51 protein-coding genes and 1 riboswitch (1 of these 52 cut by a window edge) are annotated in these 57,289 nt (G+C 57.1%); of the genes, 26 read left to right on the top strand and 25 right to left on the bottom strand.

What is annotated here, in order from left to right; genetic code table 11:
- From rhaS (ACWKX3_RS19700) to rhaB, 4 genes are all read right to left on the bottom strand, one after another.
- A protein-coding gene (gene rhaS / locus ACWKX3_RS19700; RefSeq protein ID WP_006179148.1) for a rhamnose ABC transporter substrate-binding protein crosses the window boundary here: on the bottom strand, window positions 1-753 show its 5' portion. 234 nt of this gene lie to the left of the window's left edge; the window shows 753 of its 987 coding nt (coding positions 1-753); the start codon lies at window positions 751-753; its stop codon lies off the left edge, out of view.
- A 78-nt stretch (window positions 754-831) separates the two neighbouring features.
- Window positions 832-1,662, bottom strand: a complete 831-nt coding sequence (gene rhaD, locus ACWKX3_RS19695) for a rhamnulose-1-phosphate aldolase (protein ID WP_006179149.1) — start codon at window positions 1,660-1,662, stop codon at window positions 832-834.
- Window positions 1,663-1,781: 119 nt separating this feature from the next.
- Entirely contained in the window at window positions 1,782-3,041 is a 1,260-nt protein-coding gene (rhaA, locus tag ACWKX3_RS19690) for an L-rhamnose isomerase (RefSeq protein WP_058610687.1), read from the bottom strand.
- Window positions 3,038-4,507, bottom strand: coding sequence for a rhamnulokinase (gene rhaB / locus ACWKX3_RS19685; protein ID WP_454542257.1), 1,470 nt, complete (start codon window positions 4,505-4,507; stop codon window positions 3,038-3,040). Before rhaB ends, rhaA begins: the two co-directional genes overlap by 4 nt.
- 301 nt (window positions 4,508-4,808) lie before the next feature.
- On the opposite strand from rhaB, the gene rhaS (ACWKX3_RS19680) reads away from it, so the two are divergent.
- The gene (gene rhaS / locus ACWKX3_RS19680) at window positions 4,809-5,645 is read left to right on the top strand and encodes an HTH-type transcriptional activator RhaS (RefSeq protein ID WP_088209376.1); all 837 of its coding nucleotides are present in this window, start codon (window positions 4,809-4,811) and stop codon (window positions 5,643-5,645) included.
- A gap of 73 nt (window positions 5,646-5,718) precedes the next feature.
- Complete coding sequence (gene rhaR / locus ACWKX3_RS19675) at window positions 5,719-6,567, top strand: HTH-type transcriptional activator RhaR (RefSeq protein WP_006179153.1); 849 nt, start codon at window positions 5,719-5,721, stop codon at window positions 6,565-6,567.
- Here rhaR and rhaT read toward each other — a convergent pair whose 3' ends face one another.
- The gene (gene rhaT, locus ACWKX3_RS19670) at window positions 6,568-7,602 is read right to left on the bottom strand and encodes an L-rhamnose/proton symporter RhaT (RefSeq protein ID WP_058610685.1); all 1,035 of its coding nucleotides are present in this window, start codon (window positions 7,600-7,602) and stop codon (window positions 6,568-6,570) included.
- Window positions 7,603-7,890: 288 nt separating this feature from the next.
- Between rhaT and sodA the strand changes: the two genes are divergently transcribed.
- Together sodA and yiiM are read left to right on the top strand one after the other, a co-directional pair.
- Window positions 7,891-8,511, top strand: a complete 621-nt coding sequence (gene sodA / locus ACWKX3_RS19665) for a superoxide dismutase [Mn] (protein ID WP_014833772.1) — start codon at window positions 7,891-7,893, stop codon at window positions 8,509-8,511.
- 66 nt (window positions 8,512-8,577) lie between these two features.
- The gene (yiiM, locus tag ACWKX3_RS19660) at window positions 8,578-9,252 is read left to right on the top strand and encodes a 6-hydroxyaminopurine reductase (RefSeq protein ID WP_454542256.1); all 675 of its coding nucleotides are present in this window, start codon (window positions 8,578-8,580) and stop codon (window positions 9,250-9,252) included.
- 116 nt (window positions 9,253-9,368) lie between these two features.
- On the opposite strand, the gene cpxA is transcribed toward yiiM, so the two are convergent.
- On the bottom strand, window positions 9,369-10,742 hold the full coding sequence (gene cpxA / locus ACWKX3_RS19655; RefSeq protein WP_006179158.1) for an envelope stress sensor histidine kinase CpxA: 1,374 nt from the start codon (window positions 10,740-10,742) through the stop codon (window positions 9,369-9,371).
- Window positions 10,739-11,437 (bottom strand): envelope stress response regulator transcription factor CpxR, encoded by a 699-nt coding sequence (gene cpxR / locus ACWKX3_RS19650; RefSeq protein ID WP_006179159.1) that lies wholly within the window; start codon window positions 11,435-11,437, stop codon window positions 10,739-10,741. Before cpxR ends, cpxA begins: the two co-directional genes overlap by 4 nt.
- 150 nt (window positions 11,438-11,587) lie before the next feature.
- On the opposite strand from cpxR, the gene cpxP reads away from it, so the two are divergent.
- The 6 genes from cpxP to ACWKX3_RS19620 all read left to right on the top strand — a co-directional run bounded on the left by cpxP (window position 11,588) and on the right by ACWKX3_RS19620 (window position 17,757).
- Window positions 11,588-12,094 carry a cell-envelope stress modulator CpxP gene (cpxP, locus tag ACWKX3_RS19645; RefSeq protein ID WP_006179160.1) on the top strand — a complete coding sequence of 169 codons (507 nt, stop codon included), beginning with the start codon at window positions 11,588-11,590 and terminating at the stop codon, window positions 12,092-12,094.
- Between the two features lie 153 nt (window positions 12,095-12,247).
- Entirely contained in the window at window positions 12,248-13,141 is an 894-nt protein-coding gene (fieF, locus tag ACWKX3_RS19640; RefSeq protein WP_042322666.1) for a CDF family cation-efflux transporter FieF, read from the top strand.
- Window positions 13,142-13,315: 174 nt separating this feature from the next.
- On the top strand, window positions 13,316-14,278 hold the full coding sequence (pfkA, locus tag ACWKX3_RS19635) for a 6-phosphofructokinase (RefSeq protein ID WP_006179162.1): 963 nt from the start codon (window positions 13,316-13,318) through the stop codon (window positions 14,276-14,278).
- A 212-nt stretch (window positions 14,279-14,490) separates the two neighbouring features.
- Window positions 14,491-15,480: a sulfate ABC transporter substrate-binding protein gene (locus tag ACWKX3_RS19630; RefSeq protein ID WP_006179164.1), complete on the top strand. Its 990-nt coding sequence runs from the start codon at window positions 14,491-14,493 to the stop codon at window positions 15,478-15,480.
- An 89-nt stretch (window positions 15,481-15,569) separates the two neighbouring features.
- A complete protein-coding gene (locus tag ACWKX3_RS19625; RefSeq protein ID WP_006179165.1) occupies window positions 15,570-16,334 on the top strand; it encodes a CDP-diacylglycerol diphosphatase in 765 nt (254 codons plus the stop codon).
- 73 nt (window positions 16,335-16,407) lie between these two features.
- Window positions 16,408-17,757 carry an SLC13 family permease gene (locus ACWKX3_RS19620; protein WP_454542255.1) on the top strand — a complete coding sequence of 450 codons (1,350 nt, stop codon included), beginning with the start codon at window positions 16,408-16,410 and terminating at the stop codon, window positions 17,755-17,757.
- 35 nt (window positions 17,758-17,792) lie between these two features.
- Here the strand turns inward: ACWKX3_RS19620 and tpiA are convergent, their stop codons facing one another.
- Window positions 17,793-18,560 carry a triose-phosphate isomerase gene (tpiA, locus tag ACWKX3_RS19615; protein WP_042322670.1) on the bottom strand — a complete coding sequence of 256 codons (768 nt, stop codon included), beginning with the start codon at window positions 18,558-18,560 and terminating at the stop codon, window positions 17,793-17,795.
- A 111-nt stretch (window positions 18,561-18,671) separates the two neighbouring features.
- Window positions 18,672-19,268, bottom strand: a complete 597-nt coding sequence (locus tag ACWKX3_RS19610) for a DUF1454 family protein (protein WP_042322671.1) — start codon at window positions 19,266-19,268, stop codon at window positions 18,672-18,674.
- A 112-nt stretch (window positions 19,269-19,380) separates the two neighbouring features.
- On the opposite strand from ACWKX3_RS19610, the gene ACWKX3_RS19605 reads away from it, so the two are divergent.
- Complete coding sequence (locus tag ACWKX3_RS19605; protein ID WP_006179169.1) at window positions 19,381-19,800, top strand: DUF805 domain-containing protein; 420 nt, start codon at window positions 19,381-19,383, stop codon at window positions 19,798-19,800.
- Here ACWKX3_RS19605 and fpr read toward each other — a convergent pair whose 3' ends face one another.
- The 4 genes from fpr to ACWKX3_RS19585 form a co-directional block, all read right to left on the bottom strand.
- Window positions 19,801-20,547, bottom strand: a complete 747-nt coding sequence (gene fpr / locus ACWKX3_RS19600; protein ID WP_058610683.1) for a ferredoxin--NADP(+) reductase — start codon at window positions 20,545-20,547, stop codon at window positions 19,801-19,803.
- 96 nt (window positions 20,548-20,643) lie between these two features.
- Window positions 20,644-21,654, bottom strand: a complete 1,011-nt coding sequence (glpX, locus tag ACWKX3_RS19595) for a class II fructose-bisphosphatase (RefSeq protein ID WP_006179171.1) — start codon at window positions 21,652-21,654, stop codon at window positions 20,644-20,646.
- A gap of 123 nt (window positions 21,655-21,777) precedes the next feature.
- On the bottom strand, window positions 21,778-23,286 hold the full coding sequence (gene glpK, locus ACWKX3_RS19590) for a glycerol kinase GlpK (RefSeq protein WP_006179172.1): 1,509 nt from the start codon (window positions 23,284-23,286) through the stop codon (window positions 21,778-21,780).
- A 21-nt stretch (window positions 23,287-23,307) separates the two neighbouring features.
- Window positions 23,308-24,153 carry an MIP/aquaporin family protein gene (locus ACWKX3_RS19585; protein WP_006179173.1) on the bottom strand — a complete coding sequence of 282 codons (846 nt, stop codon included), beginning with the start codon at window positions 24,151-24,153 and terminating at the stop codon, window positions 23,308-23,310.
- A 398-nt stretch (window positions 24,154-24,551) separates the two neighbouring features.
- On the opposite strand from ACWKX3_RS19585, the gene zapB reads away from it, so the two are divergent.
- Window positions 24,552-24,791, top strand: coding sequence for a septal ring assembly protein ZapB (zapB, locus tag ACWKX3_RS19580; protein WP_006179174.1), 240 nt, complete (start codon window positions 24,552-24,554; stop codon window positions 24,789-24,791).
- A 143-nt stretch (window positions 24,792-24,934) separates the two neighbouring features.
- A complete protein-coding gene (locus ACWKX3_RS19575) occupies window positions 24,935-25,321 on the top strand; it encodes a hypothetical protein (RefSeq protein WP_454542254.1) in 387 nt (128 codons plus the stop codon).
- A gap of 36 nt (window positions 25,322-25,357) precedes the next feature.
- Here the strand turns inward: ACWKX3_RS19575 and rraA are convergent, their stop codons facing one another.
- The 7 genes from rraA to priA all read right to left on the bottom strand — a co-directional run bounded on the left by rraA (window position 25,358) and on the right by priA (window position 33,350).
- On the bottom strand, window positions 25,358-25,843 hold the full coding sequence (gene rraA, locus ACWKX3_RS19570; RefSeq protein ID WP_006179176.1) for a ribonuclease E activity regulator RraA: 486 nt from the start codon (window positions 25,841-25,843) through the stop codon (window positions 25,358-25,360).
- A gap of 92 nt (window positions 25,844-25,935) precedes the next feature.
- A complete protein-coding gene (gene menA, locus ACWKX3_RS19565) occupies window positions 25,936-26,856 on the bottom strand; it encodes a 1,4-dihydroxy-2-naphthoate polyprenyltransferase (RefSeq protein WP_454542253.1) in 921 nt (306 codons plus the stop codon).
- 68 nt (window positions 26,857-26,924) lie between these two features.
- A complete protein-coding gene (hslU, locus tag ACWKX3_RS19560; protein ID WP_006179178.1) occupies window positions 26,925-28,256 on the bottom strand; it encodes an HslU--HslV peptidase ATPase subunit in 1,332 nt (443 codons plus the stop codon).
- A gap of 9 nt (window positions 28,257-28,265) precedes the next feature.
- Window positions 28,266-28,796, bottom strand: coding sequence for an ATP-dependent protease subunit HslV (gene hslV / locus ACWKX3_RS19555; RefSeq protein WP_042322674.1), 531 nt, complete (start codon window positions 28,794-28,796; stop codon window positions 28,266-28,268).
- Window positions 28,797-28,890: 94 nt separating this feature from the next.
- On the bottom strand, window positions 28,891-29,916 hold the full coding sequence (gene ftsN / locus ACWKX3_RS19550; protein WP_454542252.1) for a cell division protein FtsN: 1,026 nt from the start codon (window positions 29,914-29,916) through the stop codon (window positions 28,891-28,893).
- A 92-nt stretch (window positions 29,917-30,008) separates the two neighbouring features.
- A complete protein-coding gene (gene cytR, locus ACWKX3_RS19545) occupies window positions 30,009-31,034 on the bottom strand; it encodes a DNA-binding transcriptional regulator CytR (protein WP_058610680.1) in 1,026 nt (341 codons plus the stop codon).
- Window positions 31,035-31,154: 120 nt separating this feature from the next.
- A complete protein-coding gene (priA, locus tag ACWKX3_RS19540; RefSeq protein ID WP_368747691.1) occupies window positions 31,155-33,350 on the bottom strand; it encodes a primosomal protein N' in 2,196 nt (731 codons plus the stop codon).
- Between the two features lie 200 nt (window positions 33,351-33,550).
- Between priA and rpmE the strand changes: the two genes are divergently transcribed.
- Complete coding sequence (gene rpmE, locus ACWKX3_RS19535; protein WP_003862040.1) at window positions 33,551-33,763, top strand: 50S ribosomal protein L31; 213 nt, start codon at window positions 33,551-33,553, stop codon at window positions 33,761-33,763.
- A gap of 48 nt (window positions 33,764-33,811) precedes the next feature.
- Here the strand turns inward: rpmE and metJ are convergent, their stop codons facing one another.
- Window positions 33,812-34,129 (bottom strand): met regulon transcriptional regulator MetJ, encoded by a 318-nt coding sequence (gene metJ / locus ACWKX3_RS19530; protein WP_006179183.1) that lies wholly within the window; start codon window positions 34,127-34,129, stop codon window positions 33,812-33,814.
- A 275-nt stretch (window positions 34,130-34,404) separates the two neighbouring features.
- On the opposite strand from metJ, the gene metB reads away from it, so the two are divergent.
- The 4 genes from metB to katG all read left to right on the top strand — a co-directional run bounded on the left by metB (window position 34,405) and on the right by katG (window position 41,530).
- On the top strand, window positions 34,405-35,565 hold the full coding sequence (gene metB / locus ACWKX3_RS19525) for a cystathionine gamma-synthase (RefSeq protein ID WP_058610678.1): 1,161 nt from the start codon (window positions 34,405-34,407) through the stop codon (window positions 35,563-35,565).
- Between the two features lie 2 nt (window positions 35,566-35,567).
- Window positions 35,568-38,000: a bifunctional aspartate kinase/homoserine dehydrogenase II gene (locus tag ACWKX3_RS19520; RefSeq protein WP_006179186.1), complete on the top strand. Its 2,433-nt coding sequence runs from the start codon at window positions 35,568-35,570 to the stop codon at window positions 37,998-38,000.
- 250 nt (window positions 38,001-38,250) lie between these two features.
- Window positions 38,251-39,141, top strand: coding sequence for a methylenetetrahydrofolate reductase (metF, locus tag ACWKX3_RS19515; RefSeq protein ID WP_006179187.1), 891 nt, complete (start codon window positions 38,251-38,253; stop codon window positions 39,139-39,141).
- A gap of 208 nt (window positions 39,142-39,349) precedes the next feature.
- Window positions 39,350-41,530, top strand: a complete 2,181-nt coding sequence (gene katG, locus ACWKX3_RS19510; protein WP_006179188.1) for a catalase/peroxidase HPI — start codon at window positions 39,350-39,352, stop codon at window positions 41,528-41,530.
- 93 nt (window positions 41,531-41,623) lie between these two features.
- Here the strand turns inward: katG and ppc are convergent, their stop codons facing one another.
- On the bottom strand, window positions 41,624-44,275 hold the full coding sequence (gene ppc / locus ACWKX3_RS19505; RefSeq protein ID WP_101738491.1) for a phosphoenolpyruvate carboxylase: 2,652 nt from the start codon (window positions 44,273-44,275) through the stop codon (window positions 41,624-41,626).
- A gap of 271 nt (window positions 44,276-44,546) precedes the next feature.
- Entirely contained in the window at window positions 44,547-45,698 is a 1,152-nt protein-coding gene (gene argE / locus ACWKX3_RS19500; RefSeq protein ID WP_058610676.1) for an acetylornithine deacetylase, read from the bottom strand.
- 88 nt (window positions 45,699-45,786) lie between these two features.
- Between argE and argC the strand changes: the two genes are divergently transcribed.
- The 4 genes from argC (at window position 45,787) to oxyR (ending at window position 50,290) form a co-directional block, all read left to right on the top strand.
- Window positions 45,787-46,791 (top strand): N-acetyl-gamma-glutamyl-phosphate reductase, encoded by a 1,005-nt coding sequence (gene argC / locus ACWKX3_RS19495; RefSeq protein WP_400446510.1) that lies wholly within the window; start codon window positions 45,787-45,789, stop codon window positions 46,789-46,791.
- A gap of 6 nt (window positions 46,792-46,797) precedes the next feature.
- On the top strand, window positions 46,798-47,574 hold the full coding sequence (gene argB / locus ACWKX3_RS19490) for an acetylglutamate kinase (RefSeq protein WP_006179192.1): 777 nt from the start codon (window positions 46,798-46,800) through the stop codon (window positions 47,572-47,574).
- 77 nt (window positions 47,575-47,651) lie between these two features.
- The gene (argH, locus tag ACWKX3_RS19485; protein WP_454542251.1) at window positions 47,652-49,025 is read left to right on the top strand and encodes an argininosuccinate lyase; all 1,374 of its coding nucleotides are present in this window, start codon (window positions 47,652-47,654) and stop codon (window positions 49,023-49,025) included.
- 347 nt (window positions 49,026-49,372) lie between these two features.
- The gene (gene oxyR / locus ACWKX3_RS19480; RefSeq protein WP_006179194.1) at window positions 49,373-50,290 is read left to right on the top strand and encodes a DNA-binding transcriptional regulator OxyR; all 918 of its coding nucleotides are present in this window, start codon (window positions 49,373-49,375) and stop codon (window positions 50,288-50,290) included.
- On the opposite strand, the gene sthA is transcribed toward oxyR, so the two are convergent.
- Complete coding sequence (gene sthA / locus ACWKX3_RS19475) at window positions 50,273-51,673, bottom strand: Si-specific NAD(P)(+) transhydrogenase (protein ID WP_058610674.1); 1,401 nt, start codon at window positions 51,671-51,673, stop codon at window positions 50,273-50,275. The genes oxyR and sthA overlap by 18 nt on opposite strands.
- Before the next feature lie 196 nt (window positions 51,674-51,869).
- Here sthA and fabR point away from each other — a divergent pair, with 196 nt between their 5' ends.
- Window positions 51,870-52,514: an HTH-type transcriptional repressor FabR gene (gene fabR / locus ACWKX3_RS19470; protein WP_072208921.1), complete on the top strand. Its 645-nt coding sequence runs from the start codon at window positions 51,870-51,872 to the stop codon at window positions 52,512-52,514.
- Window positions 52,514-52,873, top strand: coding sequence for a YijD family membrane protein (locus tag ACWKX3_RS19465; protein ID WP_006179198.1), 360 nt, complete (start codon window positions 52,514-52,516; stop codon window positions 52,871-52,873). Before fabR ends, ACWKX3_RS19465 begins: the two co-directional genes overlap by 1 nt.
- Window positions 52,874-52,964: 91 nt before the next feature.
- Here the strand turns inward: ACWKX3_RS19465 and trmA are convergent, their stop codons facing one another.
- Window positions 52,965-54,065, bottom strand: a complete 1,101-nt coding sequence (gene trmA / locus ACWKX3_RS19460) for a tRNA (uridine(54)-C5)-methyltransferase TrmA (RefSeq protein ID WP_454542250.1) — start codon at window positions 54,063-54,065, stop codon at window positions 52,965-52,967.
- Window positions 54,066-54,169: 104 nt separating this feature from the next.
- Window positions 54,170-54,345, top strand: a riboswitch (cobalamin riboswitch).
- Window positions 54,346-54,411: 66 nt separating this feature from the next.
- On the opposite strand from trmA, the gene btuB reads away from it, so the two are divergent.
- The gene (gene btuB, locus ACWKX3_RS19455) at window positions 54,412-56,259 is read left to right on the top strand and encodes a TonB-dependent vitamin B12 receptor BtuB (RefSeq protein WP_400408576.1); all 1,848 of its coding nucleotides are present in this window, start codon (window positions 54,412-54,414) and stop codon (window positions 56,257-56,259) included.
- On the top strand, window positions 56,204-57,055 hold the full coding sequence (murI, locus tag ACWKX3_RS19450) for a glutamate racemase (RefSeq protein ID WP_042322685.1): 852 nt from the start codon (window positions 56,204-56,206) through the stop codon (window positions 57,053-57,055). Before btuB ends, murI begins: the two co-directional genes overlap by 56 nt.
- Window positions 57,056-57,289: the final 234 nt, after the last annotated feature.

The following is a 57,289-nucleotide window of genomic DNA, read 5'->3' as shown; positions in this document are numbered from 1 at the left end:
CATTTCAGACGGTAGACCTAAACCGGTGACGTACACTTTGCCGATCTTGCCCTGGTCTTTGACCGCCTGCGCGGCGGCCACAATGCCCACCGACGACGGCGAGACGATCACTTTCAGGTCAGGCCAGGTTTTCAGCAGGCCGACCGCTTCGCGGTAGCTTTTGTCAGAGAGATCGTCGCCGTAGGCCACGGTCACCAGATTGACGGACGGGTACTTCGGCAGCACCTTTTTCATCTCCGCAATCCAGGTATTCTGGTTGGTTGAGGTTGGCGTGGCGCTCAGCACCGCCACGTCGCCTTTCTCGACGTTCAGCGCTTTCAGCGCGTCGGCGGCAAGTTTGACGTTGGTTTCACCGATCAGGGCGTTGTTCGACGGGTTCAGGTGGATTTGACGCCCGGCCTTCGCCACGCCGGAATCCCACGAGACAACCTTGATGCCGCGCTGCATCGCTTTTTTCAGCACCGGCACGACCGCATCCGGATCGTTCGCCGAGATGGCGATCGCATCCACGCCCTGGGCGATCAGCCCGTTCAGCACTTCGATCTGCGCTTCCGCCGTGGTGGTGGTCGGGCCGGTATAAATCACTTTTACATCGCCTAACTCTTTGGCCGCCTCCTGCGCGCCAACGTTCGCTGCCTCGAAGAATCCATTCCCTAAGGACTTCGCCACGAGGGCGATTTTCACTTCTGCTAAAGCGGAACCGGACAACGCCAGTGCGGCAACGGTGAGGATCAAGCTTGTCTTTATTTTCATTGCTTTTACTCCACATGAGTCAGTTGTAGGGATTGCAGGTGGTTTTCGCCCCGTCTCAATGAGCGGGGCGCGATGTTTTTATGGGTACAATGCTAACGCCGACTGCATTGGGGTGACGCCGAAGCGTTTGCCCAGCGCGATCAGCTCTTCACGGGTGATGGTCTGCTTCATGCCGCCCATGGCGTAGACTTTCACCAGCACTTCAGCCGACTTCTCGGCGGTGTCGATCAGGCCAAAGGTTTCATCCAGCGTCGGGCCGCTGCCGAATACGCCGTGGAACGGCCACAGCACCAGGGAATGTTTTTGCATATCCGTCGCGGTGGCCTGGCCGATCTCGTCGGTGCCCGGCACCATCCACGGCAGAATGCCCACGCCGTCCGGGAAGACCACCAGACATTCGGTACTGCCTTCCCACAGCTTGCGGGTGATCAAATCCGAACTGTTTTCCAGCACGTAGGTCAGGGCAATCAGGTTGGTGGCGTGGCAATGCATGATCACGCGGTCTTTGCCCTGGGTCGCCTTGATGCGCTCGCAGTGGGAAAGGAAGTGCGCAGGCAGTTCAGAGGTGGGCACCGCCTCGTCCGTCAGCCCCCAAAGAATGTGGTAGCCTGCGCCGTCACTGTCCACTTTCACCACCCCGAGGTTGGCCTGCGGATCAAGCTGCACGTTGCGGAAAAACTTGCCGGAACCGGTGACGATAAACGGCGTATTGGCAAGCAGCGGCATCGGCTGGCTTAGCGCGATATAGCGCGGCTGCGGGTGGAAATCGGCGACGTACGGCTCGATGTCCGCGTCGTCCAGACGCAGCGTCAGGTTGCCGCCGTTACGCTCGTCCCAGCCCTTGAGCCAGGCGTCGGAGGTGGCTTTGATCATGCCCTGGACGAACCAGGCGTTAGTGATGGTCTGCATAGTTTTCATTTCCAGTTATCGCGGTGAGAGTTTCCCCTCACCCTAACCCTCTCCCCAAAGGGGCGAGGGGATGGTTTGCTCCCTCTCCCCTTGGGGAGAGGGCAGGGGTGAGGGGGCAGTTACCCGCGCTGGCTCAACACGTCTTTCTCATACGCCCGCACGTTATCCAGCCACTGGCTGCCCGCCGGGGCATCGTGACGCTGGCAGTACATCTCCCACACCGCCTGCCACGGCAGGGATTTCTGCTCCTCCAGCAGTGCCAGACGGGCGGTGTAGTCGCCGTTTTCCTCCAGCTGCTTCAGCGCGGCGGTTGGCTCCAGCAGGGCGCGCAGCAGGGCTTTCTTCATATTGCGGGTGCCGATAACCCACGCCGCGATGCGGTTGATGGAGGCGTCAAAGAAATCGAGGCCAATGTGCACGCGGTCGAACAGGTCGTGGCGGATGATTTCGCTGGCGATTGCCTGAGTTTCGTCATCCAGCAACACCACGTGGTCGCTGTCCCAGCGCACCGGACGGCTGACGTGCAGCAGCAGGCGCGGCACGTAGAGCATGGCGGCGGAGATTTTGTCGGAGATCACCTCCGTCGGGTGGAAGTGACCGGCGTCCAGGCACAGCGCGGTCTGGCGGCTGGTGGCGTAGCCCATGTAGAACTCGTTCGAGCCGACGGTGTAGCTCTCCGCGCCGATGCCGAACAGCTTGCTCTCCACGGCGTCGATGTGGTGCGCCGGGTCCAGTTTTTCGCTGATGGCTTCATCCAGTGCGGCCAGCAGGCGCTGACGCGGCGCCAGGCGGTCAACGGTGATGTCCTTCATCCCGTCCGGGATCCAGATGTTCATCACCGACGGCGTGCCGAGCTGCTCGCCGAAGTACGCCGAGACGCGGCGGCTGGCTTTGACGTGGTCAATCCAGAACTGGCGGATTTCATCGTTGGCGTGAGCGAGGGTAAAGCCATCGGCGCTCAGCGGGTGCGAGAAGCAGGACGGGTTAAAGTCCAGCCCCAGCCGGTTGGCTTTGGCCCACGCCACCCAGTTCGTAAAGTGTTCCGGTTTGATCTCGTTACGCGCCACCGGCTCGTCGGATTCGAGATAGATGGCGTGAAGGTTCAGGCGTTTTGGCCCCGGGATCAGGCTCAGCGCCAGCTCCAGGTCGGCACGCAGTTCGCTGGCGTTGCGCGCTTTGCCCGGATAATTACCCGTTGCCTGAATGCCACCCGTCAGCGAACCGCCTGGGTTCTCGAAACCGGCGACGTCATCGCCCTGCCAGCAGTGCATAGAGACGGGCAGACGGTCGAGCTGGCGCAGCGCCGCGTCGACATCCACGCCGACGGCGGCGAAACGCTGTTTAGCCAGGTCCCAGGCTTGTTCAAGTTGAGTGGTCATGCGCAAAGCTCCTTAGTCAGTCGTTTTTGCTGAAACTGCGCCCGGTAGCGGGCAATGTCATGGCAGGGATGGGGAGTGAAGGTGGTCAGGCCATAGTTGTCGGCCACTACCGAGCGGAAATCGTCGACGCTCGCCAGTTCGTCCAGGGTCATCAGCTGAATGCCGATATTGCCGAGCGTGGAGGCCTCAACCGGCCCGGCGACGACGGTGATCCCGCAGGCGTCGGCGCAAAGCTGGTTCAGCAGCTGGTTCTGGCAGCCGCCGCCAACGATGTGCAACCGGCTGAACGGCCTGCCGCGAAGGCTCACCAGTTCGTCGAGAATGTCGGCATACAGCAGGGCGAGGCTGTCAAAAATACAGCGCGCCAGCTCGGCAGGGCGGGACGGCACCGGCTGGCCGGCCTCGACGCAGGCGGCCTGGATCTCGGCGCTCATGTGCGCCGGGTTGATAAAGCGGTCATCATTGGGGTTGATCAGGTAGGTGCAGGCCGTCAGCTTTTCGGTTTGTGCAATCAGCGAGGCCAGGTCGGTGATGTTCTGCTCTTTCAGCACCCGCTGGAGCAGCCACAGCCCCATGATGTTCTTTAACACCCGGTAACGGCCTTCTGCGCCGCCCTCGTTGGTGATGTTCGCCGCCAGCGCGGCGTCGCTGGTGTAGGGCGTTTTGCTCTCAAAGCCCATCAGCGACCAGGTGCCGGAAGAGAGATACGCCGCGTCTTTGTCGGCAAGCGGCGCGGCGATGACCGCGCTGGCGGTATCGTGGCTCGCCACGGCCACCACCGGGATCGGATTGCCCTGCGGGCAGACCCACTCGCCAATCACATTGCCCGGATGGGTCGGCGTGCCAAACCACGACGGCGAGGCACCCGTCCAGGCCAGCAGGTTTTCGTCCCAGTTATCGGAATTGATGTTCACCAGCTGGGTGGTGGTGGCGTTGGTGTATTCCCAGTTCAGGTTGCCGGTCAGGCGGTAGCTGAAGTAGTCGGGGATCAGCAGGGCGTGCGCCGCCTTTGCGGCCAGTTCCGGCTGCTGTTCGACCAGGGCGCGCAGCTGATACAGGGTGTTAAACGGCAGGAACTGAATGCCGCTGCGCCCGTAGATCGTCTCTTTACCCAGCTGGGCGATGGCATGCGCCATGACGCCGTCGGTACGGCTGTCGCGGTAAGAGACGGGCAGGCCGACGCGTTCGCCAGCGTCGTCCAGCAGGACGTAATCCACGCCCCAGGTATCAATTCCGATGCTGTCGATACGGATGCCGTCATTGCAGACATTCCCAAGCCCGGTACGGATTGCCGCCTCCAGGCCGTCAATGTCCCAGGTATCAAAGCCGTCCCGCTTTTGCAGGCAGTTGGCAAAACGGTGCATTTCGCGAAGCGAAAGCGTGCGCTGGCTACGGTCCCAGGTCGCCAGCATTACGCGGCCGCTGGATGCGCCTAAATCGACAGCCACACAATGGCGAAAAGTCATGGTCACGTCCTTTCTCAAGTCATTAGCGGTGAGTGTAAGAAAGGGAAGAAAAAGGCACCTTCTCGCCAGTGACAGGGCAAATCGCGCGCTGGCAAGAAAGCAAAGGTGAACGTGAGGCAGTTCACAGTTTCCAGTAATGACGGGGTTTTCAGGCAGTGTGACGCTTACCGCATTTCCCGATCTTTCCGCCCGTTTCTTGAAAAACGGACAGCTTTTGCGAGGTTTGCTGCTGAAAATTTAAGGTGCGTGCGCCGGGCCTTAATTACTATTTTGAGAACTTTTCTCATTGGTGGGGGCCGTTATGACCGTACTACACAGCGTGGATTTTTTTCCTTCGGGCGGGTCGCCTGTCGCGATTGAGCCACGGCTCCCGCAGGCAGCGTTTCCGGAACATCATCATGATTTCCATGAGATTGTGATTGTTGAGCACGGCACGGGCATTCACGTTTTCAACGGCCAGCCGTACACCATCAGCGGTGGCACGGTCTGCTTCGTACGCGATCACGACCGGCATTTGTACGAACATACCGACAACCTGTGTCTGACCAACGTGCTGTATCGCTCGCCGGATGCGTTCCAGTTTTTGTCCGGGCTTAATCAGCTTTTGCCCCAGGAGAAAGACGGGCACTATCCGTCGCACTGGCGGGTTAATCAGTCCACGTTGCAGCAGGTGCGCCAGCTGGTGAGCCAGATGGAGCAGAGCGAGGAGGGGCTGGAGACGCACGTCGTTGCCACGCGTGAACTTCTTTTTATGCAACTGCTGGTGCTGCTGCGCCGCAGTAGCCTGGTGGAGGGGCTGGAAAATAACGCTGCGCGCCTTAACCAGCTGATGGCCTGGCTGGAAGATCACTTTGCTGAGGATATCTGCTGGGAAACGCTGGCGGATGATTTCTCGCTGTCGCTGCGTACCCTGCACCGCCAGCTGAAGCAGCACACCGGGCTGACCCCACAGCGCTATCTTAACCGCCTGCGCTTAATCAAGGCCCGGCATCTGCTGCGCCACACGGATGAAAGCGTCACGGACATCGCTTATCGTTGCGGTTTCGGCGACAGTAACCACTTTTCGACGCTGTTTCGCCGTGAATTCAGCTGGTCGCCGCGCGACATTCGTCAGGGCAAGGACGCGTCGCTTCAGTAACGCGAGGGCAATCACCGTTTTTTCGCCGCAAAAAGGCTAATAATGTCAGGTTATTCGCCCGTGAGGTTGTGGTGTGGCTGCTCAGTTAATTCTTCGCAAAGATGATTTTTTTGCCTCCGCCGGCCAGGCCGTTGCGGTGGCCGATCGCTATCCGCAAAACGTCTTTGCCGAACACACGCATGAATTTTGCGAGCTGGTGCTGGTGTGGCGGGGCAACGGCCTGCACGTCCTTAACGACCGGCCTTACCGCATCACGCGCGGGGATCTGTTTTACATTCGCGCCGAGGACAAACACTCCTACGCCTCGGTGAACGACCTGGTGTTGCAGAACGTCATCTACTGCCCGGACAGGCTCAAACTCAACGTCGACTGGGCCGCAAACATTCCGGGGTTTGTTGATGCGAAGGGCGCACCGCACTGGCGCTTAAGCAGCAACGGCATGACCCAGGTCCGGCAGGTGATTTCCCAGCTTGAACAGGAGAGCCTGAAAAACGATCCCGAGGCTAACCAGATGGCGGAGCTGCTCTTTGCCCAGCTGGTAATGACCCTCAAGCGCTATCGTTATGCCACCGACAACCCCTCCGCCACCACTCAGGAGGCGCTGCTTGATAAGCTCATCACCCAACTTGCGGGCAGCCTGAACAAGAGTTTCGTGCTGGAAAAGTTCTGCGAGCAGGAGCAGTGCAGCGAACGCGCGTTACGCCAGCAGTTCCGCACCCAGACCGGGATGACGGTGAACCACTATCTGCGCCAGCTGCGCATCTGCCACGCTCAGTATTTGCTCCAGCATACGGAGCTGATGGTGAGTGAAGTGGCGATGCGCTGCGGCTTTGAGGACAGCAACTACTTTTCGGTGGTGTTTAACCGCGAGGTGGGGATGACGCCGGTACAGTGGCGTCATCGTAGTCGAAAGGCGGCGTGATCAGTTCGCCATGCCGAGGCCAACAATGTTGGCAGCGATAATAATCACCACGCAGCCGAGGCTCAGCACGCCCACCGGACGACGCCCGGCGTTGTTCCACTCCTTCAGCACAAGCCCTACCAGGCCGCCACACAGCACGTAGAAACTCATGTGCAGCATCCAGCTCATGTAATCGTACTGCGCCGGAATGCTGGCGTGGCCCCAGGCGTAGAAGAAGAACTGCAGATACCACATCAGCCCACCCAACGCGGAGAGCAGCACGTTGGTTACGATCAGCGGTTTTGCCAGCGAGAAGTCGGCTTTTACCGACAGGTTCTTCACTTTTGCCAGACGAATAAAGCAGAAGCCCAGGTTGACCAGCGCGCCGCCGCCCATGATCACCACGTAGCTTGGCAGGGCAACGTACAGCGGGTCGACGCCCAGCGCGGCGGCGGCTTCGTGCATCGGTTTGGCGGCGTTCATGGCGAAGGACATACCGGCGGAGAAGATGCCGCACATTACCGCCAGCAGCAGCCCTTTCTTCAGGTTGAAGTCCTCGGCTTTGATGCCCATCTTGCGCTCTTTAAGCTGGCCCGCGCGGGTCACGATGCCTACGCCGATCACCGCGACCAGCACGCCCAGCAGCGTCATGCGCCCGCCTTCGGTATTGATCAGCACGTCGAAATTGCCGTTGAGGATTGGCGTCATCAGGGTGCCGACAATCAGCGTAATGCCAATCGCGATGCCGATACCCATCGACATGCCGAGGTAGCGCATGGTGAGGCCATAGTTGATGTTGCCGATGCCCCACATCGCGCCAAACAGGAAGACCGGCAGCAGGGTAGAGGCGCTGAAGGAGGAGAAATAGCCCCAGAAATCGGGCAGGAGCATGGCGCTGATGGTCCACGGCAAAATCAGCCATGACACCGTACCGCCGACGGACCACATGGTTTCCCATGACCAATGTTTAACCTTTTTAAACGGGGCATAGAAACAGGCTGCACTGGCTGCGCCTATCAAATGCCAGAAAATACCCATCGTAATCGCATGATTCATTTTTACATCCTCATCGTTTTTATAGTCGGTGGCTTCCCGCCGACTTGATGAGTGTAAAAATTAGGCGGTTTGGGAACCTTCAGAAGGTTGCCGCACTTTTGTTCAGGATGGCAATCAGCACGTTAACCGCGTGAGCAGACTCACAATTTCGCGATGAGAGGGAAAATGAATAACCTTATAAAAACTACGGCATTGATAATCATTTTCAATATCATTTAATTAACTATAATGAACCAACTGCTTACGCGGCATTAACAGCTGTGCCGCCCGACACTAATGGAGAGGATTATGAGTTATACACTGCCATCCCTGCCGTATGCCTACGACGCACTGGAACCGCATTTCGACAAGCAGACGATGGAAATCCATCACACTAAACACCACCAGACCTACGTGAACAACGCCAACGCTGCGCTGGAAAGCCTGCCAGAGTTCGCTAGCCTGCCGGTTGAAGAGCTGATCACCAAACTGGACCAGCTGCCAGCAGACAAGAAAACCGTTCTGCGTAACAACGCAGGCGGCCACGCTAACCACAGCCTGTTCTGGAAAGGCCTGAAAACCGGTACCACCCTGCAGGGCGACCTGAAAGCGGCTATCGAGCGCGACTTCGGTTCCGTAGACAACTTCAAAGCGGAATTCGAGAAAGCCGCTGCGACCCGTTTCGGCTCTGGCTGGGCGTGGCTGGTCCTGAAAGGTGACAAACTGGCGGTGGTTTCTACCGCAAACCAGGACTCCCCGCTGATGGGTGAAGCGATCTCTGGCGCATCCGGTTTCCCAATCCTGGGCCTGGACGTGTGGGAACACGCTTACTACCTGAAGTTCCAGAACCGTCGTCCAGACTACATCAAAGCCTTCTGGGACGTGGTGAACTGGGACGAAGCTGCAGCACGTTTCGCTGCGAAAAAATAAGGTTGCATTGACGCCTGTGAGAAGCGAGTCTGATGACTCGCTTTTTTTGTATCTGAAGGAGTAGAGATGCACTACCCGGTCAACGTGTTTACAGGCAAGGTAACGGAGTACGAAGGCAGCCGCCCGAGCGCCATCGCCAAAGTGCAGGTTGACGGCGAGTTGAGCCTCACCGAGCGCGGTCTTGTGGGCGATGAGCAGGCCGAAAAGAAAATTCACGGCGGGCCGGAGCGCGCGCTGTGCCACTATCCGCGTGAGCATTATGCTTACTGGATGAGTGAATTCCCCGAGCAGGCGGAGCGCTTCGTCGCACCCGCCTTTGGCGAGAACCTCTCTACCGAGGGGCTGACCGAGCAAAACGTCTTTATCGGCGATATCTTCCGCTGGGACGATGCCCTGATTCAGGTGACGCAGCCGCGCTCGCCGTGCTTCAAGCTGAACTACCATTTTGGCATTGAAGATATGTCCGCCCGGCTGCAAAGCGCCGGTAAAACCGGCTGGCTCTACCGCGTGGTGCTGGCGGGGAACGTTTCGGCGGATGCCCCGCTGGCGCTCGTTTCACGCGTGAGTGATGTGTCGGTGTACGACGCCTGCGCGATCGCCTGGCATATGCCCTTTGACGATGAGCAGTATCATCGCCTGCTGTCAGCGGCAGGGCTATCGACAAGCTGGACCAGAACGATGCAAAAGCGGCGTTTAAGCAACAAAATTGAGGATAATTCGCGAAGATTGTGGGGAAGATAATCCCTTCTGGCGAAATGTAAGCCGGGTAAGGCGAAGCCGCCACCCGGCTTTTTTGTTGGCATCTTGCGTGAATTTGCCCGGTGGCGCTGCGCTTACCGGGCCTGCAAAACGAACAGCTACGAACGCTTATACAACGGCAGCCACAGCGTTAACCGCAGTCCACCCAGCGGGCTGTCGTCGGCTTTCACCCAGCCACGATGCTGCTGCATGGCGGTTTCAACAATCGCCAGCCCCAGCCCCGTGCCGCCGGATTCGCGGTCGCGCGCCTCGTCGGTACGGTAGAACGGACGGAAAATCTGCTCGCGATCTTCCGGACTCACGCCCGGGCCGTCGTCGTCCACGATGATGGTGATCCCGTCTTTATCCACCGAGAACGCCACCTCAATCTTCGTGTGCGAGTAGCGCAGGGCGTTACGCACGATATTCTCAAGCGCGCTTTCCAGTGCGTTAGGGTTACCGTACAGCGGCCATGGGCCTGGCGGGAAGTTAACGGTGAACGATTTCCCCATCTGCTCGGCTTCGAATGCCGCGTTATCCAGCACCTCATGCCACAGATGGTTGGCTTTGACCGTTTCGCTCACCAGCGCGTTTTTCTGCTGGTTGCGCGACATTACCAGCAAATCGTTGATCATGCTGTCCAGACGATGCGCTTCGGTTTCGATACGCTCCAGCTCTTTGCTCTCGCCGCTGCGGCGGCGCAACAGCGCGGTGCCAAGCTGCAGTCGCGTGAGCGGGGTGCGCAGTTCGTGGGAGATGTCCGATAGCAGGCGTTGCTGCGCGGTCATCATGCGGTCAAGGGCGCTCACCATCTGGTTAAAACTGGTCCCGGCGGCCAGGAACTCCTGCGGCCCGGCTTCCAGCTCGGGATGTTGTCTCAGGTTGCCCTGAGCCACTTCGTCGGCGGCGTTTTTCAACTTACGTGCCGGTTTCGCCAGGCTCCACGCCAGCCAGAGCAGCAGCGGCGAGCTGAGCAGCATAGTCACAATCAGCAGCAGAAGCGGGCGGTCGAACAGCAGGTTGATGAAATCTGTCTGGGAGCTGCTCGCAGGGCGAATCAGATAGAGCTGATAGTTATCCTCCCCGTCTCTGACGGAGAAAGGTCCTACCATCTCAACCCGGCCATATTTTTTCTTCTGAGGGTGGTCGGCGTTATCCGCCTGGCCAATGAAGTTGCGGATGATCTGCATTTCATTGCGATCGGCCCCAATGACGCGGCCTTCGCTGGTCACCAGCAGAAGACGTTGTCCGGGCGGCGCCCACTTGTCGATAGCGCGAAACAGCCTGCGCCACCACATCAAATCGTTTGGCGGATCGTTTGCCAGCTCGGCTTCGACATGTTGTTCGATCATCACGCCCTGACGTTGCTCGCTGTCGAGAAGCTCCGTCATCTGGCGTGAGTCGAGTTTTGGCAACATCAGTACGAGCATTAAAACCAGTGCCAGCGTCAGCCAGAAGATGGCGAAGATGCGGGCGGTTAAGCTGCCTATCATGAAGCGGAAACCATCAGATAACCGCGACCACGTAGGGTTTTAAACCACGGGTGACCGTCTTTACGCTCCGGTAATTTACGGCGCAGGTTAGAAATATGCATGTCGATGGCGCGGTCAAACGGCGTGAGACGTTTGCCCAGCACTTCCTGACTCAGGTGTTCACGCGATACCACCTGGCCGAGATGCTGCGCCAGCAGATAAAGCAGGGTGAACTCGGTGCCGGTTAATTCCAGCGTCTGGCCGTCGAAGCTGGCTTCCTGACGACCCGGGTTCAGGCTCAGGGAGTCCACTTCCAGCGTCGGCGAGCTGTTGTCCGTATTTTGCTGCTGCTCGCTCCAGTGGGAACGACGCAGGATTGCGCGAATACGGGCCACCAGTTCACGGTCGTTGAACGGTTTCGGTAAATAGTCATCCGCACCCAGCTCAAGGCCAAGGACACGGTCAAGTTCGCTGCCGCGTGCGGTCAGCATGATAACGGGGGTCTGGTGCGTCTGGCGAAGCTCTTTCAGCGTATCAATGCCGTTTTTCTTGGGCATCATAACGTCGAGCAAAAGTAGATCGATGCTGTCATCAAGGAGACTCAGCGCCTGCTCACCATCGTGGGCAACCAGAACGTTGAAACCTTCCATGTCGAGCAACTCCTTTAAAAGGGAAGTCAGCTCTCGGTCATCATCAACTAACAGAATTTTATTCATTGTTTAAATACCTCCGAGGCAGAAATTACGACATCAAGGCTATCTAATCCATGACTTTACGTTGTTTTACACCCCCTGACGCATGTTTGCAGCCTGAATCGTAGACTGTCTCTCGTTGAATCGCGACATGAAAGATTTTGGGAGCAAGTGATGCGCAAAGTTACCGCTGCCGTCATGGCCTCAACGCTGGCCTTCAGTGCGTTTAGCCAGGCTGCTGTAGCTATCATCGGCGATACCGGTTCCTCGCAGGAGGGCGCAGCGCAGAATAGCAGCCAAAGCCATATGTTTGACGGCATAAGTTTAACCGAACATCAACGCCAACAGATGCGAGATCTGATGCAGAGGGCACGACATGAGCAGCCCCCTGTTAATGTTAGCGAAATGGAGACAATGCACCGCCTTGTCACCGCAGAAAATTTTGACGAAAGCGCTGTACGCGCTCAGGCCGAAAAAATGGCTCAGGAACAGGTTGACCGCCAGGTAGAGATGGCGAAGGTCCGCAACCAGATGTTCCACCTGCTATCGCCCGAGCAGCAAGCGGTTTTGAACGACAAACATCAGCAACGAATGGACCAGTTGCGTGAGGTTGCACGGATGCAGCGAAGCTCAGAAACAACGTTTTTCAGTAGCAATAGCAGCACCCGTAGTAACCAGTAAACCCTGTTTTCCTTGCCATAGACACCATCCCTGTCTTCCCCCACATGATGTGGGGGTTTTTTTTGCCCGTCATTCAGGTTTGTTAACCTTTTATTCATCCTTAGACTCCTCTTCCATCCGTTATACTAGCGCCATGGCATGACAGGAGTGTTTATGAATCAATCCTATGGCCGGCTGGTTAGCCGGGCCGCAATAGCCGCGACGGTGATGGCGTCGTGTTTGCTGATTATCAAAATTTTTGCGTGGTGGTACACGGGCTCGGTCAGTATTCTGGCTGCCCTGGTGGACTCGCTGGTGGATATTGCCGCCTCGCTGACCAACCTGCTGGTGGTGCGCTATTCGCTGCAACCGGCTGATGAAGAGCACACCTTCGGGCACGGAAAGGCGGAATCGCTGGCGGCGCTGGCGCAAAGCATGTTTATATCCGGCTCGGCGCTGTTCCTGTTTTTAACCGGCATTCAGCATCTCGCCTCGCCGACACCGATGAACGATCCGGGCGTCGGCGTGGCTGTTACGGTAATCGCACTTATAAGCACTCTTGTTCTGGTAACGTTCCAGCGCTGGGTCGTGCGTAAAACGCAAAGCCAGGCGGTACGGGCAGATATGCTTCATTATCAGTCTGATGTTATGATGAATGGGGCGATTCTTATTGCGCTCGGTCTGGCCTGGTATGGCTGGCATCGTGCGGACGCGTTGTTTGCGTTAGGAATTGGCGTCTATATCTTGTATAGCGCTTTACGGATGGGGTATGACGCGGTGCAATCGCTTCTCGACCGCGCGCTTCCGGACGCAGAACGCGATGATATATATTCCATCGTGACCTCCTGGCCCGGCGTCAGTGGGGCACACGATCTTCGTACGCGGCAGTCAGGGCCGACCCGCTTTATTCAGATTCACATTGAAATGGAAGACAACCTGCCGTTGGTTCAGGCTCACATCATAGCTGAGCAGGTCGAGCAGGCGATTTTGCAGCGTTTTCCTGGTTCAGACGTCATCATTCACCAGGACCCCTGCTCGGTTGTACCCGGACACGTTCAGCTTTCGTAATACGGTGTAAAAAAGTGAGCCAGGCCAGCATTTTGTGTATAAATTACCGCCATAGGGTCTGACCTGAATCAATTCAGCTGGAAGAGATTGATATACTATTTGCAGTATTCGTTGATGGAATAATTTCTTTCGGCAACAGATTTCAATTTTGCATTCCTAAGTTCAGAGGTAGTCATGATTAAGAAAATCGGTGTGTTGACAAGCGGCGGTGATGCGCCCGGCATGAACGCGGCAATTCGTGGGGTTGTTCGTGCAGCCCTGACCGAAGGTCTGGAAGTGTTTGGCGTCTATGACGGTTACCTGGGCTTGTATGAAGACCGTATGGTTCAGCTCGACCGTTACAGCGTGTCTGACATGATCAACCGTGGCGGCACCTTCCTCGGCTCCGCACGCTTCCCGGAATTCCGTGACGAACACGTTCGTGCAGTGGCTATCGAAAACATGAAAAAACGTGGCCTCGATGCGCTGGTTGTTATCGGCGGTGACGGTTCCTACATGGGTGCAAAACGTCTGACTGAAATGGGCTTCCCGTGCATCGGCCTGCCGGGCACCATCGACAACGACATCAAAGGCACCGACTACACCATCGGTTTCTTCACCGCACTGGGTACCGTTGTTGAAGCGATTGACCGTCTGCGCGACACCTCTTCTTCTCACCAGCGTATCTCCATCGTGGAAGTAATGGGCCGCTACTGTGGCGATCTGACCCTTGCGGCGGCGATTGCGGGTGGCTGTGAGTTCATCGTGGTGCCGGAAGTGGAGTTCAGCCGTGAAGATCTGGTGAACGAAATCAAAGCCGGTATCGCGAAAGGTAAGAAACACGCGATCGTGGCCATCACCGAGCATATCTGTGATGTGGATGAACTGGCGAAATACATCGAAACCGAAACCAAGCGCGAAACCCGTGCAACCGTACTCGGCCACATCCAGCGCGGCGGCTCCCCAGGGCCATACGACCGTATCCTGGCGTCCCGCATGGGCGCGTATGCGATCGATCTGCTGCTGCAGGGCCACGGTGGCCGCTGCGTCGGTATTCAGAACGAAAAACTGGTTCACCATGACATCATCGACGCGATTGAAAACATGAAGCGTCCGTTCAAAGGTGACTGGCTGGACTGCGCGAAAAAACTGTACTGATCGGCTCTGTTGCCCGGTGGCGCTGCGCTTACCGGGCCTACAAAAGCTTGGTTCGTAGGCCGGGTAAGGCGTAGCCGCTACCCGGCTTTTTTACGCACTCAACCTCCTTTTTTATTCCTCAAAGTTATAGCCAATCTTTTTTTATTCTTTAATCATCGGTTAGCTTTCTGGCACGCTGCAATCATCAAAACATTGCATAAGAGAGCCGGGCGATGAACAAGTGGGGCGTAGGGTTAACATTATTGCTGGCATCGACCAGCGTGCTGGCAAAGGACATTCAGCTCCTGAACGTGTCGTACGACCCGACGCGCGAGCTGTACGATCAATATAACAAGGCCTTTGCGGCGCACTGGAAGCAGGAAACCGGTGATAACGTGGTGGTTCGCCAGTCGCACGGCGGTTCCGGTAAGCAGGCAACCTCGGTCATCAACGGCATTGAAGCCGATGTCGTCACCCTGGCGCTGGCCTACGACGTAGATGCCATTGCCGCGCGTGGCCGTATTGATAAGAACTGGATCAAACGCCTCCCGGACAACTCCGCGCCGTACACCTCGACCATCGTTTTCCTGGTGCGTAAAGGCAACCCGAAACAGATCCATGACTGGAACGACCTGGTCAAGCCGGGCGTTTCCGTGATCACCCCGAACCCGAAAAGCTCCGGCGGCGCACGCTGGAACTACCTGGCGGCCTGGGGCTACGCACTACACCACAACAACGGTGACCAGGCGAAAGCCCAGGATTTCGTCAAAGCGCTGTATAAAAACGTTGAAGTGCTGGATTCCGGCGCGCGTGGCGCAACCAATACCTTCGTGGAACGTGGCATTGGTGACGTGCTGATTGCGTGGGAAAACGAAGCCCTGCTGGCGACTAACGAGCTGGGCAAAGACAAGTTTGAAATTGTCACCCCGAGCGAATCTATCCTCGCCGAACCGACTGTCTCCATCGTCGATAAGGTGGTGGAGAAAAAGGATACCAAAGCGGTGGCTGAGGCCTATCTGAAGTATCTCTACTCGCCGGAAGGCCAGGACATTGCCGCGAAAAACTTCTATCGTCCGCGCGATCCGGCGGTTGCGAAGAAGTACGAGAACGCCTTCCCGAAACTGAAACTCTTCACCATTGATGAGGAATTTGGCGGCTGGGCCAACGCGCAGAAAACGCATTTCTCCAATGGCGGCACCTTCGACCAGATCAGCAAACGCTAGCCTTTCGCACAGAACGACACGGTGACCCGGTGTGAGAAATCCACCGGGTTTTTTATTTGGTCATCATTTTGCGTTACTCTTTTGCCTCTATGAAAAACAGGGAACGCGTTGTGAAAAAAATACTTTTGCTCATTTTGATTGTTATCGTGCTCGCCGCAGGGGGCTGGTACTTTTTAAAAGCGGGTAATTCGAATGCGCTGCGTCATATCGTGCTCGACCAGTGCGTGCCTAATCAGCTTAAAAACGATAACCCTGCGCCGTGCGCAGAGGTGAAGCCGGATGCAGGCTACGTAGTGTTTAAAGACCGCAACGGTCCGCTGCAGTATCTGCTGATGCCCACCTACCGTATCAATGGCACCGAAAGCCCGCTCCTGACCGAGCCTCAAACCCCTAACTTCTTCTGGCTGGCGTGGCAGTCGCGTAACTTTATGAGCCAGAAGCGCGGCGCAGACGTGCCGGACAGCGCCGTCTCACTGACCATCAACTCCCCGACTGGCCGCACGCAGAACCATTTCCATATTCATATCTCCTGCCTGCGTCCGGACGTGCGGCAAAAGCTGGACGCCAGCCAGGGGCAGATCAGTACCCAGTGGCTGCCGCTTCCCGGCGGACTGGAAGGGCATGAATATCTCGCCCGCAGGGTGACGGAAAACGAGCTGGTACAGCGCAGCCCGTTCATGATGCTGGCGGAAGAGCTGCCGGAAGCGCGCGACCATATGGGACGCTTTGCGCTGGCGATGGCGCAGCAGTCGGACGGCTCATTTGTTCTGCTGGCGACCGAACGCAACCTGCTCACCCTTAACCGCGCATCGGCTGAGGAATTACAGGATCATCAATGCGATATCCTGAAGTGACCCCACCATAAATAGCGTTTACTCGCCCTGCCTGTCGCCGTAGACTTGCTGAAAAAATCTACAGGAGACAGGCATGTCGCTCTGGTTCACTCACCCTCTGTTTCTGCCCTCGCTAATTGTTGGCGTCACCATTGTGCTCTGGGCGACGTCGCTGCTGCCGGAGTTCATTACCGCGCTGCTGTTTTTCACGGCGGCGATGGCCACCAAAATAGCCCCGCCGGACGTTATTTTCGGCGGTTTTGCGTCGTCTGCCTTCTGGCTAGTGTTCAGCGGGTTTGTGCTGGGCGTGGCGATCCGCAAAACCGGCCTCGCGGACAGGGCCGCGCGGGCATTGTCCGCGAAACTGACCGACTCCTGGGTACTGATGGTGGCAAGCGTGGTGCTGCTCAGCTACGCGCTGGCGTTTGTGATGCCGTCGAACATGGGACGTATTGCGCTGCTGATGCCAATTGTCGCCGCCATGGCGAAGCGGGCCGGTATTCCTGATGGCTCCCGCGCCTGGTTTGGCCTGGCGCTGGCGGTCGGATTCGGCACGTTCCAGCTCTCCGCGACCATTCTGCCAGCCAACGTTCCCAACCTGGTGATGAGCGGCGCGGCGGAAGGCTCGTACGGGATCCACCTCAACTATGTGCCGTACCTGCTGCTGCATACGCCGGTGCTGGGCATTCTCAAAGGCCTGATTCTGATCGGCCTGATCTGCTGGCTGTTTCCCGGCAGCCCAAAGCCACCGCGCGATCTGGCACCCTCTGAGCCGATGGGGCGGGACGAAAAGCGTCTCGCCTGGCTGCTGGCGTTCGTGCTGGTGATGTGGGTCACCGAGAGCTGGCACGGCGTGGGACCCGCCTGGACGGGTCTGGCGGCATCGGTCATCGTCATGCTGCCGCGTATTGGCTTTATCACCGGAGAGGAGTTCTCGGCGGGAGTGAACATGCGCACCTGCATTTATGTGGCGGGCATTCTCGGGCTGGCGATTACCGTCACGCAGACCGGTATCGGTGCGGCGGTGGGGGAGGCGTTGCTGCACGTTATGCCGCTGGATGCAGACAGGCCGTTTGCCAGTTTCCTGGCGCTGACGGGGATCACCACCGCGCTCAACTTCATCATGACGGCCAACGGCGTTCCGGCGTTGTACACCACGCTGGCGCAGAGCTTCGCGGATGCGACCGGCTTCCCGCTGCTGTCGGTGATCATGATTCAGGTGCTGGGGTATTCCACGCCGCTGCTGCCGTATCAGGCGTCGCCGATTGTGGTGGCGATGGGGTTAGGAAAGGTGCCTGCGAGGGCCGGAATGTTGCTGTGTCTGGCACTGGCGATAGCGACCTATATGGTACTGCTGCCGCTGGATTATCTGTGGTTTAGCTTGCTGGGACGGCTGTTAAAAAGCCCGGTGGCGCTGACGCTTACCGGGCCTACAGAACCGTAGGGCGGGTTAGCTAAGCGCCACCCGCCACAACAGCATTACGCCTGTTTAGCGGCTTCTGCTGCTTTAACGATCACCGCGAAAGCGTCGGCTTTCAGGGATGCGCCGCCAACCAGCGCGCCGTCGATGTCCGGCTGGGTGAACAGCTCAGCGGCGTTCGCTGCATTTACGGAACCGCCGTACTGGATGATAACCTGCTCAGCCACTTTCGCGTCTGCTTTAGCAATGTGGTCACGGATAAATTTGTGAACCGCCTGCGCCTGCGCTGGGGTTGCTGATTTGCCGGTACCGATAGCCCAGACTGGCTCGTAAGCGATAACCGCGCCTTCGAACGCGCTCGCGCCCTGGGTTTTCAGTACGGCGTCGATCTGACGAGCACACACTTCTTCGGTTTTACCCGCTTCGTTTTCTGCTTCGGTTTCACCGATGCACAGAACCGGGATCAGACCCTGCTCTTTCAGCACGGCGAATTTCTTCGCGATAAACTCGTCGGATTCTTTGTGGTAGGTGCGACGCTCAGAGTGGCCGATGATGATGTATTTCGCGCCGATATCTTTCAGCATTTCAGCGGAGGTTTCACCGGTGAATGCGCCAGACAGGTTAACGTCAACGTTCTGAGCACCCAGCACGATGTGGCTGCCGTCAGCGGCACGTTTAGCCAGGTCCAGGTACATATCCGGTGGCGCGATAGCAACCGCACAGCCCGTTACGCCAGCCAGCTCTTTACGCAGGTTCGCAACCAGCTCGTTTACCATGTGGCGGCTGCCGTTCAGTTTCCAGTTACCCATCACTAAAGGATGTCGCATTTCAATTCTCCACGCTAAATAAGCGAATTAAGGAATATGGCCACCCTTAAGGGCGGCATGGTCTGTGAATCAGTATAGAGATTTTCCCTCGAAAGGCTTTGCTTTTTGTCATTAATTCGCCCCTCCGAGCGGGTCTGATAGTGCCAGCTTAATCGGTTCAACAGCGAAGGTCAGTCCCTTTTCGCCATTATCTGCCACCACATAGCGAACGGCACCTTCGGTCTCGGCGTAATAGTGTTTGTTTTTACCCGCAGTGAGCAGTTTTTGCAGCTTTTGCTGGCTCTGCGCTTTGGTTAAGGCCGGGGTAAAAGCGCGCAGCACGGCGCTCATGTATTCATGGGCTTTCGCTTTTGCCGCTTTCTGTTCAGGTCCCTGGATGGGCAGCCAGGTTATCTGCATGCTTTTGATTTTTAACGTTCCACGCTCCAGCGCGGTTGAGGCATACAGATTTTCGTTAATCTTGCTGGCTGCGCGGGTGAGGGTCGAGGTATCCCGGGCGCTCTCGATAGAGCGAAATTCATCCAGCGGCAGGGTTGGGTTGTCTTTGTTAAAGGCTTCGCGGAACTGGCTGATGGAGCGATCGAACGACGGCGCGCCCGCAAGCAGATAGGGCGCGGCAGCAGGAGCGGCGGTGTCGGCGGCGTGCAGGGTGACGCTGGCGCTCAGCATCGCTAAACACAGTAACAGAGAGTATGCCGAACTTTTCATCAATATTGCCCCTGGCCGTCAATGGTCATGATTAAAACGATATATGCCTGGCTTGTCAAAAGGTCACCACTCCAGGGTAAAATGCGCGCTATATCATAATAAGGAACCTTACATGACCATACAGCAGTGGCTGTTTTCATTCAAAGGGCGTATCGGACGCCGGGACTTCTGGATATGGATAGTGACGTGGATCGTCGCTATGCTGGCGCTGTTTTTCGTGGCGTTCAATGCGTGGCTGAGCACGCAAACTGCGGCCTTTGCGCTGGTGTGCCTGCTGTGGCCAACGGCGGCAGTGGTGGTAAAACGCCTGCACGATCGCGGCCGCTCCGGCGCATGGGCATTTCTGATTATTCTGGCGTGGATGCTGGTGGCAGGGGACTGGTCGATACTGCCATCCATCCTCCCGTGGGTGGTTGGCCTGCTGTTGCCGACCATTATCTTTGTGATGATGATTATCGATCTGGGCGCGTTTATCGGCACCCAGAGCGAAAACAAATACGGTAAAGACACCCTTGAGGTGAAGTATCGCTGATCACCAGTAGTGTTCAGCCGTCATATGGCCCGGTCGGCGGCGAAGGTGCTTCGTCATCTGCCGGGTATCCTTCAGAAGCTGCTGCGTATCTCTGACCATCTGCGGGTTACCGCACAGCATCACGTGGCTGGTTTCCGTATTCATCGGTAAACCAACCGCCGCTTCCAGCGCACCGCTTTCAATCAACGCCGGCACGCGTCCCGTCAGCGAGCCTGCCGCCGTTTCGCGGCTGACCACGGTCTGAATTTTCAGCTTCCCGGCATAGCGCTGCTCCAGCGCCTGCATTTGCGGCAGATAGCTCAAATCAGCGGCATAGCGCGCGGCGTGTACCAGCACGATATTCTTAAAACGCTCAAGATCTTTGCCGTACTCCAGAATGGAGAGGTAAGGGCCGATGGCGGTCCCGGTCGCCAGCATCCACAGGGTGTCGCAGTCCGGAATTTCGTCCAGCACGAAGAAGCCTGCGGCTTCGCTGACAATCTGCACCTCGTCGCCGGGCTTCAGCGCGGCGAGGCGCGGGCTGAGCTTGCCGTCCGGGACGGTAACCAGATAGAACTCAAGGTCCGGGTTATCCGGCGCGTTGACGTATGAATAGGCGCGCTGTACGCGCTCGCCGTCGACATCCAGCCCCAGCTTCGCAAATTGCCCTGCGGTAAACGGATGAACCGGAGCGTGAAGGGTGAGACTAAATAGCGCATCGGTCCAGAACTGTACCTTTGTGACTTTACCCGTTACCCAGTCCGCCATGATCTTCTCCTGTGCTGTTTCTCTGCTCTATCTTCCGGTCTTGCGGTGAAGATTTCCAGCCCATTCGGGCCGGAAAGCTCAATCGATCAAACGGTTTTACAGAATGTGGGTCTGCACGTCCGGGTCTTTACGATCGAGATAGTGGATAGACTGAATGCGGCGAATGGTGCGTGATTTTCCGCGGATCAGCAGCGTTTCGGTGGTCGCCATATTGCCCTTGCGGGTAATACCGTCCAGCAGATCGCCTTTGGTGATGCCGGTTGCAGAGAAGACCACGTTATCGCTGCGCGCCATGTCGTTTAACGCCAGCACCCTGTTGGCTTCAATGCCCATCGCCGCACAGCGTGCCAGTTCGTTCTCGCCAATGCGACGGTTCTCTTCGCTGTCGCCTTTAACGTCGTGACGCGCCAGCAGGCGGGCCTGCATATCGCCGTCGAGCGCGCGGATCACCGCCGCGGAGACCACGCCTTCCGGCGCGCCGCCGATGCCGTAAAGCACGTCCACTTCACTGTCAGGCATGCAGGTCAGGATGGAGGCGGCAACGTCGCCGTCCGGGATGGCAAAGACGCGCACGCCGAGCTTTTGCATCTGGGTGATGGTGGCGTCGTGGCGCGGTTTCGCCAGAATGGTGACGGTCAGTTCACCGAGTGGTTTACCGAGTGCCGCGGCGACGTTGCGCAGGTTCTCTTCCAGCGGCAGGTTAAGGTCGATTGCGCCCTTTGCGCCGGGGCCGACGATCAGCTTTTCCATGTACATATCTGGCGCATTGAGGAAGCAACCTTTGTCGCCGACCGCCAGCACTGCCAGGGCGTTGGCCTGGCCCATCGCCGTCATGCGGGTGCCTTCAATGGGGTCGACGGCGATATCCACGGCATCGCCCTTGCCGGTACCGACTTTTTCACCGATGTAGAGCATCGGCGCTTCGTCGATTTCGCCTTCGCCAATCACGATGGTGCCGTCGATGTTGACCTGGTTGAGGACAATACGCATGGCATGGACAGCCGCGCCGTCGGCGGTATTTTTGTCGCCACGGCCAAGCCATTTATAGCCAGCCAGGGCGGCGGCTTCGGTGACGCGGGAAAACTCGATGGCAAGTTCACGTTTCATGAGGTACTCGTGCAATCAAAAAGAATTGCACGAAGTTTATCACAGAGTGGGATGGGGTGCGGGGACCGGTGCGGTCTGGGCCCCTCACCCTGACCCTCTCCCCATGGGAGAGGGAATAGATGATTACTCGTCGTGCTCTTCCCACGCCAGGGCGCGCTTCACCGCTTTCTTCCAGCCGCTGTAGCGGTAGTTGCGCTCGGTGGTTTCGATACCCGGGCGGAATTCGCGTTCGATGACCGCTTTCTCCTGCAGTTCGTCCAGGTTCTGCCAGAAACCGACCGCCAGACCGGCGAGGTACGCCGCGCCAAGCGCCGTAACTTCGCGCACTTCAGGACGCTCCACGCGGGTGCCCAGAATGTCGGACTGGAACTGCATCAGGAAGTTGTTGGCGACCGCGCCGCCGTCCACGCGCAGGGCGTGAAGACGAATGCCGGAGTCGGCCTGCATCGCTTCCAGCACATCGCGCGTCTGGTAGGCAATGGATTCCAGCGTCGCGCGGATGATGTGGTTTGAGTTCACGCCGCGCGTCAGGCCGAAAATAGCACCTCGCGCATACGGGTCCCAGTAGGGAGCGCCAAGGCCGGTGAAGGCAGGCACCACGTATACGCCGTTGGTGTCTTTCACCTTGGTGGCGAAATATTCGGAATCAAACGCGTCGCTGATGAGCTTCATCTCGTCGCGCAGCCACTGAATAGACGCGCCTGCCATGAATACCGCGCCTTCCAGAGCGTAGTTCACTTCGCCGCGTGGGCCACAGGCGATAGTCGTCAGCAGGCCGTTCTCTGATTTCACCGCCTTCTCGCCGGTGTTCATCAGCATAAAGCAGCCGGTGCCGTAGGTGTTCTTCGCCATCCCTTCCTTAACGCACAGCTGGCCGAACAGCGCCGCCTGCTGATCGCCAGCGATACCGGCGATAGGGATACGCGTGCCGCCTTTACCGCCGATGTTGGTCTGGCCGTACACCTCGGAGGACTTGCGTACCTGTGGCAGCATGGCGCGTGGGATATCCAGCGCGTCCAGCATCTTGTCATCCCACTCGAGGGTGTTGATGTTGAACAGCATGGTGCGCGAGGCGTTGGTGTAGTCGGTGACGTGCACGCGTCCCTGGGTCATCTTCCAGATAAGCCAGGTATCGACGGTGCCGAACAGCAGCTCGCCGCGTTTTGCGCGCTCGCGTGAGCCTTCGACGTGGTCGAGGATCCACTTCACCTTGGTGCCGGAGAAGTACGGGTCAATGACCAGCCCGGTGGCGCTACGGATGTACTCTTCCATGCCGTCGCGTTTCAGCTTTTCGCAAATTTCCGAGGTGCGGCGGCACTGCCAGACGATGGCGTTGTAAATCGGTTTGCCGGTTTCGCGTTCCCAGACAACGGTGGTTTCACGCTGGTTGGTGATGCCGATGGCGGCAATCTCGTCGGAGCTGATGTCGGCTTTCGCCAGCACTTCGACCAGAGTGGAGCTTTGTGACGCCCAGATCTCCATTGGGTCGTGCTCTACCCAGCCTGGACGAGGATAGATTTGTTCAAATTCGCGCTGTGACACGCTGACGATGTTCGCGTCATGATCCATTACGACAGCGCGGGAGCTGGTGGTGCCCTGGTCGAGCGCAACGATATATTTTTTTTCGGTCATGGTTTGTGTCCCGTAGTCAGTTTACAGCGAAGCTTTTTGTTGTGTGGCGGAGGTCGTCTCTTTCTCCTCTTCCACACAGGTGTCGCACGGTAAGTGGCGACCAATTAATTTGCGATAGCCGAATGCGCCCAGCGCCGCCCCTACGATTGGCCCGAACAGCGGCACCAGGAAGTAAGGAATGTCTTTGCCGCCGGTGAAGGCAACGTCGCCCCAGCCCGCGAAGAACGCGAAGGTTTTCGGCCCCAGGTCACGCGCCGGGTTCATCGCAAAGCCTGTCAGAGGCCCCATAGATGCCCCGATGACGGCGATCAGCAGGCCAATCAGCAGAGGTGCCAGCGGGCCGCGCGGGATACCGTTCCCGTCATCGCCCAGCGCCATGATAACGCCCATCAGAATAGCGGTAATCACCATTTCAACTGCGAACGCCTGCACAAAATTGATATGCGGGTTCGGATAGGTGGAGAAGATGCCAGCCAGTTCCAGGCTGTCGACACTGCCGCGAACCATATGATGCGTTTGTTCGAAGTCGCTGAAAAGATTGTAATAAAGCCCGTAAACTAACGCCGCTGCGCAAAACGCGCCGGCAAATTGAGAAAGGATAAAGGGTACGACTTTGCGTCCGTCGAAGCACGCGAACAGCCACAGCGCGATGGTCACCGCCGGGTTAAGATGTGCACCGGAAACCCCTGCGGTCAGGTAGATGGCCATCGCCACGCCCAGACCCCAGATGATGCTGATTTCCCACTGACCGAAACTGGCACCCGCCACTTTCAGTGCTGCGACACAGCCCACTCCGAAGAATATCAACAACCCGGTACCCAGAAACTCGGCAATGCACTGGCCTTTTAAGGTTGATGTCTGACTCATAATCGGAATCCTGAAGAAATTGAATGTTTTTTGTTAGCATGACCGCCCGTGACAGCCATGGTGCCCTGTAGACACGGTGTTAATTTATCGTTAACGAGCAAAAACGAGAAATATCGAAATCAAAATGTGTGGTCTGTGTCAATAAAATGAGCGTTTTCGCGCCATAAAGCGCGTTTTTGCATCACGACAGGAATGAGAGCTGAATCATTTCATTAACTAAAGAGTTAACAATTTAGGGGTATATGCCGCGAACGCACCAGGATGACACTGAAAAGTGTTGCAAAGCGCGATCTGCGCGGTCTGTCGCTGGACAGAGAGCGTCGCGCTCCATACAATCGACGCTATGTCGTGCGCGTTTACGTTAAAGCGTCGCCTTGCAATTCAGGAGAGGTAGCATCATGTCTTTAGAAGTGTTTGAGAAACTGGAATCGAAAGTACAGCAGGCGATCGACACCATCACCCTGCTGCAGATGGAAATTGAAGAGCTGAAAGAGAAGAACAACTCCCTGTCACAGGAAGTTCAGAATGCTCAGCACAGCCGCGAAGAACTGGAGCGTGAAAACCACCAGCTGCGCGAACAGCAGAATGGCTGGCAGGATCGTCTGCAGGCGCTTCTGGGACGTATGGAAGAAGTGTAATTCCGAATTCGTACAAAAGGCACGCTAAATGCGTGCCTTTTTTATTTCATCGAAATAGACTCGCTTGATACGACAACTCACACGGAACGCGAGATGACGAAACGAAGCGATATTGTCGATAACACTTTTCTTGAATTGCGCATATGAAGAAATATTTCCTTGTATTAACGTTCTCTGCGCTGGCGATACTTTATTGTGTTTTGATGACGCGTTCCTTCATGGATGAGGAATACACGCAACGTGATTTTCTTCAATATTATTTATTAACACCTGAACCGCTCAGGCAGGCACCCAGGCTTGCATCGCACTGGTATTTCACCCGTCACGCCGATGAGGGAAGTGGCTTGCAGATCAGTACGCTTACGTTTACGGATATTGCAGGGGATAAAATCCAGTCGATAGCTGAAAAGCTCAACGCTTATATTGATAGCTATCCCGACCGTCGTGTTCAGATGGGGATTGCTGTCGAGGAGCGGAAGGGAACGTATGAACTTCGTATCACCCATTATGAATCGGGTGAAGATAAATAAAAAAAAGGCCATCCGGTTTGCCGATGGCCTTTATCGTTACTCAATATCCAGCGCATCCTCAGAAAGGATAATCCCGGTATTGTCGGCATAGAGATGGTCGCCGGAGAAGAAGGTCACGCCGCCGAAATTCACGCGGATGTCGCTTTCGCCGATGCCGTCACCTGCTGCACCCACCGGAATGGCTGCGATAGCCTGGATGCCGATATCCAGGTCTTCCAGATCGTCCACCTGGCGCACGGAGCCGTAGACCACAATCCCTTCCCACTCGTTTTGCGCGGCAAGACGGGCAAGGTCAGCGTCGATCAGGGCGCGGCGCACTGAACCACCGCCATCGACCAGCAGAACGCGGCCACGGCCGTTCTGTTCGAGCAGATCGTACAGCAACCCGTTATCCTCGAAACATTTCACCGTGATGATTTGTCCGCCAAACGACGACCGTCCACCAAAGTTGGAGAACAGCGGTTCAACGACGTTGACATCTTCCTGGTAGATGTCACAAAGCTCGGAGGTATCGTATTTCATAGGTTTAACGCTCAGTTGCTGCGAATGTGTTCAGTATATCGTGCGAAAGGCGTTGTTGGCAAAATCATCAATTGTTAATTGATATTTGTCAGTTAACGCAGCGTCTGGCTCAGGACAATCCCGATGACGAACAACAGGTTAGTTAACAGCGCCCCTTTTACCGTGCGTTCGAGCATCGGCGGCATGGCGGACGGGCTAAGTTCGCGCATCACGAAGCGCGCCTGTTTCACCAGCAGCGGTGCGGCGAGTATAAACAGCCAGCCCCACATGCTGTGCAGTGAAATCAGGTTAAACAGCGCCAGGCAAATCAGCGCCCCCATCAGCAGGCAGACGTGGTAGCGGCGTGCATTTACCGGGCCGAGGCGCACCGCGAGCGTGTTCTTACCGTTTACGCGGTCGCTGTCGATATCGCGCAGGTTGTTGATGTTGAGCACCGCCGTCGCCAGCAGGCCGCAGGCGGTCGCCGGCAGGAACAGGGCAGGGATCAGCGTATGCGTCTGTAAGTACCAGCTCCCCATCACGCTCAGCCAGCCGAAGAAGACCAGGACTGAAATATCACCCAGACCGATATAGCCGTAGGGCCGCGTACCGACGGTATAGGTAATGGCCGCGATAATGGCGAGCAGGCCCAGCACCAGGAAGCCAATAAAATCGCTGGTAGTTTTAGACGCTACCGTCACCAGCGCCAGGCCGGACACGCAAATCAGCGCCACGGTGATAATCAGCGCCCGTTTCATCTGCGCCTGGGTGATCACCCCTTTTTGCATCCCACGCAGTGGCCCGATGCGGTCAGGCTTGTCGCTGCCCTTTACCGCGTCGCCATAGTCGTTGGCGAGGTTGGAGAGGATTTGCAGCAGACCGGCGGTAATCAACGCCAGCCCCGCCACCCACGGATCGAAATGCCCTTGCCACCAGGCAAGCGCAGTACCGACGACGATCGCGGCGAAGGCCAAAGGAAGGGTTTTAGGGCGTAAACTTTCGAGCCACGCCTGAGTACGGCTGATATCAGTCATAGTTATTTAGCCAATAAAAATGGGGGCATTAGCCCCCATCAACAGTGATGAAAATGCAATAACCGCGATTATAGGATAAAACGGCTCAGATCTTCATCTGCCACTAACGCATCCAGGTGTTTGCCCACATATTCTGCGTTGATGGTAATGCTTTCGCCATTGAGGTCGCTCGCATCATAAGAGATGTCTTCCATCAGGCGTTCCAGTACGGTGTGCAGACGACGCGCGCCGATGTTCTCGGTCGTTTCGTTAACCTGCCATGCCGCCTGAGCGATGCGTTTAATGCCATCCTCGGTGAACTCGATGTTCACGCCTTCGGTTGCCATCAGCGCTTTGTACTGTACGGTCACAGAGGCGTTTGGCTCGGTCAGGATGCGCTCGAAATCTTCGGTGGTCAGCGCCTGCAGCTCAACGCGGATCGGCAGACGACCCTGCAGTTCCGGGATCAGGTCAGACGGTTTGGCCACCTGGAACGCACCAGAGGCGATAAACAGGATGTGGTCGGTTTTGACCATGCCGTGTTTAGTGGAGACGGTGCAGCCTTCAACCAGCGGCAGCAGGTCGCGCTGAACGCCTTCACGGGAAACGTCCGGGCCTGAGGATTCACCGCGCTTACAGATTTTGTCGATTTCATCGATAAACACGATGCCGTGCTGCTCAACCGCGTCGATAGCATCCTGCTTCAGCTCTTCCGGGTTCACCAGCTTCGCCGCTTCTTCTTCGATCAGCAGTTTCATCGCGTCTTTGATTTTCAGCTTACGCGCTTTCTGCTTCTGACCACCCAGGTTCTGGAACATGGACTGCAGCTGGCTGGTCATCTCTTCCATGCCAGGAGGGGCCATGATTTCAACGCCCATTGGCGCAGCGGCGAGATCGATCTCAATCTCTTTGTCGTCCAGCTCGCCTTCGCGCAGCTTCTTGCGGAACGCCTGACGCGCCGCAGACGGCTCAGCCTGCTGTTCCGCCTGGCCCCAGTTGTTTTTAGCCGGTGGGATCAGCACGTCGAGAATACGCTCTTCGGCCATCTCTTCAGCGCGATAGCGGTTCTTCTCGATAGCCTGAACGCGCACCATCTTGATCGCCGAATCGGTCAGATCGCGGATGATGGAGTCCACTTCTTTACCCACATAGCCCACTTCGGTGAACTTGGTGGCTTCAACTTTGATGAACGGCGCGTTAGCCAGCTTCGCCAGACGACGAGCGATTTCGGTTTTACCGACGCCGGTCGGGCCGATCATCAGAATGTTTTTTGGGGTCACTTCATGGCGCAGCTCTTCATCAAGCTGCATGCGACGCCAGCGGTTACGCAGGGCAATCGCCACGGAACGCTTGGCATTGTCCTGGCCGATAATGTGTTTGTTCAGTTCGCTGACAATTTCGCGTGGGGTCATTTCAGACATGGGAGATCCTTACGCTTTAGACGGTAATTCTTCGATGGTGTGATTGTGGTTGGTATAGATGCAGATATCACCTGCAATATCCAACGCTTTCACCGCGATATCGCGCGCGTTCATGTCGGTATTTTCCAACAGCGCGCGGGCAGCTGCCTGAGCGTATGGGCCGCCAGAGCCGATGGCAATCAGGTCGTTTTCTGGCTGGATCACGTCACCGTTACCGGTGATGATCAGCGAGGCGTTTTCGTCGGCCACGGCCAGCAGCGCTTCGAGCTTGCGCAGCATGCGGTCGGTACGCCAGTCTTTCGCCAGCTCAACGGCGGCTTTCACCAGATGACCCTGGTGCATTTCCAGTTTGCGTTCAAACAGTTCAAACAGCGTGAAGGCATCGGCAGTGCCGCCTGCAAAACCGGCGATCACTTTGTCGTTATAGAGACGACGCACTTTCTTCACGTTGCCTTTCATGACGGTATTACCCAGCGTGGCCTGGCCGTCCCCGGCAATTACCACCTGGCCGTTACGGCGTACACTTACTATTGTTGTCACGAGCAGACCCCCTGGTTACAGAATCGGGAAACAGAAGCCCTGAGCCTGTGCTCAGGGCTGAATAGAATGATAGATGGGGGGGATTTTGGGGGTTTCAACCCCCGGAAGCGAGTCGAATGCAGTTTGTGTGGCCCGCGACCTTCAGACGGGAAATGGTGCCATCGGCATTTTCTTTGCCTTTCACCGGACCAATTACCACGCGATTCCAGCCGTTATTGGTGGTAATGCGTGAATCAAACCCTTCGAACGCCAGCTGAGCACGGACGGTTTCCGCCTGCTCTGCGCCTTTAAACGAACCACACTGCACCATCCAGCGACGTTCATCTTTTTTCTCAGCCGTTTGCTTCGGCGCCTCGGTCTCTTTGGTGACCGGTGCGGCCTGCTGCGTTTTCGGCTGCTGCGCGGTGGTATGCGCCGGCGTTTGCAGCAGATCCTGATACGGCTGGGCGGCTTGCTTTTGCGGCTGCGCTTTTGGCTGCTGGGCAGGCTGAGTTTGTACCGTGCGCGTTTGCTGCTGCGGCTGCTGATAAGGCTGTTCCGTCACCCGCGGCTGCGAGCGAGGCTGCTGTACCGGCTGGGTTTGCGCCCACTGCTGCTGTTGCTGTTGCTGTTGCTGTTGCTGCTGCTGTTGGATCTGAGCCTGGCGCTGACGCTGCAACTGCAACGTCTGTTGACGTTGAGCTGGCGTTTGTTCATTCCACGGGACTTCGTTCAGCTGCGTTGGCTGCTGGCGCATATCGGCCTGCATCTGGGCCAAGAGCTGACGCTGTTCATCCGTGAGCTGATCGGCGTTCTTCACTTCGCCACCGGCGGACGGTTCGGTAGGCGCACGCACGCCCGGCTGGCGGCTTTCCAGCTCTTTAATGTAACGCCAGCGTTCTTCAGGTTTTGGCGGTAAGCCATTGCCAACCACTTTGTTGCCCTGAAGCGCCTCGGACTCTTCTTTCTTATGGTGCGTGATAAAGTACAGGCCACCAATAAAGGCGACCAGTACAGCCGCAGCAATAGCGACCATCGCTGGCGAGACAGCAGGCAGGCTACGTTGCTTGTTCCTTGAGCCACTCTTTTTGCGTCGCGAAGGTGCCGGCTGGCCGCGACGTACATAATCTCGTTGTGCCACTATCGTTTCGCTGTATTTATTCGTTCGTCAGCCCGCCATGTTACTTAAGCGGCGGGGCTTTGACCAGACAGTGAGTCTTAAAGAGGTTTACTTTAAGTCAATGCCTGGGTAGAGCCGCGCACAATTAGCTCGCAGTCGAGCAGTCGCGAGCCGCTGCTAACTGTCTGACCATGCAGCTGATCCAGCAAAAGCAGCATCGCTTCACGGCCAATCTGGTAGCGGGGTTGTGCAACGGTTGAGAGCGGTGGATCGCAAAATTCCGAAAGCGAAATGTTATCGAAGCCGATAATCGACAAGTCTTTCGGCACACGCAGCCCACGGCGTTTGGCATAAGACAAGGCCCCCAGCGCCATGACGTCGCTGTGACAGAACACGGCGGTAGGTGGCTCCGGCAGCGCCAGCAGTTTCTCCAGCGCCTGCCCGCCCGCTTCATAGGTGAAATCCCCACGAGCAATATAGTGCGGGTCGACGACGGCACCGGCGCGACGCAGCGCCTGAACATAACCCTGCAGGCGATAATGGCACAGCGGCATCTCTTCCGGGCCAGCGATACAACCGATGCGCTTATGCCCCAGCTCCTGAAGATAGTTCACGGCATTAAAGGCGGCGGTGAGGTTGTCGATATGCACGGTCGGCAGTTCAAGTTCCGGCGCAAACTCGTTAGCCATCACCATCGGCGGTAAATTGCGTTGTTCTTCGATGCTGGCGTCAAACGGCAGGCGCGAGCCAAGCAGCAGCATGCCGTCGATCTGCTTGGTGATAATAAGGTCGATAAAGGTCTTTTCCTGCTGGTTCTGATGGGCGCAGTCGCCAATCAGAACGAGGTAGCCTTGTTCCGCCGCCGTGACTTCAATACCGCGGATAATCTCGCTGAAGAAGGGATCGCAGATGTCCGGGACAATCACCAGGATAGTGCGCGATTCGTTACGCTTCACGTTACGGCCCATCGCCTGCGGGAAATACCCGACTTCCAGGGCCGCCTGCTCCACCCGATGGCGGGTCGCCTGGGAGACTTTATCCGGGTTCATTAATGCGCGGGACACGGTTGCCGTAGAAACTTGCGCTTTCTCGGCAACGTCTTTCATGGTCGCCGAGGCAACCTCTTTCCTGGACTTCAACGTCTTCTCCTCGCATGAACACCGAACTTCTCACCTTGCCATTTTTACAGATTGTTAATGGAATCGGTTACAGAATTTTCATGAAAAGTGTGAGGAATGTTGGATTTTTTCGATCCGTATTCAGCCTTCTATCGGATCGACGTCAAGAACCCACTTCACTTTACGCGCGTCCGGCAGCGTGTTGATCAGCGCCAGCGTGGCGCTCACGATGTGCTGTAAGCGGATGCGGGAGGGATGTTGCAGCAAAATCTGCCAGCGGAATCGCCCGCCACGCTTGGCGGCCAGCGCCGGAACAGGCCCTAAAATCCACAGCTGATTATCCACCAGAGGGCTGGCCTGCAGGAGATTTCGCAGCTGCTGGAGGAAAAGCGGCGCCTGCTGGTTGTTATGATCTTCTGCACGGATGATGACGTGGCTGGTCCATGGCGGAAGCTGCATTGACTGGCGCTCGGCCAGCGCCTGCTCGGCAAAGGCATCGTAGCCTTTATGCAGCAGGATTTGCAGCAGCGGATGTTCAGGATGGTGCGTTTGCAGTACCACTTCCCCCTGTTTCCCGGCACGTCCGGCACGCCCGGCAACCTGGGTATAGAGCTGGGCGAAACGTTCCGCAGAGCGGAAATCCGCGGAGAAGAGCGCGCCATCGACATCCAGCAGGGCGACCAGCGTAACGTCCGGGAAGTGGTGCCCTTTAGCCAGCATCTGAGTGCCAATCAGGATACGCGCGCCGCCGCGATGCACTTCCGCCAGCTGTTGTTCCAGCGCCCCTTTCCGGCTGGTAGTGTCCCGGTCAATGCGTGAGATAGGCACGTCAGGGAAGAAGGGGGCGAGCGTCTGTTCCAGCTGTTCCGTACCCAGCCCGACCGGCACGATATGCGTGGAGCCGCACGACGGGCACTGTCGCGGCACCGGGCGCTGGCTGTCGCAGTGGTGGCAGCGCAAATGACGCTGAGCCTGGTGGAAGGTGTAATAGTGGTCGCAGCGCGGACACTCGGCAATCCAGCCGCAGTCGTGACACAGCAGCGCAGGGGCAAATCCGCGGCGGTTAAGGAACAGGATCACCTGGTTGCCCGCCTGCAGATGCTGGCGCATGCGGGTGATGAGCGCCGGGGCGAGCCCCGCCTGCACCTGCTGACCTTTCAAATCCAGCACGTGCTGGATGGCCGGGCGAGCATTGCCCGCGCGGCGCGTCAGGCGCAGCATGTGGTATTTGCGCTGGCGTACGTTATGCAGCGTTTCGAGCGCAGGCGTGGCGGAACCCAGAATAATAGGGATCTGCTCGCTATGGGCGCGATAGACCGCTAAGTCACGGGCGTGGTAGCGCCAGCCTTCCTGCTGTTTATAGGAGCTGTCGTGCTCTTCGTCGATCACGATAACGCCGAGATTTTTAAACGGCGTAAATAAAGAAGAACGCGTACCGATGACAATCGCGGCCTCGCCATTTTTGGCTTTCAGCCAGGCGCTGAGGCGTTCGCTGTCGTTCAGACCGGAGTGAAGTACCTCAACCGGCGCATTAAAGCGCTCGCGAAAACGGGCGATGGTTTGCGGCGTCAGGCCGATTTCCGGCACCATCACCAGCGCCTGTTTGCCCTGCGCGAGCACGTTTTCCAGTACGCTCAGGTAGACTTCGGTCTTGCCGGAGCCGGTGACGCCCGCCAGCAGCCAGGCGGAGAAATGATCCGATGCACTGTGGATTGCACCCACCGCGGTCGCCTGTTCGGTATTGAGGCGCAGGCGATCGCCCGAAACGGAAAAGCTCTCCCGCCAGTCTTGCTGCGCGGGCGCTTCGCTGCCAAGTTCGCTCAGTCCTTTCTTGCGCAGTGCCTGCAGCGCGGTTTCGCTGACCTCAAGTTCATTCACCTGATGCCGCCAGATTTTCCCCTGGCGCAGCGCCGCCAGCGCCTGCTGCTGTTTCTGCGAGCGCTTCAGACTGTTGATATCTACGGCCTGGCCCTGTTCGGTGGCAAACCAGTACCACATCGGCGCGTGGCAGGCGTTTTTCCCCTGACGCAGCAGTATGGGCAGGGCATGAAACAGGACATCGCCAATTGGGTGATGGTAGTAATCCGCCGCCCACAGCAGTAATCGCCAGGTGCTGGTGGAGTAAACCGGTTCGTTGTCCAGCACCGCTATGACTGATTTCAGCTCATTCAGCGGCAGCTCGCTTTTTTCGCTGACGGAAACCACAATGCCTGTGCGCTGCTGTTTGCCAAATGGCACGGTCACGCGACAGCCCGCTCTGGCGCTCATGCTGTCGGGCAGCAGATAGTCAAAGGTGCGGGGAAGCGGAACGGGCAGGGCTACGTGAGCAACGGGCATCGAATCTTCCTGACTTGAAAAGTGGCGCGTTAGTATACACATTAGAGAAAGCGGCGTGCGGATCAGTTTGCATACGCTGGTTAAATTCTGTATGATTCGCCGCCTTTGGTGTACTTTACGCCAAAGAACTTACATTCAACATCGCGTGGTGTCTGGCGTTAGGGCTGGAAGAGCGACGCGGCCTTAACTGAGGTTCTCCCATGAAAAAAGATATTCACCCGAAATACGAAATGATTACTGCAAACTGTTCTTGCGGTAACTCTATCCAGATCCGCTCTACCGTGGGCCACGATCTGAACCTGGACGTGTGCGGCAAATGCCACCCGTTCTACACTGGTAAGCAGCGTGATGTTGCAACCGGTGGCCGTGTTGACCGCTTCAACAAGCGTTTCAGCATCCCGGGCGCTAAGTAAGTTTCCCGAAAAAAAGGCACCGCAAGGTGCCTTTTTTGTATCCGCTAATCAGTATTCCCACGTATCCGGGTCGATACCCAGTTCACGCATGATCACCTTCGCCTCTTCCGGAATTTCATCACTACGCTCTTTGCGCAGATCGTCATCGTTTGGCAACGGTTGGCCGGTAAACGCGTGCAGGAATGCTTCGCACAGCAGCTCGCTGTTCGTCGCGTGACGCAGGTTGTTCACCTGACGACGCGTACGTTCATCGGTGAGGATCTTCAACACTTTCAGAGGAATGGAAACCGTAATTTTCTTTACTTGCTCACTCTTCTTACCGTGCTCAGCGTATGGGCTGATATATTCGCCGCTCCATTCAGCCATGAGATACCTTTAATCCTCTCAGTCATTAATCTAAAGGTGCAAAACCGTAACTGACGGTTCTGAACCGGAATCTTGTGTAGTTTACCGTAGAGACGATACCGTGGCACGGATATTGCCGCTGCAGCGTGCACTAAAGCATATAATTTTAACGGCTATTTGCGCATTGCTCAATCTATACGCAAAGAAGTTTAGATGTCCAGATGTATTGACGTCCATACTTTCAATGTTTACTCTGGTGCCTGACTTTTCACCTAATTAGCCAGGAAGCCTTCACCATGACGCGTAAACAGGCCACCATCGCAGTGCGTAGCGGATTGAATGATGACGAGCAGTACGGCTGTGTTGTCCCGCCTATTCACCTCTCCAGTACGTATAATTTCACCGGATTTAATGAACCCCGCGCGCATGACTACTCGCGTCGCGGCAACCCGACGCGCGATGTTACCCAGCGCGCGCTGGCGGAACTGGAAGGTGGCGCAGGGGCGGTACTGACCAATACCGGCATGTCGGCGATCCACCTGGTGACCACCGTCTTCCTGAAACCTGGCGACCTTCTGGTTGCGCCGCACGACTGCTATGGCGGCAGCTATCGTCTGTTTGACAGCCTGGCAAAACGCGGCTGCTACCGCGTGCTGTTTGTCGATCAAAACGACGAACAGGCGCTAAAACAGGCGCTTGCAGAGCAGCCGAAGCTGGTGCTGGTGGAAAGTCCAAGCAATCCATTGCTGCGCGTTGTCGATATTGCGAAAATTTGTCAGCTCGCAAGGGATGCGGGAGCGATAAGTGTAGTGGATAATACGTTCCTCAGTCCGGCCCTTCAGAACCCGCTGGCACTGGGTGCAGATCTGGTATTGCATTCATGCACTAAATATCTGAACGGCCATTCTGACGTGGTGGCGGGCGTGGTGATTGCAAAAGATCCCGACGTTGTCACTGAACTGGCATGGTGGGCCAATAATATTGGCGTCACCGCGGGTGCCTTCGACAGCTACCTGCTGTTACGCGGCATTCGCACGCTGTCCCCACGCATGGAGGTGGCGCAGCGTAACGCCCAGGCGATCGTGGATTTCCTGCAAACACAGCCGCTGGTGAAGAAACTGTATCACCCGTCGCTGCCGGAAAATCAGGGCCACGAGATTGCCGCGCGCCAGCAGAAAGGGTTTGGCGCGATGTTAAGTTTTGAACTGGACGGCGACGAGCAAACGCTGCGTCGCTTCCTGAGCGGGCTGTCATTGTTTACGCTGGCGGAATCCTTAGGTGGGGTTGAAAGCTTGATCTCCCACGCCGCGACCATGACGCACGCAGGTATGGCACCGGAAGCCCGTGCCGCCGCCGGTATTTCTGAGACGCTGCTGCGTATCTCAACCGGTATTGAAGATTCTGAAGATTTAATTGCCGATCTGGAAAATGGCTTCCGGGTCGCAGCCAAGGGGTAATCATGAGTGTGATAGCGCAGGCAGGGGCGAAGGGTCGTCAACTGCACAAGTTTGGTGGTAGTAGTCTTGCTGATGTGAAGTGTTACCTGCGTGTCGCAGGGATCATGACCGAGTATTCACAGCCGGGCGACATGATGGTTGTCTCCGCGGCGGGCAGCACCACCAACCAGCTGATTAGCTGGCTTAAGCTGAGCCAGACCGATCGCCTTTCTGCGCATCAGGTTCAACAGTCTTTACGCCGCTATCAGAGCGAGCTGATTGCCGGTTTGTTGCCAGCGGACGTGGCGGACGGGCTGATTAGCGCGTTCACGCACGACCTTGAACGTCTGGCCGCCCTGCTCGACAGCGGCATTACCGATGCAGTGTATGCCGAAGTGGTGGGGCACGGTGAAGTGTGGTCCGCCCGCCTGATGGCCGCCGTGCTGCAACACCTTGGCGTGGACGCGGCCTGGCTTGATGCGCGTGATTTCCTGCGTGCCGAGCGCGCCGCGCAGCCGCAGGTAGACGAAGGGTTATCTTATCCGCTGCTGCAACAGCTGCTGGTGCAGCATCCGGGCAAACGTATTGTGGTGACAGGCTTTATCAGCCGCAGCAGCGCGGGCGAAACCGTGCTGCTGGGGCGTAACGGCTCTGACTATTCAGCGACGCAAATCGGCGCGCTGGCGGGCGTTTCCCGCGTCACCATCTGGAGCGACGTGGCCGGTGTTTACAGTGCGGACCCGCGTAAGGTGAAAGATGCCTGCCTGCTGCCGCTGCTGCGTCTGGACGAGGCCAGCGAACTGGCACGCCTGGCAGCGCCGGTTCTGCACGCCCGTACGCTGCAGCCGGTGTCCGGCAGCGATATCGACCTGCAGCTGCGCTGTAGCTATACCCCTGAACAAGGCTCTACGCGCATTGAACGCGTGCTGGCCTCGGGTACCGGGGCGCGTATTGTCACCAGCCATGACGACATCTGCCTGATTGAGTTCCAGGTGCCTGCGGGCCAGGATTTCAAACTGGCGCAAAAGGACATCGACCTGATCCTCAAGCGTGCGCAGGTTCGTCCGCTGGCCGTGGGCGTGCATAACGACCGCCAGCTGCTGCAGTTCTGCTACACCGCTGAAGTGGCGGACAGCGCACTGAAAATTCTGGATGAAGCGGGCCTGCCGGGCGAGCTTCGTCTGCGTCAGGGGCTGGCGCTGGTGGCGATGGTCGGGGCGGGCGTCACCCGTAACCCGCTGCATTGCCACCGTTTCTGGCAGCAGCTTAAGGGCCAGCCGGTGGAATTTACCTGGCAGTCGGAAGAGGGCATCAGCCTGGTGGCCGTGCTGCGTAAAGGGCCGACCGAAAGCCTGATCCAGGGGCTGCATACCTCGCTGTTCCGTGCGGAAAAACGCATTGGCCTGGTGCTGTTCGGGAAAGGTAATATTGGTTCACGCTGGCTGGAGCTGTTCGCGCGCGAGCAGGTCACGCTCTCGGCGCGTACCGGATTCGAATTTATTCTCGCAGGCGTGGTGGACAGTCGCCGCAGCCTGCTGAACTACGACGGGCTGGACGCCAGCCGCGCGCTGGCTTTCTTTAACGATGAAGCGGTCGAACAGGACGAAGAGTCGCTGTTCCTGTGGATGCGCGCGCACCCGTATGACGACCTGGTGGTGCTGGACGTGACCGCCAGCGAACAGCTTGCCGATCAGTATCTGGATTTCGCCAGCCACGGGTTCCACGTCATCAGCGCCAACAAACTGGCAGGGGCGAGCAGCACCGATAAGTATCGCCAGATCCACGATGCGTTCGAGAAAACGGGTCGCCACTGGCTGTATAACGCCACGGTCGGCGCGGGCCTGCCGGTCAACCACACCGTGCGTGATCTGATTGACAGCGGCGACAGTATCCTGGCGATCAGCGGCATCTTCTCCGGCACGCTCTCGTGGCTGTTCCTGCAGTTTGACGGTACCGTGCCGTTCACCGACCTGGTGGATCAGGCGTGGCAGCAGGGGTTAACCGAGCCTGACCCGCGCGTTGACCTCGCCGGAAAAGACGTGATGCGTAAGCTGGTTATTCTGGCGCGTGAGGCGGGCTATGACATCGAGCCGGACGCGGTCCGCGTCGAGTCGCTGGTGCCTTCTGGCTGCGAGGAAGGGTCGGTCGATCACTTCTTCGAAAATGGCGACGAGCTGAACGAGCAGATGGTGCAGCGTCTGGAAGCGGCAAACGAGATGGGGCTGGTGCTGCGCTACGTGGCACGCTTCGAGGCGAACGGCAAAGCGCGCGTGGGGGTGGAGGCGGTTCGTCCTGAACACCCGCTGGCGGCGCTGCTGCCGTGCGATAACGTCTTCGCCATTGAAAGCCGCTGGTACCGCGATAACCCGCTGGTGATCCGTGGTCCGGGCGCAGGGCGTGATGTGACCGCCGGGGCGATCCAGTCGGACATCAACCGTCTGGCTAAACTGCTGTAGTTTCAATCCTAACCCTCTCCCCACAGGGGAGAGGGGACGGCTCGGTGCTGTTTCTCCCCCTCGCCGGGGTTAGGGGACGCCCAAACCCCATCATGAACTCCCCTCAACTCCCCCTGAGCATTCCTCACCGTTAATGTTGATTATTTCTGTTGACGCCACTCCGCTTTTCCGTCATTTTTACATCTGGACGTCTAAACGTATAGAAGTTCACAACACAACACATAACGACACGCGATTGATGAGGTAAGGTATGAGCTTTTTTCACGCCAACCAGCGGGAAGCCCTGAATCAGAGCCTGGCCGAAGTAAATGGCCAGATTAACGTCTCTTTTGAATTTTTCCCGCCGCGCACCAGTGAAATGGAGCAAACCCTCTGGAGCTCTATCGATCGCCTGAGCAGCCTGAAGCCGAAGTTCGTCTCCGTCACCTATGGCGCAAATTCTGGTGAGCGTGACCGTACGCACAGTATTATTAAAGGCATTAAAGATCGTACCGGTCTGGAAGCGGCACCGCATCTGACCTGCATCGACGCTACGCCTGACGAACTGCGGACAATTGCCCAGGATTACTGGAACAACGGCATTCGCCATATCGTTGCGCTGCGCGGGGATTTGCCGCCGGGGAGCGGTAAGCCGGACATGTACGCCACTGACCTGGTCGCGCTGCTGAAAGACGTGGCGGATTTTGATATTTCCGTCGCCGCCTACCCGGAAGTGCATCCGGAGGCAAAAAGCGCCCAGGCGGATCTGCTCAACCTGAGGCGCAAAGTCGAGGCCGGTGCTAACCGCGCCATCACGCAATTTTTCTTCGACGTGGAAAGCTATCTGCGCTTTCGCGACCGCTGCGTCTCTGCGGGCATCGACGTTGAAATTATTCCAGGCATCCTGCCGGTATCCAACTTCAAACAGGCGAAGAAATTTGCCGACATGACCAACGTGCGCATCCCGCTGTGGATGTCAAAAATGTACGAAGGGCTGGACGATGACCCGGAAACCCGCAAGCTGGTGGGGGCCAATATCGCGATGGACATGGTGAAGATTTTAAGCCGCGAAGGGGTGAAAGATTTCCACTTCTATACGCTGAACCGCGCGGAGATGAGCTATGCGATATGTCACACCCTTGGCGTCAGACCCGGTTTGTAACAAATAAAAGCCCTCTTCGGAGGGTTTTTTGATTTCTAAGGGTTTTATTTCTCTGTTGTTTCGACGATGCTGGTTTTGACGCTCTATAGTCACATATTTTCTACTGGAAATTAAACGGAATTAACTATCGAATCTGTGGATTATCCCAACTATACCTTATCGATTAAGGCGTATATCGTAACGGTAACACAGCAAAGGGAGTACAACGATGAGCACGTCAGACGAGACCAATAAAATGGCTTCGATCGGCAAATGCCCGTTCCATCAGGGTGGCGTCGATCATAGCGCGGGGGCGGGTACCAGCAGTAAAGAGTGGTGGCCTAAACAACTCCGCATTGACCTTCTTAATCAGCATTCCAGCCGTTCTAACCCTTTGGGTGAAGACTTCGACTACCGCAAAGAATTCAGCAAGCTTGACTACTCCGCCCTGAAAGGCGATCTCAAAGCCCTTTTGACCGACTCACAACCGTGGTGGCCTGCCGACTGGGGCAGCTATGCGGGCCTGTTTATTCGTATGGCCTGGCACGGTGCGGGCACTTACCGTTCCGTTGACGGACGCGGAGGTGCAGGGCGCGGGCAACAGCGCTTTGCGCCGCTGAACTCCTGGCCTGATAACGTGAGCCTGGATAAAGCCCGTCGTTTACTGTGGCCTGTTAAGCAAAAATACGGACAAAAAATCTCCTGGGCCGACCTGTTTATCCTCGCGGGTAACGTGGCGCTGGAAAATTCCGGCTTCCGCACCTTCGGGTTTGGTGCAGGTCGTGAAGACGTCTGGGAACCGGATTTAGACGTCAACTGGGGTGATGAAACGACCTGGCTGAAACACCGCGATCCGGAAGCGCTGGCAAAACGTCCGCTGGCCGCCACCGAAATGGGCCTGATTTACGTGAACCCGGAAGGGCCAAATGCCAGCGGCGATCCGCTGTCTGCCGCCGCTGCCATCCGCGCGACGTTCGGTAACATGGGCATGAACGACGAAGAGACCGTCGCACTGATTGCCGGTGGTCACACCCTGGGTAAAACTCACGGCGCGGGCGAAGCCACGCATGTCGGGACCGATCCGGAAGCCTCTCCGATTGAAGCGCAGGGCCTGGGCTGGACCAGCACGCACGGTACCGGGATTGGCGCAGACGCTATTACCTCCGGTCTGGAAGTCATCTGGTCACAAACGCCGACCCAGTGGAGCAACTACTTCTTCGAGAACCTGTTTAAATACGAATGGGTGCAGACCCGCAGCCCGGCAGGCGCTATTCAGTTTGAAGCCGTGGATGCACCGGACATCATGCCGGACCCGTTCGACCCGTCGAAAAAACGTAAGCCAACCATGCTGGTCACCGACCTGACGCTGCGTTTCGACCCGGAATTCGAGAAAATTTCGCGTCGCTTCCTGAACGATCCGCAGGCTTTCAACGAAGCCTTCGCCCGTGCGTGGTTCAAACTGACCCACCGCGATATGGGACCAAAATCGCGTTACTTGGGGCCGGAAGTGCCGAAAGAAGATCTGATCTGGCAAGATCCGCTGCCGCAGCCGGTGTTCAATCCTACCCCGGAAGACATTGAAAGCCTGAAGGCGGAAATCGTGGCCTCTGGTTTGTCCGTGAGCGAACTGGTCTCTGTGGCCTGGGCGTCTGCATCGACCTTCCGCGGTGGCGATAAGCGTGGCGGTGCCAACGGCGCACGTCTGGCGCTGGCTCCTCAGCGCGACTGGGATGTTAACGCCGCTGCCGTGCGTGCGTTACCGGCGCTGGAAGCCATTCAGCGTACCACCAACAAGGCGTCGCTGGCGGATATCATCGTGCTGGCGGGCGTGGTCGGCGTTGAGCAGGCGGCGAAAGCCGCAGGTGTCTATGTCACCGTGCCGTTTACGCCGGGCCGTGTGGATGCGCGTCAGGACCAGACGGATATCGAGATGTTTAACCTGCTCGAGCCGATTGCCGATGGCTTCCGTAACTACCGTGCGCAGGTGGATGTGTCCACAACCGAGTCATTGCTGATTGATAAAGCCCAGCAGCTGACGTTGACCGCACCGGAACTGACGGTACTGATCGGCGGCCTGCGCGTGCTGGGGGCGAACTTTGATGGCAGCAAGAACGGCGTGTTCACCAACCGCGAAGGCGTGCTGAGCAATGACTTCTTCGTCAATCTGCTGGATATGAATACCCAGTGGAAGGCGACCGACGAGTCGAACGAGCTGTTTGCCGGGAGCGATCGTGCCAGCGGTGAAGTGAAGTACACCGCAACGCGCGCCGACCTGGTGTTCGGTTCGAACGCCGTGCTTCGTGCGCTGGCCGAGGTTTACGCCAGCAACGATGCCAGCGAGAAGTTTGTCCGCGACTTCGTGGCAGCCTGGGCACGAGTGATGGATTTGGACCGTTTTGACGTGAAGTAACCCGTACATCGGTTAAAAAAATCCCCGCTTCGGCGGGGATTTTTGTCATTGTGTGAAAGCAACGTGCGAAAGCCGCCCGTGTTAGAACCGCGATTAACCCGTGTTACGCATACCTGCCGCAACGCCTGCAATCGTCACCATCAGCGCCTGCTCGACGCGAGGGTCCGGCTCTTTACCTTCCTCTTCGGCGAGACGGGAACGGTGCAGCAGTTCGGCCTGCAGTACGTTCAGCGGGTCGGTGTAGACATTACGCAGCTGGATAGACTCGGCAATCCACGGCAGATCTTCCATCAGGTGCGAGTCGTTGGCGATATCCAGAACCACTTTGATGTCGCCTTCCAGCAGCTCACGCAGCTCTTTCCCGAGCGCCCAAAGTTCTGGTTTCACCAGGCGCTGATCGTAGTATTCCGCCAGCCACAGGTCGGCTTTCGAGAAGACCATCTCCAGCATGCCCAGACGGGTTGAGAAGAACGGCCAGTCGCGGCACATGCTTTCCAGCTCGCTCTGCTTACCGTCTTCCACCACTTTCTGCAGCGCCGCACCGGCGCCCAGCCAGGCTGGCAGCATCAGGCGGTTTTGCGTCCAGGCGAAGATCCACGGAATGGCGCGCAGCGACTCGACGCCACCGGTCGGGCGACGTTTGGCCGGACGCGATCCCAGCGGCAGCTTGCCCAGTTCCTGCTCAGGCGTGGCGGAACGGAAGTAAGGCACGAAATCTTTGTTTTCACGCACGTAGCCGCGGTACAGATCGCAGGAGGTATCCGACAGCTCGTCCATGATGTGGCACCAGGAGGCTTTCGGCTCCGGCGGTGGCAGCAGGTTCGCTTCCAGAATCGCGCTGGTGTAGAGCGACAGGCTGCTGATGGTCACTTCCGGCAGGCCGTATTTGAAGCGGATCATCTCGCCCTGTTCGGTCACGCGCAGGCCGCCTTTCAGGCTGCCCGGCGGCTGGGAGAGCAGCGCCGCGTGCGCAGGGGCGCCGCCACGTCCGATAGACCCACCGCGACCGTGGAACAATGTCAGTTCAATGCCCGCTTTCTCGCAGGTTTTGATCAGCGCATCCTGTGCCTGGTACTGTGCCCATGACGCCGCCATCACGCCCGCGTCTTTTGCGGAGTCGGAATAGCCAATCATCACCATCTGTTTGCCCTGGATGAAGCCGCGATACCAGTCGATGTTCAGCAGCTGGGTCATCACGTCGTTGGCGTTGTTCAGGTCATCGAGGGTTTCAAACAGCGGTGCAACCGGCAGGGCATAGTCGATACCGGCCTCTTTAAGCAGCAGGTGAACACCCAGCACGTCGGACGGGGTTTTCGCCATTGAGATCACGTAGGCGGCCACCGATCCTTTCGGCGCATCGACGATCGCTTTACAGGTATTGAGCACCTCGCGGGTATCGTTGCTTGGCTCCCAACTGCGCGGCAGCAGCGGGCGCTTGGAGTTCAGTTCGCGGATCAGGAACGCCTGTTTGTCGGCTTCTGACCAGCTTTCATAGTCGCCGATGCCGAGATAGCGGGTCAGTTCGCCCAGCGCTTCGGTATGGCGGGTGCTTTCCTGACGCACGTCGATACGCACCAGCGGCACGCCGAAGCACTTCACGCGCCTGAGGGTGTCGAGCAGTTCGCCGTTGGCGATGATGCCCATGCCACAGGCCTGCAGCGACTGGTAACAGGCGTACAGCGGCTCCCAGAGCTGCTCGTTCTGGCTGAGCAGACCTTCCGGTTTAGGCAGGCGCTGGCCCTTGAGACGCGCTTCCAGCCAGGCCTGAGTGGCCATCAGTTGACCGCGCAGTTTTTTCATCAGATAACGATACGGTTCGCTGGCGCCTTCTTCGCCGGCCAGCGCGCGCAGCTCCGGCGTGGCTTCCACCATCGACAGCTCGGAGATAAGTACCTGAATATCTTTCAGGAACAGATCGGTTGCTTTCCAGCGGCTCAGCAGCAGCACGTGGCGGGTGATTTCCGCCGTGACGTTCGGGTTGCCGTCGCGGTCACCGCCCATCCAGGAGGTGAAGCGCACCGGAACAAAATCGACCGGCAGGCGGTAGCCAAGGTTCTCTTCCAGCTGTTCGTTCAGCTCGCGCAGGTAGTTCGGTACCCCTTCCCACAGGCTGTTTTCCACCACCGCAAAGCCCCATTTGGCTTCGTCGACCGGGCTTGGGCGGTGCTTACGAATTTCATCGGTGTGCCACGACTGGGCAATCAGCTGGCGCAGGCGGCGCATCAGCTGGTTACGCTCGTAATCGGCAATGTCTTTGTTATCCAACTGCTTAAGGCAGCTGTTCACTTCCACCATTTTGTGGATCAGCGTACGACGGGTGATTTCCGTAGGGTGAGCGGTCAGTACCAGCTCAAGCGAAAGGGACTCCACCGCTTTTTTAATGATGTCTTCGTTGAGATCGGGCTGGTCTTTCAGTTTACGAAGCGTTCGGGCAATGACTTCCGGGTTGCTGGCCGCTTCGCCGTTGGGCGAAATGCTGTGATATTGCTCGGCGGTGTTGGCCAGATTCAGGAACTGGCTGAACGCGCGTGCAACAGGCAGCAGCTCATCGTTGGAGAGGTTCTGCAAGGTCGTGAGCAGCTCCTGACGGTGAGCCTCGTTACCTGCACGGGAAGATTTGGACAGCTTGCGGATGGTTTCAACGCGGTCGAGAATGTTCTCACCTAACGCGTCTTTGATGGTATCTCCAAGCACTTTGCCGAGCATACTGACATTACTACGCAACGCGGAATATTGTTCGTTCATAAAAACCCAGTCACCCCATCATTTTTGTTTATGCCCAGTCGAAAATCGGGTGGACATTATTTTGTCATCTCCTCTTATAAAGCCACGTAAAACCCCCGTCGTCAATTGCTGCGAAAACGGTTCAGCAAACGAATAAATGCGGGTAATTTACGAAATTTAATTCGCTTCGCGTCAGATAAGAGATGCTTATGAGAATGTGATAGAGATCGCGGGAATTTTCCCTCTCACCCTAACCCTCTCCCACCGGGAGAGGGGATAGCGATGGTCAGTTTTAATGCCAGCAGAAGTGATGCACAACCTGAGTAATCAGCTCGCGGGTGGGCTTGATAAAGCGGGTTTCCAGGTACTCATCCGGCTGGTGGGCCTGGTTGATGGAACCCGGACCAAGCACCAGCGTTGGGCACAGGGTCTGAATAAACGGCGCTTCGGTGCAGTAGTTCACCACGTCGGTTTTCTCACCGAGCAGCTTTTCCACCACCTGGACCAGCTGGTGATCCGGCGGACATTCGTAGCCCGGGATCGGCGGATGCAGCTCAGAGACGGTCAGACGGCCCGGCCAGCGCTCGCTTACCGGGGCCAGTGCTTCATTCAGCAGGCCGTCGAGATCGCTCAGCGTCATGCCCGGCAGCGGACGGATATCCATGTGCAGTTCGCAGCAGGCGCAGATGCGGTTTGAGGCGTCGCCGCCGTGCAGGCTGCCGAGGTTCAGCGTCGGGTAAGGTACGGTGAAGGCTTCGTAGTGATAGCGCTCTTTAAGATCGTCACGCAGGGTCATGATGCGGCCAATGGCGTCGTGCATCAGCTCAATGGCGTTCACGCCGCGCGCCGGATCGCTGGAGTGGCCGGACTGGCCTAGTACGCGCACCGCCGTTGAAATATGGCCTTTATGGGCGCGAATCGGTTGCAACGATGTGGGCTCACCGATGATCGCGCAGTCCGGGCGAATGGCCGTGTTTTCCGAGAAGTAGCGTGCCCCCGCCATGCTGGTCTCTTCATCGGCGGTCGCCAGTATGTAGAGCGGCTTTTTCAGCGTTGTCACGTCGACGTCACGCAGCGCGTCGAGGATAAAGGCGAAGAAGCCTTTCATATCGGCGGTGCCCAGACCGTACAGCTTGTTGTCGTGTTCGGTCAGGGTGAACGGGTCGCGCGTCCAGCGGCCATCGTCAAACGGCACGGTATCGGTGTGGCCGGCTAGCAGCAGGCCGCCCGCACCGGTTCCGGTACTGGCGAGCAGGTTAAATTTATGGCGCGTGCCGGGGACGGGCTGAACCTCAACGTTAAAGCCCAAATCGCTAAACCAGCCCGCCAGCAGATTGATTAAAGACTCATTGCTCTGATCCAGCGCTTCTTCGGTTGCGCTGATGGACGGTGTGGCAATCAGGGCGCGGTAAATCTCGATAAATGGCGGTAAGTTCATTTTCATTGTTGACACACCTTAGGTCGTGATAGTATCAATATTCATGCAATAAATGTGAATAAAAATACATTAACGTTGAGCATAAAGGAACCCGATGTTGAATACGCTGATTGTAGGCGCTAGCGGTTATGCGGGCGCAGAGCTTGTAAGCTACGTGAATCGCCATCCTCATATGACCATAACCGCTTTGACCGTGTCAGCGCAAAGCAATGATGCAGGAAAGTTAATCTCTGAATTGCATCCGCAGCTCCGGGGTATTGTCGATCTGCCTTTGCAGCCAATGTCTGATATCAGCGCGTTCACCGACGGCGTGGACGTGGTGTTTTTAGCCACCGCGCACGAGGTCAGCCACGATCTGGCACCGCAGTTTCTGGCGGCGGGCTGCGTGGTGTTCGACCTCTCCGGTGCATTCCGCGTGAACGACGCCGCGTTCTATGAAAAATACTACGGTTTCACTCATCAGCACCCGGCACTGCTTGAACAGGCGGTGTACGGTCTGGCGGAGTGGAATGCGGACCGGCTGAAAGAGGCGAACCTGATCGCCGTGCCGGGCTGCTACCCGACGGCGGCGCAGCTCTCCCTGAAGCCACTGATCGATGCGGGCCTGCTGGATCTCAACCAGTGGCCGGTGATCAACGCCACCAGCGGCGTAAGCGGTGCAGGCCGCAAGGCTGCAATGTCCAATAGCTTCTGTGAAGTGAGCCTTCAACCGTACGGCGTGTTTAACCACCGCCATCATCCTGAAATCACGACCCATCTGGGCGCGGACGTCATCTTTACGCCGCATCTGGGTAACTTCCCGCGCGGGATCCTCGAAACCATTACCTGCCGCCTGAAGCCGGGCGTTACTCAAGACCAGGTAAGCGAGGTCTTTACCCAGGCATATGCGGATAAACCGCTGGTGCGTCTGTATAACAAAGGCGTCCCGGCGCTGAAAAATGTGGTCGGTCTGCCGTTCTGCGACATCGGCTTTGCCGTGCAGGGCGAGCACCTGATTGTGGTGGCGGCCGAAGATAACCTGCTGAAAGGCGCTGCCGCTCAGGCCATGCAGTGCGCCAATATTCGTTTCGGCTTCCCTGAAGCGCAGTCTCTTATTTAAGGTGTGATGATGAACCCATTAATTATCAAACTCGGCGGCGTGCTGCTGGACAGCGAAGAAGCGCTGGAGCGTCTTTTTACCGCGCTGGTGAACTATCGTGAGTCGCACCAGCGCCCGCTGGTCATCGTCCACGGCGGCGGCTGCGTGGTGGATGAGCTGATGAAAGGGCTTAACCTGCCGGTGACCAAGAAAAACGGCTTGCGCGTCACGCCTGCCGACCAGATTGACATCATTACCGGTGCGCTGGCGGGAACGGCGAACAAGACGCTGCTGGCGTGGGCGAAGAAGCATCACATTGCTTCCGTGGGCCTTTATCTGGGCGACGGCGACAGCGTAAAAGTGACCCAGCTCGACGAAGCGCTCGGCCACGTTGGACTGGCGCAGCCGGGTTCGCCTAAGCTGATCAACACTTTGCTGGACGGCGGGTTCCTGCCGGTCGTCAGCTCTATCGGCGTGACCGAAGAGGGCGAGCTGATGAACGTCAACGCTGACCAGGCGGCGACGGCGCTGGCGGCTACGCTTGGCGCAGACCTGATCCTGCTCTCCGACGTGAGCGGTATTCTGGACGGCAAAGGCCAGCGCATTGCGGAGATGACGGCGGCGAAAGCCGAGCAGCTCATCGACCAGGGCATTATTACCGACGGCATGATCGTCAAAGTGAACGCGGCGCTGGATGCCGCCCGCACGCTGGGCCGCCCGGTGGATATCGCCTCCTGGCGTCACGCGGAACAGCTACCGGCGCTGTTTAACGGCACGCCAATTGGCACGCGTATTCTGGCGTAATCAATTTACCGTTTTGCAGGCCCGGTAAGCGTAGCGCCACCGGGCAATGAAATTCAAAGATATAAAGGAAGCATGTTATGGCACTTTGGGGTGGGCGTTTTACACAGGCAGCGGATCTGCGGTTCAAACAGTTCAACGACTCGTTGCGTTTCGACTATCGCCTGGCCGAACAGGATATTGTCGGCTCTGTGGCCTGGTCCAAAGCGTTGGTCACCGTTGGCGTGCTGACCGCAGACGAACAGCTGCAGCTGGAAGAGGCGCTGAACAACCTGCTGGAAGAGGTGCGTCTGGATCCGGCGCAAATTCTCCAGAGTGATGCCGAAGACATTCACAGCTGGGTTGAAGGCAAGCTGATCGACAAAGTCGGCCAGCTGGGTAAAAAGCTGCACACCGGGCGTAGCCGTAACGACCAGGTAGCGACCGATCTCAAGCTGTGGTGTAAAGATACCGTGGCTGAGCTGCTGGCGGCCAACCGTCAATTGCAGGGCGCGCTGGTGGAGACCGCGCAGAACAACCAGGACGCGGTGATGCCGGGTTATACCCACCTGCAGCGCGCGCAGCCGGTGACCTTTGCTCACTGGTGTCTGGCCTATGTGGAGATGCTGGCGCGTGACGAAAGCCGTCTGCAGGATACCCTGAAGCGTCTGGACGTCAGCCCGCTGGGCTGCGGGGCGCTGGCGGGAACGGCGTATGAAATCGACCGGGAGCAGCTGGCAGGCTGGCTGGGCTTTGCCTCCGCCACCCGTAACAGCCTGGACAGCGTCTCTGACCGTGACCATGTGCTGGAGCTGCTGTCTAACGCATCCATCGGAATGGTGCATCTCTCGCGCTTTGCCGAAGACCTGATCTTCTTCAACTCCGGTGAAGCCGGTTTCGTTGAGCTGTCTGACCGCGTGACCTCCGGCTCTTCCCTGATGCCGCAGAAGAAAAACCCGGATGCGCTGGAGCTGATCCGCGGCAAGTGCGGCCGCGTGCAGGGCGCGCTGACCGGCATGATGATGACCCTGAAAGGGCTGCCGCTGGCGTACAACAAAGATATGCAGGAAGACAAAGAAGGGCTGTTCGACGCGCTCGACACCTGGCTGGATTGCCTGCACATGGGCGCGCTGGTGCTGGACGGCATTCAGGTGAAACGTCCGCGTTGTCAGGAAGCGGCCCAGCAGGGTTATGCCAACTCGACCGAGCTGGCGGATTACCTGGTAGCAAAAGGCGTACCGTTCCGTGAAGCGCACCATATTGTGGGCGAAGCGGTGGTCGAAGCGATCCGTCAGGGGAAACCGCTGGAGGATCTGCCCCTGGCTGACCTGCAGAAATTCAGTGCAGTGATCGGGGAGGATGTTTACCCGATTCTGGCGCTGCAGTCGTGCCTGGACAAGCGTGCGGCCAAAGGTGGCGTGTCGCCGAAGCAGGTGGCACAGGCGATTGCGGATGCGAAAAACCGCCTGGTTTGATGGGGGCGGGCTGGTGCCCTCACCCTAACTCCTCTCCCACGGGAAGAGGGGCTCGATTGGTTCCCTCTCCCTCTGGGAGAGGGCCAGGGTGAGGGAAAAACGGAGCCTGGCTTAACGCCGGGCTTTTTTACGCAAAAAAAATGCGGACCACGGGGTCCGCAAAAGTTCACGTTGGCTTTATTTTTTCGAGTTTTGAGAGAAACTCGCTGACGGGCGGGGACGTCAAGGGTCAAACACGTACCGCCTCGTCTCTGTGGTGTATTATTCAACAGAATGCTTGATAGGGATAATCGTTCGTTGCTATGCTATCTATCGCCATGAACTATCGTGGCGACGGAGGATGAATAATGAATATTCGTGATCTTGAATACCTGGTAGCGTTAGCCGAGCATCGTCATTTTCGCCGCGCGGCAGATTCCTGCCACGTCAGCCAGCCCACGCTGAGCGGTCAGATCCGCAAGCTGGAGGATGAGCTGGGCGTGATGCTGCTTGAGCGCACCAGCCGTAAGGTACTGTTCACTCAGGCCGGTCTTCTGCTGGTGGATCAGGCGCGCACCGTGCTGCGCGAGGTCAAAGTGCTCAAGGAAATGGCAAGCCAGCAGGGGGAGACGATGTCCGGCCCGCTGCATATTGGCCTGATCCCAACCGTTGGCCCGTACCTGTTGCCGCAGATTATTCCCATGCTGCATCAGACGTTCCCTAAACTCGAAATGTATCTCCACGAAGCGCAAACCCATCAGCTGCTGGCGCAGCTCGATAGCGGCAAGCTCGACTGCGCGATCCTGGCGCTGGTCAAAGAGAGTGAAGCCTTTATCGAAGTGCCGCTGTTCGACGAGCCGATGATGCTGGCGATCTATGAAGATCACCCGTGGGCGAACCGCGATCGCGTGCCGATGGCCGATCTGGCCGGTGAAAAGCTGCTGATGCTGGAAGATGGACACTGCCTGCGCGATCAGGCGATGGGCTTCTGCTTTGAAGCGGGTGCGGATGAAGATACCCACTTCCGCGCAACCAGCCTGGAAACGCTGCGTAACATGGTGGCGGCGGGAAGCGGCATTACGCTGTTGCCTGCACTGGCCGTGCCGCGCGAGCGCAAGCGTGACGGCGTGGTCTATCTGCCGTGCATTAAGCCAGAGCCGCGACGCACCATTGGTCTGGTTTATCGCCCAGGCTCACCGCTGCGCAGCCGCTATGAGCAGCTGGCAGAGGCCATCCGCAGTTCCATGGATGGCCACTTTGACAGCACGTTAAAACAGGCGGTTTAAGCCGTTCAGCGCAGCGACCCGATAGGCTTCCGCCATCGTCGGGTAGTTAAAGGTGGTGTTAACGAAGTACTCGATGGTGTTGCCACCGCCTTTTTGCTCCATGATTGCCTGGCCGATATGAATGATTTCCGCGGCGCGTTCACCAAAGCAGTGAATACCGAGGATCTCTTTCGTCTCGCGGTGGAACAAAATCTTCAGCGTACCCACGCTCATGCCCACGATTTGCGCCCGTGCCAGGTGTTTAAACTGGGCACGACCGACCTCGTAAGGCACCTTCATGGCCGTCAGCTGCTGCTCGGTTTTCCCTACAGAACTGATCTCCGGGATGGTGTAGATGCCCGTCGGAATATCTTCGATCAGGTGCGCCGTCGCTTCACCTTTCACCAGCGCCTGCGCGGCAATACGGCCCTGATCGTACGCGGCTGACGCCAGGCTCGGGTAACCAATTACGTCGCCGACAGCATATACGTGCGGCAGCGCGGTCTGGTACATGCTGTTGACCTTCAGCTGGCCACGGCTGTCGGTTTCAAGGCCGAGGTTTTCCAGCGCCAGCGAATCGGTATTACCGGTGCGGCCGTTGGCGTACAGCAGGCAATCCGCTTTCAGCTTCTTACCGGACTTCAGGTGCATGATTACACCGTCGTCGCAGCCTTCAATCTTCTCGTACTCCTCGTTGTGACGGATCACGACGCCACTGTTCCAGAAGTGGTAGGAGAGGGAGTCTGACATCTCCTGATCGAGAAACGCCAGCAGACGGTCGCGGGTGTTGATCAGGTCAACTTTGACCTCCATGCCGCGGAAGATCGACGCATATTCGCAGCCGATGACGCCCGCGCCGTAGATAATTACGTGGCGCGGCTCGTGGTGCAGGCTGAGGATGGAGTCGCTGTCGTAGATGCGCGGGTGGGTAAAGTCTACGTCCGCCGGATGGTACGGGCGTGAACCGCAGGCGATAACAAACTTCTCGGCGGTGATGGTTTCAACCGTTCCGTCGTGACACTCCAGCGCCAGCGTGTGGTCATCCACGAAATGGGCGTTGCCCTGCAAAATCTCGCAGTGGTTACGCTCGTAGAACCCCTGGCGCATCCGCGTTTGCTGGTTAATTACGGTATCAGCGTGATTCAGGATGTCGGCAAAAGAGGAACGAAGAAGTCGGGAATGGTCGCTGTAAAGAGGGTTCTGGTTAAATTCGATAATGCGGCTAACGGCATGGCGGAGGGCTTTTGAAGGGATGGTGCCCCAGTGGGTGCAACCGCCGCCGACATTATGGTAGCGCTCAATGACCGCTACTCTGGCTCCCTGTTTTACCAGACCCATAGCAGCACCTTCGCCGCCGGGGCCGGAACCAATAACTATTGCGTCGTAATCGTAGGAATGTGGCATGGCAAGGCTTACCTGTTCTTATACATAAAAGCAACAGAATCATAACATCATTGCCAGAGTAACCCAATTATCGTTGTGCTTTTTTCAGTCAATGAAGCACAAACCGCACGTAAACAATCATTCACAAAGCTGCACAAACAGATTAATTTTATTCTCTGGTATAGTGCCATCAGGCCTTTGGAAGGATTCAACTATTGTGATGGGCGTTAGAGCACAACAAAAAGAGAAAACCCGGCGTTCGCTGGTGGAAGCCGCATTCAGTCAACTGAGTGCTGAGCGGAGTTTTGCCAGTTTGAGCCTGCGCGAAGTCGCCCGTGAGGCCGGGATTGCGCCAACGTCCTTCTATCGTCACTTCCGTGATGTGGATGAACTGGGCCTGACCATGGTCGATGAGAGCGGCCTGATGCTGCGCCAGCTGATGCGCCAGGCGCGTCAGCGTATCGCGAAAGGCGGCAGCGTGATCCGCACCTCCGTCTCGACCTTTATGGAGTTTATTGGCAATAACCCGAACGCGTTTCGTCTGCTGTTACGTGAACGTTCCGGAACATCGGCCGCGTTTCGTGCCGCCGTGGCGCGTGAAATTCAACATTTCATCGCGGAACTTGCCGACTATCTTGAAATCGAAAACCATATGCCGCGTGCGTTCACCGAAGCGCAGGCCGAAGCGATGGTGACGATAGTCTTCAGTGCCGGTGCCGAAGCGCTGGATGTGGGCATTGAACAACGCAAGCAACTCGAAGAGCGACTGGTATTGCAGCTCAGGATGATTTCCAAAGGCGCGTACTACTGGTATCGCCGTGAACAAGAAAAGTTGGCACATCAAACCGACGAAGGTGAGTAATGAAACAGTCAGGTCAGGATAAAGGAACGCTGTTGCTGGCATTGATCGCTGGCTTATCCATTAACGGCACGTTTGCGGCTATTTTTAGCTCCATCGTTCCGTTCTCGATTTTCCCGATTATTTCGCTGGTGCTGACGGTTTACTGCCTGCATCAACGCTATCTGAACCGCACCATGCCCGTCGGCTTACCGGGGCTGGCGGCCGCCTGCTTTATACTGGGCGTGTTGCTGTTTAGTACCGTGGTTCGTGCGGAATACCCGGATATCGGTTCCAACTTCCTGCCGGCGGTGTTGTCCGTGGTGCTGGTGTTCTGGATTGGTTCGCGCATGCGCAACCGTAAGAGCCGGTTGCCGGAGTAAAGGGGTTTGTCGTTGCAGGCCGGATAAGCGAAGCGCCATCCGGCATTTATTGGCAGGTAGCGCTTCGCTTACCTGCCCTACGTAAAGCAGATTATTTTGCGGTGAGCAACACGCCGCACTCCATATGGTGCGTGTACGGGAACTGATCGAACAGCGCCAGCCGTTCAACGTTGTGCGTCTGGCTTAAGGTTTCCAGGTTCTTGCACAGCGTCTTCGGGTTGCAGGAGATGTACAAAATCCGCGGGTACGCCTGCACCATCTTTTCGGTTTCGCTGTCCAGGCCACTGCGCGGCGGATCGACAAAAATCGTCTCACACTGGTAGCTTTTCAGGTCGATGCCCTGCAGTCGGTTAAACTCACGCACGCCGTTCATCGCCTGGGTGAACTCTTCTGCCGCCATACGAATGATTTGCACATTATCGATATGGTTAGCGGCAATGTTGTACTGCGCCGCCGCGACGGACGGTTTGGCGATTTCCGTTGCCAGCACGCGCTCGAAGTTACGCGCCAGCGCCAGCGAGAAGTTGCCGTTCCCGCAGTACAGCTCAAGCAGATCGCCCGTTGAGCCTTTCGTGGCATTAAGCGCCCACTCCAGCATTTGCACATTCATTGCAGCGTTCGGCTGGGTAAAGCTGTTCTCCACCTGGCGGTAAATCATCTCTTTTCCCGCAACCGGCAGACGCTCGTCGATGTAATCCTGGTCGAGCATGATTTTGGTTTTGGTCGCGCGGCCAATCAGATGAACGTTGAGGTTCAGTGCGCGCAGCGCATCACGCAGCGCTTCGGCCTGCTCGCGCCACTCGTCGTTCAGCGCTTTGTGATACAGCAGAGACACAATAGCCTGATTGCTTTGCGTGGTCAGGTAATCAATCTGGAACAGCTTGTGGCGCAGCACCGGATTATTGCGCACGCCGTCCATCATCAGCGTCATCAGCTGGTTAATAAGCTCACTTGCCGCCGGAAAACTGTTTACGCGAATACGGGATTTCGTCTGCTGATCGAAAATGATGTGGTACAGGTCATCGCCGTCATGCCAGATGCGGAACTCGGCGCGCATGCGGTAGTGGCTGACCGGCGAACGGAACACCTCGGGAACGGGCGCGTTGAACGGCGTCATCATACTTTGCAGGCGGACGACTTTCTCGGCCAGCTGCGCGTCGTATTGTTCTGTCGGGAGGTGTTCGGGGGTCATGATGCGTCCTGAGTGATAAAGAATTACGCGGGGATTGTAGGCATTGTTCAGGGGATGTCCAGAGTTTATGGCCAATAGCTGTCTGGACATCTATACGTGTCTAATTGTAGCATTCTGTTTCCGGTCTCCTGAGAGTGAAAAGGGAATCCAGTGAAAATCTGGAGCTGACGCGCAGCGGTAAGGACTGGCGGGATGAATGTTGTAGACACTGTGAAAATGGGAAGTCTTCATCCGTATAACGCCACCCAGCCCGAAGACCTGCCGGGATCACGTCGCACTTGGTTTCATCATCGCGTGCTATAGATGAGGCCTGCGGCATCCTTCTTATATTGTGGATGCTTTAACAATGATTAAAAAAGTATCGCTGTTGACGGCGCTGTCCGTCACGGCATTTTCGGGCTGGGCGCAGGATAGCGCTGACTCGTTGGTGGTGACAGCAAATCGTTTTGAACAACCTGTAAATACCGTATTAGCTCCGACCTCGGTAGTGACGCGGGCGGATATTGATCGCTGGCAGTCAACAACGGTTCTGGATGTTATGCGCCGTTTACCTGGCGTGGATACCGCGCAAAACGGTGGTATGGGGCAGCTCTCTTCACTCTTCATTCGTGGCACTAACTCCAGCCACGTCCTGATACTCGTTGACGGGATCCGTCTTAACCAGGCGGGCGTAACCGGTTCGTCCGACCTTAGCCAGTTCCCGATCGCCCTGGTACAACGCATCGAATATATCCGTGGGCCACGTTCTGCGGTATATGGCTCTGATGCAATTGGGGGCGTGGTGAACATCATCACAACGCGCGCGAAGGACGGTACAACGCTGAACGCTGGTGTAGGGTCACATGGCTACCAGAATTATGGTGGCAGTACCCAGCAAACGTTGGGTGACAGCACGCGTGTGACGCTGGCGGGTGATTATACCTATACCAAAGGTTTTGACGTTGTCGCCGACGGTAATAACGGCGGTCTTGCCCAGACCGATCGCGACGGCTACATGAATAAGACGATCTACGGTGCCCTGGAGCATGCTTTCTCTGACCAGTGGAGCGGTTTTGTTCGCGGTTATGGCTACAGCAACCGTACTGCTTATGACGGCTATTACAGCGCATTTACGCCTGATGTGCTGGTGGATACTCGCCAGTTATACAGTCAGACCTGGGATGCTGGGCTGCGCTTTAACGAGGACATCTTCCATTCGCAGCTGCTCTCCAGCTACAGTCACAGCAAAGATTACAACTACGATCCGCATCTCGGACGCTATGACTCTACGGCGACCCTGGATGAAATCAAGCAGTACAATGTCCAGTGGACCAATTCTGTTGATGTCGGGCATGGCAACATTGGCGCGGGTATCGACTGGCAGAAGCAGAGCACCGAACCCGGTACCAACTATGTGACCGAGAGTTACGATCTGCGTAACAGTGGCGTGTATCTGACCGGTTTACAGAAGTTTGGTGACGTCACCCTGGAAGGGGCCGCGCGTAGCGACGACAACTCTCAGTTTGGTCGCCATGGTACCTGGCAGAGCAGTGCAGCCTGGGAATTCGTTGACGGTTACCGCTTCATTGCCTCTTATGGTACGGCCTATAAAGCCCCGAACCTTGGCCAGCTTTATGGTTTCTATGGCAACGATCGTCTCGACCCGGAAGAGAGCAAGCAGTGGGAAGGTGCGTTTGAAGGGTTAACGTCGGGCGTAAGCTGGCGTGTATCAGCCTATCGTAACGACGTTGATAACCTGATCGACTTCAATAACAATCTTCAGGAGTATTACAACGTCGGCAAGGCACGTATAAAAGGTGTCGAAGCGACGGCGTCGTTCGATACAGGCCCTGTTACGCATAGCGTCGGTTATGATTATGTTGATGCCCGCAATGCGGCAACTAACGCGCTGCTGGATCGTCGCGCTAAGCAGCAAGTGAAGTACCAGCTAGACACGCAGATCTATGATTTCGACTGGAGCCTGACTTATCACTACCTGGGTACGCGTTACGATACCGATTTTGGTTCCTATCCGTCACAGAAAGTGAAAATGGGCGGCGTAAGCCTGTGGGATGTCGCCGTTTCATATCCGGTCACCTCTCACCTGACAGTTCGTGGTAAAATAGCCAACCTGTTCGATAAAGATTACGAGACAGTTTATGGCTACCAAACTGCAGGACGGGAATACACCTTGTCTGGCAGCTACACCTTCTGATCCGCGTCCCACCGTGCTGGTGTTTGATTCCGGCGTCGGTGGGCTTTCGGTCTATGATGAGATCCGACAGCTCCTGCCGGATCTCCATTACATCTACACCTTCGATAACGTTGCCTTCCCCTATGGAGAGAAGAGTGAAACGTTTATCGTTGAGCGTGTGGTTGAAATCGTTACTGCGGTTCAACAACGTTACCCCCTGGCGCTGGCGGTTATCGCCTGTAATACGGCCAGTACGGTATCCCTCCCTGCGTTGCGCGAGAAATTCCCCTTCCCGGTTGTAGGCGTGGTGCCTGCTATTAAACCTGCTGCACGTCTGACGGCGAACGGCGTGGTCGGTTTGCTGGCAACGCGTGGCACGGTGAAGCGTCCTTATACGCGCGAGCTTATCGACCGCTTTGCCAACGAATGCCAGATTGCGATGCTGGGTTCGGCTGAGCTGGTGGAGATGGCGGAAGCGAAGCTGCACGGAGAAGCGGTCTCGCTTGACGAGCTGCGCCGTATTCTTCGTCCGTGGCTGCGTATGCCTGAACCGCCGGATACGGTCGTGCTCGGCTGCACCCACTTCCCTCTATTACAGGAAGAACTCCTGGCGGTATTGCCAGAGGGGACTCGCCTGGTGGATTCCGGTGCGGCTATTGCGCGTCGTACGGCCTGGTTGCTTGAGCATGAGGCGCCGGATGCAAAATCAGCCGATCCAAATATTGCGTTCTGCCTGGCGATAACGCCCGATACTGAGCAACTTTTGCCCGTTTTACAGCGTTATGGGTTTGAAACGCTCGAAAAACTGCCGTTGTAACCCCATTTTGAGCAAAAAAGAGACGGTTGAACGTTTTTTTTAAAAGAGGGGTTGTCAACGTCTGAGAACTCCCTATAATGCGCCTCCACTGACACGGAATAACGGCTTACAGGCCGCCGGGTTAGCGGGGTTCAGCGATGAACGTCGGCAGAGAAAAGCGAAAATAAACGCTTGACTCTGAATGAGGAAAACGTATTATACGGGACCTCGCAACGGTGAGCGAAAGCCGCGTTG

It is taken from the genome of Enterobacter sp. UPMP2052 (assembly GCF_053709675.1).
This window is presented reverse-complemented; position numbering and strand designations above follow the sequence as displayed.

What these genes read in the sequence shown, in the direction of transcription:
- rhaD (WP_006179149.1), bottom strand. Translation starts at nt 1,662, where the DNA reads ATGCAGACCATCACTAACGCCTGGTTCGTCCAGGGCATGATCAAAGCC.
- rhaA (WP_058610687.1), bottom strand. Translation starts at nt 3,041, where the DNA reads ATGACCACTCAACTTGAACAAGCCTGGGACCTGGCTAAACAGCGTTTC.
- rhaB (WP_454542257.1), bottom strand. Translation starts at nt 4,507, where the DNA reads ATGACTTTTCGCCATTGTGTGGCTGTCGATTTAGGCGCATCCAGCGGC.
- rhaS (WP_088209376.1), top strand. Translation starts at nt 4,809, where the DNA reads ATGACCGTACTACACAGCGTGGATTTTTTTCCTTCGGGCGGGTCGCCT.
- rhaT (WP_058610685.1), bottom strand. Translation starts at nt 7,602, where the DNA reads ATGAATCATGCGATTACGATGGGTATTTTCTGGCATTTGATAGGCGCA.
- sodA (WP_014833772.1), top strand. Translation starts at nt 7,891, where the DNA reads ATGAGTTATACACTGCCATCCCTGCCGTATGCCTACGACGCACTGGAA.
- yiiM (WP_454542256.1), top strand. Translation starts at nt 8,578, where the DNA reads ATGCACTACCCGGTCAACGTGTTTACAGGCAAGGTAACGGAGTACGAA.
- cpxA (WP_006179158.1), bottom strand. Translation starts at nt 10,742, where the DNA reads ATGATAGGCAGCTTAACCGCCCGCATCTTCGCCATCTTCTGGCTGACG.
- cpxR (WP_006179159.1), bottom strand. Translation starts at nt 11,437, where the DNA reads ATGAATAAAATTCTGTTAGTTGATGATGACCGAGAGCTGACTTCCCTT.
- cpxP (WP_006179160.1), top strand. Translation starts at nt 11,588, where the DNA reads ATGCGCAAAGTTACCGCTGCCGTCATGGCCTCAACGCTGGCCTTCAGT.
- fieF (WP_042322666.1), top strand. Translation starts at nt 12,248, where the DNA reads ATGAATCAATCCTATGGCCGGCTGGTTAGCCGGGCCGCAATAGCCGCG.
- pfkA (WP_006179162.1), top strand. Translation starts at nt 13,316, where the DNA reads ATGATTAAGAAAATCGGTGTGTTGACAAGCGGCGGTGATGCGCCCGGC.
- ACWKX3_RS19630 (WP_006179164.1), top strand. Translation starts at nt 14,491, where the DNA reads ATGAACAAGTGGGGCGTAGGGTTAACATTATTGCTGGCATCGACCAGC.
- ACWKX3_RS19625 (WP_006179165.1), top strand. Translation starts at nt 15,570, where the DNA reads ATGAAAAACAGGGAACGCGTTGTGAAAAAAATACTTTTGCTCATTTTG.
- ACWKX3_RS19620 (WP_454542255.1), top strand. Translation starts at nt 16,408, where the DNA reads ATGTCGCTCTGGTTCACTCACCCTCTGTTTCTGCCCTCGCTAATTGTT.
- tpiA (WP_042322670.1), bottom strand. Translation starts at nt 18,560, where the DNA reads ATGCGACATCCTTTAGTGATGGGTAACTGGAAACTGAACGGCAGCCGC.
- ACWKX3_RS19610 (WP_042322671.1), bottom strand. Translation starts at nt 19,268, where the DNA reads ATGAAAAGTTCGGCATACTCTCTGTTACTGTGTTTAGCGATGCTGAGC.
- ACWKX3_RS19605 (WP_006179169.1), top strand. Translation starts at nt 19,381, where the DNA reads ATGACCATACAGCAGTGGCTGTTTTCATTCAAAGGGCGTATCGGACGC.
- fpr (WP_058610683.1), bottom strand. Translation starts at nt 20,547, where the DNA reads ATGGCGGACTGGGTAACGGGTAAAGTCACAAAGGTACAGTTCTGGACC.
- glpX (WP_006179171.1), bottom strand. Translation starts at nt 21,654, where the DNA reads ATGAAACGTGAACTTGCCATCGAGTTTTCCCGCGTCACCGAAGCCGCC.
- glpK (WP_006179172.1), bottom strand. Translation starts at nt 23,286, where the DNA reads ATGACCGAAAAAAAATATATCGTTGCGCTCGACCAGGGCACCACCAGC.
- ACWKX3_RS19585 (WP_006179173.1), bottom strand. Translation starts at nt 24,153, where the DNA reads ATGAGTCAGACATCAACCTTAAAAGGCCAGTGCATTGCCGAGTTTCTG.
- zapB (WP_006179174.1), top strand. Translation starts at nt 24,552, where the DNA reads ATGTCTTTAGAAGTGTTTGAGAAACTGGAATCGAAAGTACAGCAGGCG.
- ACWKX3_RS19575 (WP_454542254.1), top strand. Translation starts at nt 24,935, where the DNA reads ATGAAGAAATATTTCCTTGTATTAACGTTCTCTGCGCTGGCGATACTT.
- rraA (WP_006179176.1), bottom strand. Translation starts at nt 25,843, where the DNA reads ATGAAATACGATACCTCCGAGCTTTGTGACATCTACCAGGAAGATGTC.
- menA (WP_454542253.1), bottom strand. Translation starts at nt 26,856, where the DNA reads ATGACTGATATCAGCCGTACTCAGGCGTGGCTCGAAAGTTTACGCCCT.
- hslU (WP_006179178.1), bottom strand. Translation starts at nt 28,256, where the DNA reads ATGTCTGAAATGACCCCACGCGAAATTGTCAGCGAACTGAACAAACAC.
- priA (WP_368747691.1), bottom strand. Translation starts at nt 33,350, where the DNA reads ATGCCCGTTGCTCACGTAGCCCTGCCCGTTCCGCTTCCCCGCACCTTT.
- rpmE (WP_003862040.1), top strand. Translation starts at nt 33,551, where the DNA reads ATGAAAAAAGATATTCACCCGAAATACGAAATGATTACTGCAAACTGT.
- metJ (WP_006179183.1), bottom strand. Translation starts at nt 34,129, where the DNA reads ATGGCTGAATGGAGCGGCGAATATATCAGCCCATACGCTGAGCACGGT.
- metB (WP_058610678.1), top strand. Translation starts at nt 34,405, where the DNA reads ATGACGCGTAAACAGGCCACCATCGCAGTGCGTAGCGGATTGAATGAT.
- ACWKX3_RS19520 (WP_006179186.1), top strand. Translation starts at nt 35,568, where the DNA reads ATGAGTGTGATAGCGCAGGCAGGGGCGAAGGGTCGTCAACTGCACAAG.
- metF (WP_006179187.1), top strand. Translation starts at nt 38,251, where the DNA reads ATGAGCTTTTTTCACGCCAACCAGCGGGAAGCCCTGAATCAGAGCCTG.
- katG (WP_006179188.1), top strand. Translation starts at nt 39,350, where the DNA reads ATGAGCACGTCAGACGAGACCAATAAAATGGCTTCGATCGGCAAATGC.
- ppc (WP_101738491.1), bottom strand. Translation starts at nt 44,275, where the DNA reads ATGAACGAACAATATTCCGCGTTGCGTAGTAATGTCAGTATGCTCGGC.
- argE (WP_058610676.1), bottom strand. Translation starts at nt 45,698, where the DNA reads ATGAAAATGAACTTACCGCCATTTATCGAGATTTACCGCGCCCTGATT.
- argC (WP_400446510.1), top strand. Translation starts at nt 45,787, where the DNA reads ATGTTGAATACGCTGATTGTAGGCGCTAGCGGTTATGCGGGCGCAGAG.
- argB (WP_006179192.1), top strand. Translation starts at nt 46,798, where the DNA reads ATGATGAACCCATTAATTATCAAACTCGGCGGCGTGCTGCTGGACAGC.
- argH (WP_454542251.1), top strand. Translation starts at nt 47,652, where the DNA reads ATGGCACTTTGGGGTGGGCGTTTTACACAGGCAGCGGATCTGCGGTTC.
- oxyR (WP_006179194.1), top strand. Translation starts at nt 49,373, where the DNA reads ATGAATATTCGTGATCTTGAATACCTGGTAGCGTTAGCCGAGCATCGT.
- sthA (WP_058610674.1), bottom strand. Translation starts at nt 51,673, where the DNA reads ATGCCACATTCCTACGATTACGACGCAATAGTTATTGGTTCCGGCCCC.
- ACWKX3_RS19465 (WP_006179198.1), top strand. Translation starts at nt 52,514, where the DNA reads ATGAAACAGTCAGGTCAGGATAAAGGAACGCTGTTGCTGGCATTGATC.
- trmA (WP_454542250.1), bottom strand. Translation starts at nt 54,065, where the DNA reads ATGACCCCCGAACACCTCCCGACAGAACAATACGACGCGCAGCTGGCC.
- btuB (WP_400408576.1), top strand. Translation starts at nt 54,412, where the DNA reads ATGATTAAAAAAGTATCGCTGTTGACGGCGCTGTCCGTCACGGCATTT.
- murI (WP_042322685.1), top strand. Translation starts at nt 56,204, where the DNA reads ATGGCTACCAAACTGCAGGACGGGAATACACCTTGTCTGGCAGCTACA.